Source organism: Parafrankia sp. Ea1.12 (genome assembly GCF_900465275.1).
GTDB classification, from domain to species: Bacteria; Actinomycetota; Actinomycetes; order Frankiales; family Frankiaceae; genus Parafrankia; species Parafrankia soli.
The window spans coordinates 1-56866 of the sequence record NZ_UBIZ01000310.1; the positions used below are offsets into that span (position 1 = coordinate 1).

The window sequence follows — 56866 nt, forward strand, 5'->3', positions numbered from 1 at the left end:
ACTCCTTCGCCCCCGGAGCGACCGAGTCCTCCAGATCACAGAAGATCTGGTCGGCAGGAAGCCCCTGCGCCTTACCCAACATCTTCACGTTCGAAGCCGGAACAGCCAGACACGACCGGCGAGCACGCAGAGGCATTCTGGTCAGAAACTCCTTCGTCGGGCCGGCTCTCCGAGGCGGCTGGAGAACCGGTGGTCATGGCTGGTCGGGCAGCGCCCGGGCCGGCGCGGCGAGTGGCCTCGCCACGGTAGTCCATGGCGGCTGGGCATCCATGTCGATCGTCACCGACGTGGGACGGGGCACCCGCCGGCCGGGAACAGCCGGCGGACCGCCGGCGGCACCGGCACCCGCGGCTCGCTCCACACGAAAGCAGGACATCCAAGCACCGTCGTCTCGGTGTGCGGGCAGTCACAGAGCCGGCGGAGATCGCCGGGAGCGGGCACCGAGCCGGCGGTGGAGCGGCGCACGTTGTCGACGGGGCACCCTCGGCACCGGCCGACCTGCCGTGTCGCGTCCCGCCGACGGCGAGCGTGGGCGGTCGCCCCGGTACGGTCGGTAGCAGTGGTGGCAGGGCTCACACGCGCGGCGGCGCCCCGGGCGCGTCGTTCGATCGCACGGAGGAGTGGAACATGCCGTTAACCAGCCCCAGCGACGTCTACTACGATCCCTACGACGCCCAGATCGACGCCGACCCCTACCCGGTCTGGCGGCGCATGCGCGACGAGGCACCTCTCTACTACAACGAGAAGTACGACTTCTACGCCCTCAGCCGCTTCGAGGACGTCGAGCCCTGCCTGAGTGACTGGAACACCTACCGGTCCGGCCGGGGATCCATCCTGGAGCTCATCAAGGCCAACATCGAGCTGCCCTCGGGAATCATTCTCTTCGAGGACCCGCCGATCCACGACATTCACCGCAGCCTGCTCGCCCGGGTCTTCACCCCGCGGAAGATGAACGCGCTGGAGTCGAAAATCCGCGAGTTCTGCGCGCGTTCCCTCGATCCCCTTGTCGGGACCGAGCGCTTCGATTTCATCCGGGACCTCGGCGCGCAGATGCCGATGCGCACGATCGGCTTTCTCCTGGGAATCCCGGAATCCGACCAGGAGGCGATCCGGGACCGTCTCGACGAGGGCCTGCAGCTGCGCGAGGGTGAAGAGCTCTCGGTCTCGGCCGAGGACTTCAACTCCGACGAGTTCGGCGCCTACATCGACTGGCGGGCCGAGCATCCCTCCGACGACCTGATGACGGAGCTCCTGAACGCCGAGTTCGAGGACGAGACGGGCACCGTCCGCAAGCTCCATCGAGAGGAAGTGCTCACTTACGTCACGATGCTCGCCGGGGCCGGGAACGAGACGACCACGCGGCTCATCGGCTGGACCGGAAAGATTCTCGCCGAGAACCCCGACCAGCGGCGCGAACTCGTCGCGGACCGCTCGCTCATTCCGAACGCAATCGAGGAGCTGCTGCGTTTCGAGGCGCCCTCACCGGTGCAGGCGCGCCATGTCGCCCGCGACGTCGAACACCACGGCCACACCGTGCCCGAGGGCAGCATCATGGTGCTGCTGAACGGCTCGGCGAACCGGGACGAGCGCCGCTTCGCCGACCCTGACCGCTTCGACGTCCACCGCGACGTCGGCCGCCACCTCAGCTTCGGCTATGGCATCCACCACTGCCTCGGGGCCGCGCTGGCCCGGCTCGAGGGCCGGGTCGCCCTGGACGAGGTCCTCAGCCGGTTCCCGACCTGGGAGATCGACTGGGACAACGCCGTCCAGGCCCGCACCTCGACGGTCCGCGGCTGGGAGACGATGCCCGCCTTCGTCCGGTAGGCCCCGCCGCCATTGACTAGGGAATTGGCAACATTAGACTGCCTTCAACATGGATGATGATTTAGCGAAGGCAGATGATTTAGCGGCGGTATGCGCCGCTGGGTCTTTTCCGTCCTCCCCCGTGCCAGACCCGCCCGTGTCAGCGCGTGACCGGTCCCGCCGACCCCGGCCGACCCCGGCCGGAGGCTGAGGGTATGCACGCGCTCGACGGCGTTCGGATCTACGCGACCCGCGACGGCTGGCGGCGGAAGGACGACCACCACTTCGCCGTCCAGTGCGGCCACCCAGCGATCGGAGAAGAGCATGAGCATTCGAGTCGTCCAGTGGACCACCGGAGGTGTCGCGCGCAGCGCGGTGCGCGCCGTCCTCGCGCATCCGCGCCTGGAACTCGTGGGCTGTTTCGCGTGGAGCGCCGAGAAGGACGGCAAGGACGTCGGTGAGCTGTGCGGCTTACCGCCGCTCGGCGTCCAGGCCACCAGCAGCTTCGACACGATCATCGCGCTGCGGCCCGACGTCGTGCTCTACATGCCGTTGCTGTGGGACGTCGACGACATGGTGCGGCTGCTCGAGGCCGGCATCAACGTCATCTCCACGGCGAACTTCCTCACCGGCCGGTCCTACGGCGAGAAGGACATGAACCGCCTGCACGAGGCCGCGCGGCGCGGCGGCGTGTCCCTGTACGGAACCGGGATCAACCCTGGCCTGGCCGGCGTCGTGGGCCTCACCGCGGCCGCGCTGTGCCGCGAGGTGGAGAAGATATCGATCTTCGAGGCGGCCGACTGCACCCACTACGCGTCGGCCGAGACGTGGCAGGCGCTCGGCTTCGGGTCACCGCCGGACACCCCGGGGCTGGCCGACGCGGCGAAGCAGCGCCAGCTCGTCTTCCAGGACGCGGTCGAGGTGATCGCGAAGGCCCTCGGCGCCGATCTCGACGAGGTGCGCTACGCACCCGAGTTCGGGCTGGCGACCAGGGACCTCGACCTCGGCTACATGACGATCCCGCGGGGCACCGTGTGCGGGCTGAAAGGCCGCTGGCAGGGCATCGTGCGGGGCCGGCCGCTGATCGAGCTGGGCCTGCTGTGGCGGCTGGGCAACGCCATGGAGCCCGACTGGCCGATCGAGGAGGGGTACGTCATGGAGATCCGCGGGCACCCCAACGTGCGGCTCCGCTACGAGTTCGAGTACTCCGCGGACGCCGTGGACCGCGACGCGCACACCGCCAACCCGGCGGTGAACGCCGTTCCGGCCGTGGTGGCCGCGCCCCCCGGCCTGGTCACGGCGGACGACCTCCCACTCGTGACGGCCGGATCCATCGCCGCACCGTGATCTCACCCCGGCCTCGGCGGCGCCCTCGCCGCCGAGGCCGGCACCGGGGCCGGGGCCCTTCGCCCTGGCGGGGTCAGCCGCCGCGGGCCTCGACGAGCGCGCCACGGTTGATCTTCGTCGCCTCGCTGCGCGGGAGCGCCTCGACGATCTCGATCGTCTTGGGCACCTTGTAGGCGGCGAGCCGGCTCTTCGCGTAGGCGATGACCTCCGCGGACGACGGAGGCTGGGCCGGGTCGGCAGGCTGCACGACGGCGTGCACCCGCCGGCCCCACTCCGGGTCCCGCAGCCCGATGACGACGATGTCAGCGATCTTGGGATGGTCGATGAGCGCCGTCTCGACCTCGGCCGGGAAGACGTTCGCCCCGCCGGTGATGATCACGTCGACCCGGCGGTCCACCAGGTACAGGAAGCCGTCGGCGTCGAGGTAACCGAGGTCGCCCACGGTCTCGAAGCCGTCGTCGGTGCGGCGCAGCCGCGGGGCCTGGCCGAGGTAGGTGTAGCCGCCGTAGCTCGACCGCGGCGCGCGCAGGTAGATCTCGCCGATCTCACCGGTCGGCGCCGGTTCGCCGTCGGCGCCCAGGATCCGGACCTCGGTGCCCCGGAAGCCACGTCCCACGCTGCCCTGCCTGGACATCCACTCGTCGCCGCGCAGCGCGGTGATGCCGAGTGCCTCGGTCATCCCGTAGGCCATCACGATGCGCTCGGCGCCGATCAGCCCGGCCCACCGGTGCACCAGCGACGGCGGCATCGGCGCCGCACCCTGCATGATCCACTCGATGCTGGACAGGTCGCGGCCGTCGACGTCCGGCAGGTCGCCGATGCGCTGCAGCATGGTCGGGGTGGCGGTGAACGTGCTGATCCGGTGACGCTCGATCACGCCGACGACCCGGGCGGCGTCGAACTTCTCCATCACCACCAGCCTGTCCCCCGCCAGCAGGTTGTACAGGGTGGAGAACCCGTTGGCGTGGTACATCGGGGCGAGTACCAGGATCACCTGCGGCCGCGGTACCGGGCTCCACTGGTCGACGAACGGCGCGGTGGCACGGGCGTCGAAGACGGCCGGCCGCGCGTTGAGAATCACCTTCGGCGTGCCCGTCGAGCCGCTGCTGCAGATGCCGTTGGTCTGCGGTGACGTCGCGTCGGGCAGGTCCGGGACGGCGAGGTCGGCCGTCGCGTCGATCCACAGGATGTCCTCGGGCCCGAGGAACACCGGCGCGTCGACGGTCTCCCGCAGCCGGGTGAACTCCCAGTCCGGCAGGTCCCAGCGCACCGGCACCGGCACGGCGCCCAGCTTCCAGGCCGCCAGCGCGCTGAACACGAACTGCGGCGAGTTGCGCAGCCCCAGCCCGAGCAGGTCGCCGGGGCCGAGCCCGCGGGCCGCGAGGGCACCGGCGAGCTGGCCCGAGCGCCGATCGAGCTCGGCCCAGGTGAACGCCGGTTCGGTGCCGTCCAGCGCGATGTGGCGTAACGCGATCTCGTCGGGGCGCTCACCGACGAGCTCTCGAATCCGCCGTGCGTAGCTGACCGTGTCGTCCACGGCGTGTCCCTCCGTAGGTCCCGCCGGCTCCCACGGAGGGACGAGTCCGAAACCGACTCCAATAATTAACCGTGTCCGGCGTCGGGCGAAACCGTTGGACGTGATCCGGCCCGTTTCACGGTCCCGGGAGCGCCGCCCGGGCCCGGGTCCGGCTGCCTCCCGCGCGTCGTCGCGGGTACGCGCCAGCGGACGTCCAGGCTGGGTGCGCGGCGGTGGCCCCGACCGGACGGAGCCGGGCCCGGGGCCCGCGGCCGGATCGGGCGAGTCGGAACTCGGCGCTCGGAACATCGCGAGAGGGTCATCATGAAGATCGTTGTGATCGGTGGCGGCGGGCTCGTCGGCTCCCGGGTCGTGGCCCGGCTGGCCGGGATCGGGCACCAGACGGTGGCCGCCTCGCCCCGGACGGGCGTCAACGCCCTCACCGGCGAGGGCCTGGCGGCCGCTCTCGACGGCGCCGCCGTGCTCGTCGACGTGTCGAACTCACCGTCGTTCGAGGACGACGCGGTGCTGCGCTTCTTCGAGACCTCGACCGCCAACCTGCTCGCCGCCGAGGCGGCCGCCGGGGTCGGGCACCACGTGGTGCTCTCGGTGGTCGGCACCGAACGCCTCGCCGCCAGCGGGTACTTCCGCGTGAAGAGCGCCCAGGAGGCACTGGTCGCGGCCGGCCCGATCCCCTACTCCGTCGTCCGCGCCACCCAGTTCTTCGAGTTCGTCGGCAGCATCGCCGACGCGGGCACCGAGGCCGGCACCGTGCGCGTCCCCCCGGTGCGCATCCAGCCGATCGCGGCGGACGACGTCGCCGCCGGGGTCAGCGGCGCCGCGCTCGGGACACCGACGAACGGCGTCACGGAGATCGCGGGCCCGGAGCGGTTCCGGCTCGACGACCTCGTCCGCACGGTGCTGTCCGCCCGTGACGACCCTCGCCCCGTCGTCGCCGACCCCCGGGCACGCTACTTCGGCGCGCCGCTGGATGATGAAACCCTGGTGCCCGGCGACGACGCCGCGCTCAGCGAGACCCACCTCGTCGACTGGCTGAAGGAGTCGACTGGCTGAAGGAACGGTAGGTACCACCCGGTGACGACCTTCGCGCTCATCCCCGGCGCCGGCGGCGCCGCGTGGTACTGGCACCGCGTCATCCCGCTGCTGACGTCGCGGGGCCACCAGGCCGTCGCCGTGGACCTGCCGGGCGACGACGAGTCCGCCGGGCTGCCGGAGTACACCGCCCTCGTCCTCGACGCGGTGCGCGGGCAGGACGACGTGGTCGTCGTCGCCCAGTCGCTCGGCGGGTTCACCGCGCCGCTCGTCGCCGCGCGGACACCGGTGCGCGGCGTCGTCCTGGTGAACGCGATGGTCCCCGCGCCGGGTGAGACACCGGGCGACTGGTGGGGCAACACCGGCGCCGAGGAGGCGCGGGCCGCCACGGCGCGGGCGGCCGGGTACGGCACCGAGTTCGATCCGGAGGTGTACTTCCTGCACGATCTGCCGCGCCAGGTCGCGGCCGACGGTGAGGCCCACCAGCGGGCCGAGAGCGCCGCGGTGTTCGCCTCGACGTGTGACCTCGACGCCTGGCCCGACGTCCCGACCCGGGTCGCCGCCGGCGCCGACGACCGGTTCTTCCCGGTCGACTTCCAGCGGCGGGTCGCCCGGGAACGGCTGGGCGTCGAGGCGGACACGTTGCCCGGCGGGCACCTCCTCGCGCTGAGCCAGCCGCAGGCGCTCGTGGGCTACCTGCTCGCCACCTGACCTCGGTCAGGCTGCCGTACCCGTGTCCCGGGTGGTCAGATCCGGTCGGAAACCGTGCGCGCCAGGTCCTCGAGTGGCCCGTTGTTTTCCGCCGGGTCGTTGCTGCGCACCAGTTTGACCGATACCCAGCGGCCAGCCTTGTTGACGAAGATCCCCCCATCCTCGATATATGCCTCGTCGCCGACTCCTGACAACGGGCGGAGATCGTGGCCTATGCCACGCTCGGCGGTAAGATAATTCTTGGCGGTTTCCCCGACGAAGACCTCAACCTGGGCCGTTGGCCCGCTGGGTGGCGCTGTGTAGGTGCACGTCTCGGCCAGCAAAACGGGGCTGTTGAGCGACGTGCCGGCAAGTTTCTCGGCCTCCGGCCTGGACACGAGCGCGCAGGGGTTCGCTCCCACGCCGGCCGACGGCAGCGCCGGTTCCGCAGGCTTGTTTCCGCTGGTGGCCGGCGTGCGCTGTTGCCCGGGTGCGGGCGAAGGCATCGCCTCCGCACCCGGGGTACCGCACCCGGACAAGCCGAGCGTCACGAGGACCGCGAGTAGGGGCAGCACCGCGCGGCCTCCGACGTAAATACGATTCAGCACAGGAAGATCCACGCTGGCCCCCATTTGTCGGCGCCCGCCCCCGGGAAGCAGCGGCCCGAAATCCGATAGCGACATTCGCGGGGGATCTTCGAGTTCCTCGCCCCGCGAGGCTGTCATCGACGCGGGCCTCACCCGGGTCGGAGCAGGCGGGCCATCTTGCCCTCGAACTCCTCACGGGTGAGAACGCCTGCTTCTCGCAGCTCACCGAGCCTGCGCAGCCGATCATTGAGGTCCGGATCGCCAGGCGGAACGGCGACGGGAGTCGGAGCGGGTGACGCCAGGCCAAGACGGTTCCGGATCAGATCCGCGATCTCCCTGCCGGCACGCTTGTTCACGTTCGTGATCTCCGCCTGGCTATCCGATGCGAGGACGACAATTTTTCCCAGTACCAGCCCGGCAGCCCACTCCACCGAGGAGACGTTCCTCAGCGGGAATTCCTCGCTGGCCCTCCGCTTCCGACCTTCCAAAACGAACAGCAGGCGGCGATCAGTAAGTACCACAAGTCCACCGCCCTTACCGCACGAGCCCCTGGCCAGGCGCTCGACGCGTTCACCCTCCCACAGGTGTTCCGCAAGGTATTTGATCTCTCGGCTGCTCCTGCTCCTGAGCCGCATCTTCTGTTTGGCCTGCTCGATGTCCTCACGCAGCTGCGACATGCCCGGATCCCCCTGACCGAAACGTTATGATTCCTCACCCTCCGCGACAGCGCGAGGAAAGCCGACCAGTGGGCAGCGCGGGCCCCCGTCTGCGAGTTCCGTCCCGCGGACGAGACTGGGCTCGGGTAAGGGCCCGAGCCGACGTTGGTTCATGGGGACATGGTGGCTGTCGTTCGTTCTGTCCGGCGATCTCACCGGACGCATCCGCCGTGAGGGACCGTCCGGAACCGCCGGGGGGCTTGACGGCCGTCAGCAGGAGTGTCCGGCGCGGCCGGACGCCGGGCGGGCCAACTCGTGGGGCACCGTGTCGTATTGCGTCAGGCCGAACCTCAGCGGCCTTCTGCGCCACGGCCGGCAGGTGTCGGGTCAACGCAGACGGGAGGGAACAGCCCGATCAGTCGGGCTGGACGAGACCCGCATCGGCGTGGTCCGGCTGGGAGACGCCGCCGGCGGCGAGGAGCCTGCTGGCCAGCTGGGTCCGCGCCGTCACGTGCAGCTTCCCGAACACGGCGCGCAGGTGGTGTTCGACGGTCTTCTCACTGAGGACGAGCTCCCGGGCAACCTGACGGTTGGTGAGACCCGCGGCGACCAACTTCGCGACGGCGAGCTCCAGCGTGGTCAACCGGGATGCGTCCCGTTCCCGGCGACGGCCCTCCCGAGGTGTCCATCCGCATGCGACCAGTTCGCTCTCGCAACGGTCCAGATATGGACGGGCATCCAACAGGGTGAAGGTGTCGTGGGCGGCCTGTAGCTGCCTGACCGAGTCCGCGGGGCGGCCTGCCCCGCGTAGGAAGCTGCCGTAGGAGTGGCGGAGCAGCGCCCGTTCAAAGGGCAGCTCGATCTGCTCTGCCTCTGCGAGGCCCGCGCGAAAGGCTGCGGCGGCCGCGCCCGGGTTGTCGCGGAGCGCTTCCAGGTTGCCGCGGTTGCGGGCAGCGGCTGCCATCGCGGAGCGGCGCCCTCGCCGCCTGGCCGCCCTCTCGAACCGGATCAGAACCTGCTCGGCCCGGTGGAGGTCGCCGACCTCCACCAGCGCGTCGACAAGGATGTCCTGCCATCCGGATATGCCAGGCTCGGCATCGAGGTCCAGTAGCCCGGACCGGACCGGTGGTTCGAGGACGGCGACGATCTCGGCGGACCGGCCACGGGCCCGTGCCAGGTGTGCCATAGCGATGGCCGCGCTCGCGATGAGGTGGGGAAACCCGCTTTCGGCGAAGACCTGCGTTGTCCCGACGTGTTTCTCAGCCTGTTCCCACTGGCCGCGGGCTGCGGGAACCAGGACGCCGATCTGGTGGCAGTACGGGACCAGCGCGCCGTCGTCGGAGTCGGCCATCAGCGACAGCGCGAGATCGCAGTGGATCGCGGCGTCGTCCCAGAGCCCCGCCCGGTACTCGGCCTGAGCGAGTGTGGTCGTGACCAGTACCCGGAACAGCAGCGAGCGACCCCGGCTGGCAGCCAGGACTCCGCCGAGATCCCGGCGGGCGTCGGCGAGATTGTCGACCAGGGCGTAGATCTGTCCCCGGCCGGCGAGCACGTCCAGCTCGGCCACGGAGGCGACAGCGGGGTCCGGCAGGTCGGCGACCGACTCAAGCACCGCGTCGAGCTGCCCGCTCGCTGCCAGCCCGCTCATCCGCATCTGCCCGATGAGGTCGAACGCCGCGTGGCCGGAACTCAGCTCCAGCGCCCGCCCGGCCCACTCGGCGGACTCGGCGCCACGGAGTTTCGTCGAGTAGAGAGCGGCAAGCCATCCGGCGACCCGAGCACCAAGCAGCGGGTCGGCGTCGGTCCCGCTGTCGGGGGCACAGCGCTTCCAGGCGTTCCGCAGCAGCGTCTCGGCCTCGTCCGCATCACCGCGTTGGAAGGCGAAGCGGGCCAGCAGGTAGTCGCGCCAGGCGGTCGGCCGGAAACCGCGGACCTCGGCCTCCTTCCCGAAGAGATCAGGCAGGTCACCCGTAAGCAGTTGACAGTCCGCCGCCTCCAACATCAGCTGCTCGTACTCGGCACGCGCCGGGGCGAGCCGCGCAGCGGTGGACAGATGGCCCGCGGCGGCGGCCCAGGCCCCCGCGGTCGCCTCCTCCCGGCCCAACCGGGCCAGCTCCGTGGCCAGCGCGCCGTCCGGTCCGGTGGCGGCACGGGCCAGGTGGTGCAGCCGCAGGGCCTCCTCTTCCGCGAGAGCCGCCGCACGGGTGTGCAGCTCGGCCCGCCGCGCCGGTCCCGCCTGCTCGTAGATGGCGGCGTGCACCAGGGGATGCGGGAACCGAAGGCCCCGCGCGACCGGCTGCTCCACCAGCAGCCCCGCCTCGATCGCCTGCTCCAGAGCACGCAGCGGCTCGTCCAGCCCGCCGACCGCCGCGGCCTGGGACAACGTGGGATGCGCGCCGAGAACGCTGGCGGCGGTCGCCAGCTCCCGGCCCTGGACCGGTGCCGCCGCGAGCCTCGCCACGACGAGCATCGCGAACGAGCGCGGCACCGGAAGCGGCACCTCGAGATTGTCGAAGGCCTCGGCCGGGACCTGTTCGAGCAGCGCACGGGCGTGCAGCGGATTGCCCCCCGTGTGGGCCCGCAGGCGGACGCACGCCCGCCAGGACAGCGGCCCGGTGGCGTGCGCGGAGCTCAGGGCCCGCAGCTCGGTGTCGTCCAACCCTTCGAGCAGGATCCGGACAGTCCGCTCGTCCATCAGCAGCCGGCGGAGCCCGTCCGGCAGCTGCGCGTCCACCAGATCCCGGACCATCAGCACGGCGAAAACCCGGTCGGCCCGCAGCCGCCGCAGCGCGAACGTCAGCGCCTGCAGGGACGGCCGGTCGGCCCAGTCCGCGTCGTCGACGACCAGCACGACCGGACCGGAGCGCTGCAACTCGCCGAGCAGGTCGACCAGAGCCTCGCCGGCGACCAGCGGGTCGGGCGACGGGACCCGGCCGGCGGCCGCCGGCCCGCCCGGGAAAACCGGATCCGGCCCGACGACCCTGGCCGCTTCGGCCGTCAGCTGGTCGAGCACCCCGAAACTGAGTCCCGTCTCGTCCTCCTCGCCGCTCGCCCACAGCACGCATCCCACGTCCGTGTCGCCGAGGAGATGGCGGACCAGCGCCGTCTTACCGATTCCCGCCGGCCCCTCGAGCAGTGCGACCCGCGGCCGCCCACCCTGAACCTCGGCGACCGCGCGGCGTAGTTGACTCAACGCGTCCGGCCGCCCCACGAACAGCGCCCGGCCGCCATCCACCAGCCGGGCGGCCGGTGCCGCGGCGGCCGGCGGGGCGGCGGACGCCGGTTCGACCCGTCTCAACCGTCTGGCCGCCTCCGTGGCCGAGCGGTTGACGCTGCGCAGGCCGGCCATCCGTATCAATAGATTGTGGTAGGCGTCTTCCCATGCCTGCCTGTCCCGCAGATCGTCAGGCAGCGGCCTGCCAGACTCCTCAGCGATCCGGATACAGGTGTCGACGAACACCTCGACGTGATCCTGCGCGGGACGCACCGGCCGGCTTCTGCTGATCATTCCGTCGATGGTGCTGCGCTTCAGACGCAACGGAGGTACCCCGGGCCGCCGCCGCGGGGTCTTCGCACTGGCGGCCACCAAGTCACGGATCGACAGGCCCGCGGCGTCCCGCAGTGTCCGCAGCCGCTCCGCGAACTCCGGCCGCGGATCCGGTCCACCGCTCACCCAGCCCCCCACCCGAGGTGATCTCGGGGTGTCCGACGTCGCCGGACACCCCGAAAATGAACAATAACCCGCGCCGTGACCGGACAGTCGGGAGCCGTGACATGCGTCGATCGCCACACCGGTCGGTGGGCGGCATGTGCCGCATTCGTCGGCAGCGCGAGCTCCGGCCCGGGCGGTTCCGCGGAACCGCCGGCCGGCCTGCACAGTTTCGTCGTCGAGGAGGCGGTGTCCGCTGTTCTTGGACCTGTCGGCGAACGCCGGGGCGGGGATCGCGGCGGCCGGGTGGCTGCTGCTCACCCCGCTGCTGTGGTGGGGCACGTCGATCCGCTTCGAGCCCGTGTGGCTCGTCGTCGCCCGCCCGTGGCACCGGCGGCGCAGGTACGAGACGGATCAGCCGATGTTCTTCAGCGCCTCGCGACGAGACAAGGGCGACAGGGCGTCGCCGCGAGCGGTGACGAAACGGCGGACCTCCGCCGGGTCGGTCCAGGCGTACTGGCGCAGCGCCCAGCCGATCGCCTTGCGGATGAAGAAATCCCTGTCGTCGAGGTTCGCGTCGATGCAGGCGTACAGGAGGTCGAGGTCGGTCGCTGCCTTGAACGAAAGCTGGCAGATGATCGACGTGCGGCGCCGCCACAGGTCGCCGTCGCGGCTCCAGCGCAGTACCACGGGACGGATCGCGGCGGGGTCGGCGGCGAGCAGTGGGCCGACCCGGTGGGAGGCGATCTCGTCCACGTAGTCCCACCAGGCGCCGGTGACGACCATTTCCTCGTACATCTCCAGCGTCCCCGCCTGCTGGTAGGCGCGATAGGCGCGGTGACCGGTCAGGTCGATCGCCGCGTACCGCTCCTCCCGGTATGCGGCCTCCCGCCACAGCGCGAGGGCGGTCGCCGTCCAGCCGAGCGGGTCCGTCAGCGTCCGCGCGGCGAAGACGGGGCGCAGCACCCGCGTCCGGACAGGTTTCGGCACACCGCGGTAAGGCATGTCCGACTTCATGTACGCCTGCATGCCGGGCGCCCTCGCCGGATCGGCGGCACCCGCGAGCGCTGCCCGCACTTCCGCCACCAGCCAGCCATCGACCACACCGTCACCTTGCCTGTCCACGGCTCGACATACTGCCCGCCATGACCGACCAGCAGCTCGCGGCCATCCTCACCGGTTCGGCCGACGCCCCCGGTCAGGCTGCCGACTCGCCGACCGTCGGTCGCACCTGTCCATCCGTCCCGCCGCGACGAACTCGCAGCCAGCGGAAGCCGTAGCCGTCCAGGTCGAGCTCGACGGCGCCGCCGTCACCGGCGACCAGGTCACCGCCGGCCTCATCCGCTCCGGCCAGTCTCACCAGCCGGTCGCCGCGCTCGACACCGGCGAGCGCGAGGCGTATGCCGGCAGGCTCCCTGCCGAGGTTGTGCACCGCGACGACGGTCTGGCCGTTGAGATCGGTACGGTGCGCGCGAACACGGACGGGAGATCGGCGCAGTCGAGCACCGTGCAGGTGCCCCAGGCGAACTCCGGGCAGCGCCGGTACGCGCGGATCATCGCGGTGAACCAGGACAACAGTGAGCCGGGGTCGTCCCGCTGGGCCGCGACGTTGACATTCGCCGGCCCGAAGTCGCCTTCGACGACGGGTCCGACCAGTCGGTCGGGCCCGGCGGTCGAGAACCCGCCATTGGGACCACCGGTCCACTGCATCGGGGTGCGCACCGCGAGGCGGCCCTCGGCGGCCAGGTTCTCGCCCATGCCGATCTCCTCGCCGTAGAAGAGGGTCGGCGTTCCGGGCAGCGAGAACAGCAGGCTGTAGACGAGGCGGAGGCGCGCCGGGTCCCCACCGAGCATCGACGGCAGCCGCCGGCGCAGCCCGCGTCCGTACAGCTGCGTCGAGGGGTCGGGACCGAACGCGGCGAACACCTCTTTACGCTCGTCGTCGCTCAGCTTGTCAAGCGTCAGCTCGTCGTGGTTGCGCACGAAGGTCGCCCAGTGCCCGTCCTTCGGCGCGACCGGCCGCTCCCGCAGGGCCGTGGCGAGCGGGGTGGCGTCCTCGCGGGCCAGGGCCAGGTAGAGCTGCTGCATGCCGGGAAGTCGAAGCACATCGTCAGTTCGTCGCCGTCCTCGTCCCCGAAGAACGTTCGCAGGTCCGCGTACGGCAGGTTGACCTCGCCGAGCAGGATCGCCTCGCCGCTGCGCCGGGACAGGAACGCCCGCAGGTCACGAAGGTAGTCGTGGGGATTCGGCAGGTCCTCGGCGTCCAACAAGCCGGCCGTCTCCAGCAGGAAGGGGACCGCGTCGACCCGGAAACCGGAGATCCCGAGTTCCAGCCAGAAACCGATCACCCGGGCGATCTCATCGCGCACGTCGGGATTGGCGACGTCGAGGTCGGGCTGGTGCTTGTAGAACCGGTGCAGGTAGTACTGGCCGGCTTCCTCGTCGTACTGCCAGACGCTGTCCTCCTTGTCCGGGAACACCACGTCGGACGGGCCGTCCTCGGGGGGCTCGTCCCGCCACACGGAGAAGCCGCGGTAGCGCGAGTCGCGGTCGGAACGCGCCGACCGGAACCACGGGTGCTGGTCGGAGGTGTGGTTCACGACCAGGTCGGCGATCACGCGTATGCCCCGGTCGCGGGCGAGGCGCAGGAACTCGACCAGGTCGCCGTGAGTGCCCAGGCGAGGGTCCACGCCGTAGAAGTCGGTGATGTCGTAGCCGTCGTCGCGGTCGGGGGACGGGTAGAACGGCATCAGCCACAGGCAGGTGACGCCCAACTCGTGGAGATAGTCGATGCACTGGGCCAGCCCCTGGAAGTCGCCGCAGCCGTCGCCGCCGGAGTCGAAGAAGGTCTCGACATCCAGGCAGTAGACGACCGCGTTCTTCCACCAGAGGTCGGCTGTCCTGGTCAGCCTCACGCCCGCACCGCTTCCGGCTGCGCCGCCGCCGCGCGGGGGGAGTCCGTGAGTTCCGGCAGCACCGAGCCCGCGAACACCTCGATGAACTCGTCGAGCTGCTGGCCGACGTGATGCAGGAAGATCTCCTCGAAGCCGAGCTCGGTGTAGCGGGCGAGCCGATCGGCGTGCCAGCCCGGTTCGCTGGAGATGTTGACGGTCTCGGCGACGACGGCCGGCGGGACGTGCGCGGACACCGCGTCGAACGTGTCGACGTGGTCGATGTCCCAGCATGCCGGTGGCGGGAACACGTTGGAGCGCCACTGGTCGTGGGCGAGGCGCCTCGCCTCGTCGGCGTCGGGAGCGTAGCTGAGGTGAACCTGCAGGCGCAGGGGGCCGCGTCCGCCCGCGTCGCGGTAGGCGTCGGCGACGGCGCGCAGCCGTTCCTCCGGCCCGTTGACGGTGATCAGGCCGTCCGCCCATTCGGCGCACCAGGCCGCCGTCTCCGGGGACACGGCCGCGCCGACGAGCGCCGGCGGCTCGGCGGGCAGTGTCCACAGCCGGGCCCGGTCGACGGTGACGAGGCCGTGATGGGTGACCTCCTCGCCGGCGAACAGGGCGCGCAGCACGTCGACGCACTCACGCAACCGCGCCGCCCGGATCGGCTTCGCCGGCCAGGGATCGCCGGTGATGTGCTCGTTGCTGGCCTCACCCGTACCGAGCGCGGCCCAGAACCGGCCGGGGAACATCGCGGCGACCGTCGCGATGGCCTGGGCGCTTATCGCCGGGTGGTAGCGCTGGCCGGGCGCCGTGACGATGCCGAACGGCAGACCCGTCGCCTGCATCGCCGCGCCGAGCCAGGTCCAGGCGAAGCCCGACTCGCCCTGCCGGGCGCTCCACGGCGAGAAGTGGTCGGACGACATCGCCGCCCCGAAGCCGGACCGCTCGGCCAGAACGACGGCGCGCAGCAGCTCGCCGGGCGCGATCTGCTCATGGGACGCATGAATGCCGAAAAGAGTCACATCGCGCTCTTTGCCCGTCGAGTGGGTCCTAATCATCCGATGCCCGAACACCTGACGAACTGGCTTGAACACCGCCAGGAGTTCGCCCCGGCCGCCGCCCGGATCAGCGCCTGGTGGGCAGCAGTACCAGCACCGCCCTGGGTTCGCGACCTGTGGGGTGGGATGGCCTGGCACTACAGATGTGTCAGGCCGATCCAGGACCGCAACGGGCGGAAGATCGGGGTCTTCTTCTGCTGGTGGCCGGCCATCCGGCGCAGGATGTCGTCAAGTGCGGTGATGGCCTCGTCGATGTGCGGGCCCTTGTTCAGCATCACGCACTCGGCGCGCTGGCCCATCGCCGCGTCGGTGATCTCCGCGCGCGCCGGTGTGCCGGTCTTCGCCAGCTGGTCGAGGACCTCGGTCGCCCAGATGGTCGGCACGTGCGCGGCGGCGGCGAGCCAGAGGATCTCCTCCTGGAGCTCGGCGAGTCGCTGGTAGCCGCCCTCCACCGCGAGGTCGCCACGGGCGATCATCACCCCGGCCCGCGGGGCCCGCAGCGCCGCCAGCAGCAGCTCCGGCAGGTTCACGAACCCTTCGGTGGTCTCGATCTTCAGGACCAGGCCGAGGTCGTCCCAGCGCCCGGCGGCGCGGATCGCCTCCTGCGCCTGCTCGACGTCAGCCCGGCTGCGCACGAACGAGATCGCGACGAGGTCGGCGATCTCGACAGCGACGGCCAGGGCCGCCTGATCATCCTCGGTCAGCCCTTCATGTGGCACTCGGGTCGCGGGCAGGTTCACGCCCTTGTCCGCGCGCAGCTTCGCGCTCCGGCCCGAGGCGTGCAGCACTCGGACGTCGATGCTGTCTGTGTCGACCCGCTCGATGACGCCGGAGATCTTGCCGTCGTCGAGGGAGACCGGGTCCTGAGGGCGGGCGGCGTCGAAGACGGCCGGGAAGGTACAGCCGATCGTCGGCGGGCCGGCCGGGTCGTCAGGAGAGGTCGGGGCCGGGCGGGCCGGTCGTGGCGACAGATCGCGGGTGAGCCGCAGGAGATCGCCCTGGCTCACCAGGTGGTAGGGCGCCTGGCGCGGCAGCGGTCCCACCTGGCACCGGCGCTCGCCGTGCCGGAGTTCTACGCCGGTCTCCAGATAGGTCGTCTTCCACGCCTGCACGGTGACCGTCGACAGCCCCTGACGGGCCGCGACGTCGGGGCCCTCGGTTCCGGAACGTTCGTGTACCGCCACCACCTGCAGGCGGCGCTGTGACGAACGGGCGTCACGCAGCCTGAGTTCGTCGCCCACCCGCACGCCGGCCAACCACCCGCCGGCGCCGATCAGCGGTACCCGTACGACCCCGTCGCGGGAGTCCATCACCGCCGTGTCGACCGCGCCCGCGGCGTCGTCACCCGTGGCATCGTCGCGTACGGCGACCAGTTCGGCGGTGGCCGGCGTGACGGCGACGCCCCGCAGATCCCGCACCGGGCGAAGCCGCACCACCGCCGGCCCCGACTCGAGCGGCCCGGTGCGGATCTTCGGACCGGCCAGGTCCATTGACACCAGGCAGATCCGGTCGAGATCACGGGCGGCCGCCCGGACGTGCTCGGCCATCGCTCGCCACTCCCGCGGGCTGTCGTGCGCGGTGTTGATCCGGGCCACGTTCATCCCGCGGGCCACGAGGCGACGCACCAGGGCCGCGTCAATCGCGGCCTCGCTCGGCAGCGTCACCATGATCCGCACATCATGCTTGGGTGGCGGCGGGCCCAGCAGCGCGCCTGCGTTCGCCTCGATCCGGTTCCAGCCCTCGTCGTAACCCGGGATGCCGGGCTCGACATCGACAGCATCAGCAGCGAGGGCGGTACCTGACCCGAGTGAGCCACGCAGACTGTCCATGGCAGCGTGCAGGCTGGCCGCGACGCACGGCTCGCACCGGCCGAGTGAAGAAAGGCCGCGCCGTGTGAGCTCCCCCTGAACGGCCCGAATGTCGCGGCTGCGCAGCGCCAGATAGTGGAGCATGTTGCGGGCGCTGCCCCGATGCCGCGGGTGCACCGTCTCGAGGTCAGCGCGCCGCGCCCGCTCCGCCCGGTACAGATCCGCCTGGATGGCCGCCAGTTCGTCGAGCAACAGCAACCCGGCGTCGTCGCCCTGCTGCCTGCCGTCGCCGCGCCTCGTCCCATTCGCCGAAGTCATCCGTCGCCGCTCCCCGCTTGCCACCCGCCTGCTGGGACCGCCGGGCCCCGCGGTCAGGTCGTCCACCACACGTTAATCGTGGGCTTCACCAGAGGCCGTTCCCGTCTTTATCGGTCTTGACCTCGCTGTTCCGGCGTGGCGAGATACTCCACCGTCACGCCGAGGGGCGGATGCCCACGCAGCAGCCACCCGTCGCCCTTGCGGGTACGGCCGTCCGCGCTCGGCCAGCCGTGCCACCCGCGTGCCTGCCAGGCCTGGAACAGGTCTCTGATCCGTTCGCCGTGCGTACACAGCACGCTGTCCTCGGCCTCGTCCGAGGCGAGTAGATCCAGCAGGCTCTCCGTGGAGCCCTCGACACCGAGCACCGCGCAGCGGCGCAGGGGCAGTGCCCGGTCCACGGCCAGCGGGGCAACCGTCTGCTCGCAGCGCAGGGCCGGGCTCGTGAGCACTCGACGGACCGGCAGGTCACGGACCACGACGCCGGCGAAGGCCTTCGCCTGGCGGATTCCACGCGCGGTGAGCGGCCGGGCGGCGTCCACCCCCGTCCAGCCGTTCTTCGGCAAGGCCAAGGCATGCCGGACGATCACCACGGTGCGGGGATGAGTCGCACCACCGGTATCGACAGCGCCGCGGCCAAGGCACGCGGGGGCGAGCGCGACGAGCCCGACCAGGGAGACGGTCGCCAGATCCATACCACACGGCTACCCGCCGTCAGGTTAAGCCCATCCGACGAACGCCCGAACAACAGGATGCGACCGCAAGACCGCCCCCGCCCAGTTCCCACACGCCCTGTCAGCGCGACGAGTTGGCCGGCTGCGCGGCGCGGCCGGGTCACCGGCACCGACCTGCTGACCCGCTTCGCCACCGGCGCCGCGCCGGTGGACGCCTTCGGGATCGGCGTCGACGCGCCGCCCGCGCACACCGGTCTCGCTCCTGACCGGCTGGCGACCTACGACGACGTCTCACAGGCAGCTATGCACGAGCAGTTCGCGCGCCGCCGCGTCTACGTCCACCTGCCCCGCCGGGCCTCGCTCGGACTCTCGCTCCTGGAGGCGACGCACCTGGGCATGCCGGTGGTCGCGCTCGCCGTCACCGAGGCCTACGAGGCGGTACCGCCCGGCGACGGGGCGCTGTCCACCAACCCGGGCACACCGGGAACGCGGCACGCGCCTTCGTCGCGGACCCGCAGCTCGCCCACGCCCACGGAGCGAAGGCCCGCCAGGCCGCGCTCGACCGGTACGGCCTCAACCGCTTCCTGCGGGACTGGGATGCCCTGCTCGGCGACGCCGCCACGGACCGCTGAGACCGCCCTGCGCCGACAGCGAGTTCCCGCGCCAGCTCCACACGCAGACTGTCTCGTCCCGGACGTCTGTCTCGACGCACGGGATACGAGACTCTCGACAATGCCGCCACGACACCTGGCGCGACGCGGAATACGCTCGTGAAATGCATCAGGGAAGTCAGCGACCCGAGGAGTTTCAGCCAGATTCCGTGGCTTCGCCAGGTCGAAAAAAGGGATCCTTCCAGGTAAACCCGGTAGAACAGATGCTGATATTGCTCGGCATAGAACAGGATTTTCCGGAGGAGGACCCACCGATAGCCCGGCCTCGGTAGTCAGTCGCTCCGCCGAGGCCGGTGGGCCCGTGGTCTCCGGGCCGGGCGGCGGGGCTCCGTCACCCGCGGTGGGACAGTCCGCCGAACACCTCATCAACCCACAGGTCTCGGAGCCAGGACATTCCGACGCTCAGGCGCCCGTGTCCCAGGCGAGCTGCGTGAGGTCGACGGCCTCGGACCCCGTGGGCCCTTCGAGGGCTGTGATCGTCGCCCAGCCCTGCCGGAGCAGGGCGACGTCGCTGCCCGGACCGGCCTCCTCCGAGGTCTCACTGAAGGTGGTGGTGAGGTAGCCGCGTCCCCGCTCACCGATCCGGGCCTGCACCGCCCCGAAGGAAGCCAGAGCCGCGGGCCGCACGCCGCGCAGCCGCCCGGGTGGCAGGTCAGGCACATTCACGTTGAGCACGAACGGCGGGCCGCGGTATGCCAGCAGCCAGGCGATGGCGCGGCCCGCGACCAGCGCCGGCGACTTCCAGTGGACGGGCTGCGCTGCGGCGCACGAGACGGCCAGCGCGGGCAGGTCGTGGGTGACCGCCGTGAGAGCCGCCCCGACCGTGCCGGAGTGCAGCACGGCCTGCCCCGTGTTCGGTCCGTGGTTGATGCCCGCGAGCACGACGTCGGGCGCCGGACCGAAAGCACCGCGGACACCCACAAAAACGATCAGAGCGGGAGAGGCGTGGACGGACAGAGCCGTCATACCTGGGACGCCGTCGAGCACGCGTTCCTCAATCAACAGGCGGCCCTGCGACTCCAGCGCGGACAGGGATGCGCTGCTCCCGCTCCGTTCGCCGTCCGGCGCCGCCACGGTCACCTCCAGACCGCACGCCACGGCGGTCCGGACAAGGGTGCGCAGACCACCGCTGTCGATACCGTCGTCGTTGGTGATCAGCGCGCGCATCAGTGGGTGACGTCTTCGCTGGCGGGACAGATGTCCACCCGGGCCGCCAGGCGTTCGATCAGGTCCCGTTCGCCGGTGGCGAGCCCGTGCCGGGTCGTGTTCAGCGCACCGGCCGCGGCCCCGAGGCGCAGCGCCTGGTCCATGTCCGCGCCGCGCGCCAGGGCGGCCGCGACACCTGCCGTCATCGAGTCACCCGCGCCGCGGTGGTCGAGCATGGTGAACCGGGGCGTGCGGACCTCGGCCGTGCGGTCGCCGACCAGCGCCAGCGCCGGCTGCTCCGCGCGAGACACGATCACCGTCTCGGCACCGGAACGGGCCAGCTCCCCCATGACCGCCCGCAGCTCGTCCGGGTCGTCGGAGCCGGCGTGCCCGTCCCGGACGAGATCGTCGTGGCTGACCTTGAGCACCGCGACCCCGCCCTCCAGCGCCGCCGTCAGGCACTCCCCCGACAGATCCGCCACCACCCGGGCACCCGCCCCCGTGAGGTCCGCCGCCAGCCGCCGGTAGGTGTCGACGGGAAGCACGCCCTCACCGTCAGGGCCGCCGAGAACCGCCACACCGGCGTCAAGCCCTTCGACCAACGCCGTGTCGTACAGCCCGTCGAGTTCGTGGCGGGTCAGCGGCGGTGCCGGAGCCGTCGCCACGACCTCGCGCCCTCCCGCGCGCCGGTCGTGCACATAGCCCCCGTTCTCGCCACCCACCGCGACCGGCCGCACGACGACACCGCTGCGTCCCAACAGGGTCGTGAGTACCTCGCCGGTCTCCCCGCCGAACGGTGCGCACAGCCGGGCCTCGACGTCCAGAACCATCATCAGGTGCGCGATCCACACCCCCTGACCGCCGGCGTGCAGGTGGATGTCGCTCGCCCCGTCCGGGCGCGCCTCGATCGTCACCGTCAGCAGCGGCGACGGGGCGAACACCATAACCCGCGGTGATCGGGATCGCTCCCCGCCGATCTTCCGTGGTTCCGGGCGCTTCATGACGGATGCCGTCACGCCCTGGCTGTTCCCGCCGGCCGGGCCCCGACACGCCCTGCCGACCACCGGTCGGCCGACCGCGCCCGATCAGGCCAGGAGAACTCGCGGCGCGGGGCGCAGGAAAACACCCAGACCTCGAGAAAGACCCGAACCACCATCCAAGGCTAATTCGGCCAGCATCCGGAAGAGAAGTCTCATCGTGGGCCGCGGGTTTGCGGCGGCTTCCGCCGGGCAGGGCGGCCACACGTAGGAATTTTCGTCGGCCGCCGCCATGAACCCGAGGAGCGGCCGACAGACCACATGTAGGTGTCATGCCACGCGACGACTCGGCGGATGCCGGCGGGCGAACGCGACAGATGGCTGGAAATGACGGACTCGCGGCTGTCGTCAGTCGTTCACTGGCGGAGTTCGGAACTCTCGTGGGGCAGGATCCCGAGCGGGTCACCGGGGCACGCCGGACGGACTCCGGATGGTCGTTGCTGGTCGATCTCACCGAGCTGGAGCGCATCCCGTCGACGACCAGCGTGCTCGCCACCTACCGGCTCGACGTCGACGAAAGGGGCTGCCTGGTGGGTTATGAGCGGCTGCGGAGGTTCGTACGCGGCGCCACCGACTGAGCGCGTACACGGCCGATATGGGTCGGTAAGCCGGAGACCCGGCACGGCGGAATTCGGAAGAACGTGAGTCATGACGGTCGATCGCGGTTCTCTTGCCGGTCCCCCGCGGTTGCGCGCGCTGAGCGGGCCGCGCTCGGACTCTCTCGCCGATGTACTGGAGAGAGTTCTCGACAAGGGAGTCGTGATCGTCGGCGACGTCGTCATCAGCGTCCTTGACGTCGAGTTGCTCACGCTCAAACTGCGGCTTTTCATCGCATCAGCCGACACCGCACGCGAAATGGGTCTGGACTGGTGGACCACCGACCCCTTCTACAGCCGTGAGGCGCGATCGCTGCAGCAGGAGAAGGAGCGGGAACTGCGCGACGAGACCATGCGGGCGCTCCATGAGGAGAACGAGGAACTGCGCTCCAGACTCGCCGTTCTCGAGAGTTCGGTGCGGGAGCGTCTCCCGTTCCGGGAGGCGGCCGCGGTCGAATCCCGGGCAGAGCCGTCCACCGGAGCCCCGGTGGAGGTGGCCGCCCGCCGCGACGAGCCGCGGCCGTTCTGGGCGCGGGACGCGGAACGGAGGCATGACGGTGGCCCCGGAAGACGCTGACTTCGGCAGCCTCGGCGAACTGGCGGTCCAGCTCGCACCTGGCGTCCTGGACGAAGCTGTGGCCGAAGCCCGCGAGGTCGCGCGTGGGCAACTCGCCCGACTCCTGGCGCGGGAGATCACCAGAGCCGCCTGCGAGCGGGGGGTGGCGAGCGCGACGTGCTCCTCGCCGGCGGGCGCGGGCCGACGGGAGCACAGTGAGCACCGCCAGGCCCACCGCGACGGCCCGGTGCCAGCCGGCCACGGCGGCCCCGGGCCAGGCAGCCGCGACGGGCAGTCGCCCGGGGGCGTCGAGCGGGCCCGGGCGCTCTACGCCTACGGGATCGTCCCCGCCGGTACCGACGTTTCGGGCCTGCCAGGCCTCGCCGAGGGAACGACTGTCTGTGCCGTCACTCGCGGCCAGGTCTCGCTCGTGGTCTCGGCCATCGACCCGGAGCTGCTGCGAGACGTCGAGGAGGACCTGTCGGAGACGGGACGTCTCGCCACCCTGGCCCGCGGCCACGATCAGGTCCTGCGGGAACTGCAGGATCTCGCGCCCGTGCTGCCGCTTCGGTTCGGAACCGTCCTCCCCGGCGAGAGCGAGGCAGCCGTCGTCCTCGACGATCCCGACACCGAGCTGCCGCGCGCCCTCGACGCGCTCCGCGACGCGCGCGAGTGGGGATTCCGGATCGACGCCGCGGGACCGACCGAACCCCCCGCGAGCGGCGTCCTCCGGTCCACCGGCGCGGGCGAGTCGACCAGGGCCACGCCCGCGCCGGCCCCGCCCTGCGCGGCGGGCGCCGCGGACGCGGGGAACACCGCTCGTCCGGGCGCGGGCACCGCGTACCTCTCGGCCCGCCGGGACGAGCTGCGTGAGGAGGAACGACGACGCGAGGAGACAGCCCGGCTGGTCGAGTGGACGCACCGGGAGCTGCTCGTCCACGCGCGTGACGTGGCCCGCCGTCCTGGCCGGCCGGACAGGGTCTTCGACTGCGCTTACCTCGTCGACCGCGGCGAAGAGGAGGGATTCCTCGACACGGCGGAGCGGCTGGGTCCGCCGCTGGAGGAGGCCGGGTACGTCGCCGCGGTGACCGGGCCGTGGCCGCCCTACTCCTTCGTCCATCTGACACTGGGCGGGGACGGCGGGAGCGGCTCCGACCGCGGGTCGGGTTCCGCCGAGGCGGGCCCGGCGGAAGCGCTCCGCGCGACAGCACCCCGTGCGACAGCGACCCGCGAGGGAACAACTCGCGTTGCGGCGGGAGCGGCGCCCGTCCGGTTCTCCGTCCCGACCGGGGATCGGCCGGGTGACGATCCAGAGTTCGAACCAGGTGAGGAGCGTGGCTGATCAGCAATTCGTCCCGACACCGCGGTACCGGGGCGGTGGCGTCGGTACCCGGCGGCGGCCGGGGGACCACCCGGGAGGGCGGCCCGCCCGCAACTCGGCGCAGCCGCTCGCGGACCTGCTGGACAGGCTGGTCGACACCGGCGCGGTCGTCAGCGGCGACGTGGTCGTCGCCCTCGCCGGCGTGGACCTTCTGAGGATCGATCTTCGTCTGCTTCTGGTGGGCGTCCAGACCGCACTCGAGGGAACCGGCGAGGTCTGGCCATGACGACCGCCGGGCGCGGTGACGACCGGCGCCTGCGGCTCGACGCGGACCCGCAGGACGTGGGGCGCGGGCTCGGCCAGCTCGTGGTGGTCGTCCTGGAACTGCTACGCGAGGTGCTGGAACGACAGGCCATCCGCCGGATGGAGGGCGGGGGGCTGACCGCCGCGCAGATCGACGACCTCGGCCACGCGCTGCTGGAGATTCGCGCCAGCCTGGTACAGGTCCGTGAGTCGCTGGGCCTGTCGGCGCAGGAGGCCGAAGCCGCCTTCGCGCGTGCCGGCCAGCTCCTGGCCGCGGACGACGACCGGGCCGCCCGCGGGCCGCAGGCCGCGGCACCGGAGTCCCGCGGGAAGCCGACCGACAAGGACATGTCCCGCCAGGAACAGGCCGGCCCGGGCAACGCCAGAACCAGGTCAGCCGTCCCGGAGGCGGGTGAATCCAGGGCAACCGTCCGGAGGCCGGGCCTCCGGGAGAAGGCGAGGACAGCGCCATGACCGTCGCCAGCTATCCCATGGGACGGGCGCCCAGGCCGAGCGGACTCGCCGACGTCCTCGACGTCGTACTCGACAAGGGCATCGTCATCGACGCCTACGTGCGCGTCGCCCTGGTGGGCATCGAGATCCTCACCATCGACGCGCGCATCGTGATCGCCAGCGTCGACACCTACCTCCGGTTCGCCGAAGCCGTGAACCGGCTGGACATCCAGCCCAAAGAACAGGTGGCAGGGCTGCCGGGGCTCATGCGCGAGGTCACCGAAAGCTCGTCCCGGCACCGTGTCAAGGGAGCCCTGGGCGGGATCAGGGAGACCGCCGAGGACGTCGCCGAGGCGCTGCGCGGATCGTCCTCCTCCGACCAGAACGGGCGCGGGATGCCTGCCGAGCGGTTCGCGCCCGCCGAGCGCCGCGGCGGCCGGGAGGGGTGAGCCATGCCTGTCGTGCTGTACGGAATCGTCCGGGCAGGCCATCCCCTCCCGGACCCGGACCCGGACCCGGCGCTCGGCATCGGCCATCCACCCGCGCCACTGCGGCTGGTGCGTTCGGGCCCCCTCGCCGCGGTCGTCAGCGGGACGGCGGACATCGGCGAGCTCGGGGAACAGGAGGCCGTCAGACACCTGGAGATCCTCCAGCGGCTGCTCGTCGACGGCCCGGTGCTGCCGGTACGGCTGGGAACCGTCGCGCCGGACGAGGACGCCGTCCGGACGGAGGTACTCGAACCGGTCCGTGACAGCCTTCCCGAGCAGCTGGACGCGATCGACGGCCTGGTCGAGCTGCATGTCGACGTCGAAGAGGCGGAACAGACCGAGCTCGCGGAGGCGGTGGCCGCCACCTCGCTGGCCCACGCCCCGCCCCCGGAGGACCTGGACGGCCGGATCCAGCTGGGGCAACAGATCGCGGAACTCGTCGTCGCGCGCCGCACGGAACAGGCGCGGGCGATTCTGGACGAGCTGCGCCCGCTGGCACACGCGGACCGGCCACGCAGGCACCACGGGGGGCCGGAGGATCCCGCTCTCAGCTGGGCGTTCCTCGTCCCCGCCGACGCACTGGCCGACTTCGACGCCGCTGTGGAGCGGATCCGGGCGACCCGGCCGCACCTGACCGTCGAGTACGTCGGACCGCTACCCGCGGTCGACTTCGTCGAGTTCCCCGCCCGAGTACTCACCGAAGCCCGCGAGGCCGCCGTGGACGGCGGCTCCTTCGGCGGGTCGGGCCGATGGGGCTGGGGCGAGGACAGAACCGGGTCCGACCGACCGAGCAGGGCCCGGGAGAGAGAGGAGCTTCGATGATCAACGTCAAATGTGCCCTGGCACTCGCGGGAGGTTATGTCCTCGGCCGGACGAGGAAGGCCAAGGCGGCCATCGGCCTCGGGCTGTGGATCTCCGGTCGCAACTATCACGCGAAGGACGTCGTGCGCGACCAGGTGGTCCGGCTGTTGCACTCCGCGGACGGCGAACAGCTGATCAACCAGATCAGGGGGCCGGCCACGGAAGCCGGCCGGCGCGCCGCGGTGGCCGTGTACGAGGCCCAGATCGATCGGCTCTCCGATGCGCTGACCAAGCGCACGGAACGGCTGACGGCGACGCTGGGCGACTCGGAGAAGGTTGTCCGGGACTCGGAGAAGGTTGTCCGGGAGGGAGCCGAGGCCGCCGTCGGAGGCCTCGTCGGTGCCGTGACGCCCGGTAAGCTCCGTGATCGCAAAGGCGGCGGTCAGCCGTCCTCGGAGCGCACCGACGAACGTGGCCCGAGCGGCAACGGCCCGGTCGACGAGGACCACGCCGAAACACAGAACGCCACCGGCCGCGACAGGACGGAAGCGGGCCGCGCGGCCGATCAGGACGACAGCGACGAGGGCGGGACGGAGCCGGCCGCCGAGCGGCGGGTCCCGGACAGGTCCGCCGGACCGCGCCGGGACACCAGCCGCGAACCACTCGAGCGGGCGGCGCAGGGATCCACCGGTGGAGGTGCGCGATGACCCGGACGACGGAGCAACCAGACGGCCTGGTCGGCGCCCTCCTGCGCAGTCCAGCGAGCAAGAGGCTCGCCGACCAGGCGGGAAACCTGGCGAAGGCGGGCGGCAGCCGGCTGGCCGGGCGGGTCGGTGAGCGACTCACCTCCAGCACGGACAAACTCAACGGTCTCAGCGACTCCGGTGGGCAGATCTCGTCCCTCGCCAAGGGTGCGGGAAGACTGGCCGAGGGCCAGTCTCCACTGAAGGCGGCGGCCGGGACGATCATGTCGAACGTCAAGGACAAGGTGAAGGGGGCCTTCGGCGCGGCCAAGGGCAAGGCCGGTGGGAAGAGCGGGCCACCCAAGGCGATGAACATCGAGGAGTCGGTGGACATCGGCGTCCCGGTGTCGGTCGCCTACGACCAGTGGACGCAGTACCCCGAGTTCGCCAAGTTCATGAAAGGCGTCGAGGCGGTCGAGACCAAGAGCGAGACCGATCAGAACTGGCGGGTCAAGGTCTTCAAGTCCCGGCGCAGCTGGCAGGCGAAGGTGACCGAGCAGGTCCCCGACCGCCGGATCGTCTGGACATCCGAGGGAGCGAAGGGCTCGGTCAAGGGCGCCGTCACCTTCCACCCGCTCGCCGACGACCTGACGCGCGTGCTGCTGGCGATGGAGTACTACCCCAGCGGGTTCATGGAGAAGACCGGCAACCTGTGGCGCGCCGGTGGGCGACGGGCCCGGCTGGATCTGAAGCACTTCCGCCGCTTCGTCATGTTCAGTGGGGAGGCCACCGGCTCCTGGCGGGGCGAAATCCGGGACGGAAAGGTCGTTCGCTCCCCGGACGAAGAGCAGTCCGAACCCCGCGAAACCCGGCGATCCGAACCCCGCGACACCCGGGAGGAGGCGCGGAGCTCGGAAACCACGCAGGCCGCACAGGACAGTGACGACCAGGGCGCGGCGACGTCCGGGGAATCCGAGGAATCCGAGGTGCGGGCCGGGTCGAAGTCCGACCAGCCCGCCGGTGCCGACGAGCCTGTCCGAGCCTGAGGCGGCCTCGTGGCCGGGCGTTACGGCCGTGTTCCGGGGCAGGCCTCTTGCGCAGGGCCACATCGTCGCGGACGTCTTCCGTCAGGTTCGAGTGACCTGGATCGTGGCCAGCGCTCGGTCAGCGGCGTCGGGCACGGCCATGCCCGCTGACACACCGCTGAGCAGGTAGCGCAGCACCGGTCCGGTGATGCGCTCACCCGGCAGTACCACCGGGACACCAGGCGGGTACGGGGTGAGTTGTTCGGCCGCGACCCGGCCCACCGCCAGCTCGGGTGGGACAGCTTCGGTGGGACCGAAGAAGGCGTCGCGCGGCAGATCGACCGTCTCCAGCTCCAACTCGGTGGGGTCCGGCACCTCGACCGGCGTCGGGCGCTCGAGGTCGGGCGCGGCGTCGACAAGCCGACGCAGCGCGGCCAGCAGACGCCGCCCACTGCGGGCGTCGTCGGCGAAGGTGAACTGTGCGCAGACCCGCCGGTGATCACACATCCCCATGTCCAGCTGGGCGTGCTGGCGTAGCCAGTCCGCGGCCTGATAGCCGCTGATCTCCAGCCCCGCGGTGTCGATGACGATCTGAAGGCGGTCCAGGTCATGGGACGCCTCAGCGCCGCACAGCTCGTCGGTCATGACGTGCAGCCCCGGCAGCTGCTCGATACGAGCACGTAAACCGTCGGCGAGATCGAGAGCGGCCCGCAGCAGGGTGGAGCCCTGTTCCACCATCTGCCGGCGCCAGCCGTCCATCGCCGCGTACAGCAGGACGTTGGGGCTGGTCGTGGCCAGCAGGTCGGCGCAGGCCCGCAGATGCCGGGGGTCGATGAGGTCGCCCTGCAGGTGGAAGACCGATCCCTGTTCGAAGCCGGCGCCCATCTTGTGCACGCTGACCACACAGACGTCCGCACCGGCGTCCATCGCCCACGTGGGAAGATCGCGGTGGAAGGGCAGGTGGGCACCCCACGCCTCATCCACGATCAGTGGACGGCCACGACGATGGCAGATCCCGGCGATCGCGGAGATATCGGCACACGTGCCACAGGGCGTCGGGCTGGTCACCAGCATGCCTGCCGCGTCCGGGTAACGCTCCCAAGCTGCCTCGACATCCCCCGGTGACGGTGGATGGGCCAGGTGCCGCCCGGCGTCCCACCGCGGACGCACCCAGCGCGGCCGCAGACCGGACAGGATCAGCCCGGCGATCACCGACTTGTGCGCATCACGCCCGACGAGGAGATCGCCTCGGCCACCCGCCACGGCAAGCATCGCCGCCTTGACCGACAGCGAACTGCCGCAGGTGGAGAAGAAAGTGTGTTCGGCCCCGACCGCGTCCGCCATCAGCTCCTCAGCTTCCGCGACGAACCCACCTGAGGTCTGCCGGTCGTCAAGCCCGGACGTCGCGAGGACATCACCGCGGAACGCGTCGTCTCCCAGGACCGCGCGGACCCTGAAGTCCGCGCCCCGGCCCTGCTTGTGCCCGGGCGGCGTGAACCCATAGCGACCGAGTCGGTGATAGTCAGCGAGCGCGTCCAGGATCGGTGTCTGTGCGTGATTCATCCCCCATCGATACCCACGACACGCATTGCTCACCCAAGTTCCGGCTCTCCCGATGTGGCCCGCTTAGCGACGGACGCCGGTTCGCCGGTTGATCTCGTTGGCGAATCTGGTGTTTGTGGACAGATTCTCGAACGGCGGATTCGCGGCGTCCTCCGTCGCGATCAGGTCGGGCTGATTCCCGAACCGGACGGGGGAAACCGGATCGGTGGTGTCAGCCCCGGCCATGGCCGGGGCTGCGTCTTCCGGCGGCATCATGGGCAGGGCTTCGTCTGGGCGGCCTGCGCCCCACTCGCCGGCGGACTCGCCAGACGGCGTTGCAACACGACTGCGCATGCGGGCAAGCCGCCCGACGGCAAATCCAGCCCAGAGCGCCGCCACCACGAGAAACGCGACCCTGCCATGAGCGTTCCCGCGAGCCTCCGGACGCTGGTGTGAAAACATCTTTTGCCTCTCGAGATCTTTAGTACCGACAGGAGGTCCCGACTCACGGATTCTCCCGAAACTTTCGGCTGCGCACCGAAAACAGCGGGAATCGTGTCCGGCCCGACCGCGCGCCGCTGACGCATGCCAGGAGAACATCCGCCTGTACCGTTCGCCCCGGCCTGGCCTCGCCGATCACAGGTACCAGGAACCGCCCGGCCGGCTGCGGCGTCATCGCAGAAGTTTTACCCGGCCGTTCCTGCACCTGCTCCGGCCGCTGCTGTCCCCTGTCCCTAAAACCTCGGGGCACCGGACGGGACGAGGAAGGGCCCCTCGCCGGCACGGCGGGGTTCGTCCCGCTGCGCCCCGTCGGCGGCGGCCCCGCGACGAGCAGAACCGACGGTCCGCGATGACGCTCCACCGCGGGTGACGAACCCGTCGACTACTTGATGACGGCGTCGATGGTCTTCTTGATCGCGCTTGGCTGGGCCGGGCTGTGTGGGGCCTTCTCCTTCGCCTCCAGCAGACGTTCCCCGATCTCGGACAGCTGCTTGCGACCGAGCTTCTCCCGGACCTTGGGGAACCAGCCCTCTTCCTCCTCCTCGATGTGGCGCGTCACGTTCTCGATCAGAACGGTCGTCTTGGCACTAAAACGTTCCGCGTCGGACGGAAGAGCGGCGAGTTCCACGGCCAGCAGGTCAGCCATGTGGTGCTCCTCATACGACTCGAGGATCTCGTCCCCCAGGTCGGGCAGAAGGCTCCGCACCTCCGGATACATGACCTCGTTCTCGATGTAGGTGTGCACGGTGAGCAGCTCGATGATCTTCTCGACGAGCTTGCCCTTTGCGGTGACGGCTCTGTCTCCCACCTGCTGGAACTGCTTGAAGGCGGCCTTGATGTCCTTGTGGTCGGCCTTCAGGAGCACGATCGCGTCCGTCGACATCGAGCTTCCTCCGAAATCTTGTCCTGGGTGGGCGCTCGTTGCGGCGCGTCCCCCCGACGCTGGCAGACAAACGCACGGCGGCGCTCAGGCTTCGCCTCGTCGCCGGCCCGAAACCCTCTGTTCACCGGTAAGCCTGCCCGGATACTCGACCGTTCACCCCGTGACGGGGGCACGATCCACGGCGAAGCGTGCACCCGACCCTGACTCGGCTGGTGCGGCTCACGGGTCCCTGATTCGGTCGTGGCGGGCGGGGGACCGTGAGGGACATGGCCCGCGACGCCTCCGGCGGCCCGGAGATCACCGCGAAAGACTTCCGGACCTGGTCGGCGACCGTGCTCGCGGCGGTCGCACTTGACCATGAGCGCGCCGCTGGCTCGTGAGAGGGCCTCCCCGAGCGCGCGCAGACGCGCCGTCACCCGGATGTGCAAGGAGGTCGGTCGACCTGGCCGCGCCAGGCTCCGGTCTCGCTGCCGCGGCTCTCGATGAACGCCTTGAACCGCTTCAGATCGGCCTTCACCCGCCGCGGGAGGTCGCCAGAGACCTCGACATACCCGGCCGTTCAACCATCCGGAAAGAGCCGCCGTCCTTGCTTCCGGCGGTCCCACCACACGTGAAGCCGCACGACTCCCTGGTTGAGCTCTGCGCTGAGACCGCCGGCGGACGAACGCCATCCCCGGCCGTCTCGTCATGTCCACCGCCTCGTCATGTCCACCGCGCCGGCGCCAGGACAGCCCAGCAGGACGACATGCGTCAGGAAGGTGGGCAGGCGCCGCCTTCGTCACCGACCGCCCGCCCGATGCCGGAGGACGCCATTGCCGCACCTCCCGCATCACGGCTGATGCGTCCGTTCTGACCCAGGTCTGTTCGAAAGCCGCCGGAAGCAAACGGGAACGTGTGCCGGGCCTTGGCACGGGTACGCGTCCGTTGCACGCCACCCGGCGCCAGCGGCTCGCCGGCAAGCGCCGATGCCGGTGGCGAGCGGCTGCTGCATCGCAGCTGGCCAGGTCGTGAAGCGTGCGAGAAGAGGTCGACATGCGCGGATCCGAACGGCTGCTCGATCGGCTTGAGCGAGAGCAGAGGCTTGATGCCCCTGCGGAGGCAGTCTCGGGCTTCTGGTCGGCGGCGCTGCGCTCCGAGCGGTTGCGCGATGTGCTCAGCGGCCGGCAGCTCGGGCATCCGCTGCATCCCGCGGCGATCCTCGTCCCGGCGGGGACGCTGCTGAGCGCGACGATGCTGGACACCACTGGTGGCGCCGCCCTCCGCCCGGCCGCGCGACGGCTCGTCGGACTCGGCCTGCTGTCAGCCGGACCGGCCGCGCTCGCCGGGTGGTCGGACTGGCTCGACACGAAGGGCGCCGAGCGCCGGGTCGGGCTCGTCCACGCCGCTTCCAACGTGGTGGGACTCGCAAGCTACGCGATCTCATGGCGCCAGCGTCGTCGCGGCGCGCGTGGGCTGGCCGCCAGTCTCGCGGGTGCGGCCGCCCTCGGCCTCGGCGGCTGGTTGGGTGGTCACCTCGCCTACGCGCTGGGGGTGGGGGTGGACACCACCGCGTTCCAGCGGGGGCCGGCCGAGTGGACGGACGTGCTGGCGGCCAGCGAGGTCACCACGGAACTGCGGCAGGTCGAGATCGATGGGGTGCCGGTGTTGCTGACCAGGGTCGACGGTCAGGTCGTCGCGATCAGTGACCGCTGTACCCACCGGGGAGGCCCGCTGCACGAGGGCGAGCGCACCGGCGGCTGCGTGCGCTGTCCCTGGCACGGAAGCCAGTTCGAGTTGGCCTCCGGCGAGGTCGTCCAGGGCCCCGCCACCCGTCCGCAGCCGGTCTACGAGGTCCGCGAGACCGGCGGGCGGGTCGAACTCCGCCGCTCGGAGGTCCGGACGCTACGCGCCAACCCCGTCGGACCGTCGCCCAGCCCGGACGCACGGCTCCGGATCTCGGCCGAAGGCCAGGCGGTGACCAGCGCGGCCATGCATCGCACGACCCAGCACATATAACGAACCACACCCCCCGGGTGGGAGACCCGAGCGCCCGTCGCGGTCCGGCCCTCCCGCCGGATCGGCATGCTGGTGACACCTGCCCAAAGGTCTAGAACGCCTCGCAGACCGGCGCTGTCGATGCCGTCGTCGTCGGTGATCAGCGCGCGCAGGCGAGGACTGCGCCGTCCGCGAAGGCGGGACGGTTTCGCGGACGGCGCCGCGGGGAGGGCGATGACGGAAGGAGCAGCTGACGGCGCATGGCCGCCACCGAGGCCGAGATCCGGGTGTCGGGACACCCCACAGGCCCGCTCGGAGCGGGCTGCTGATGGGAGAGGTGAAGCTGTTGAAGCAGGACGAGATCGTCTCCGCCGTTCGCGGGACCGCCCGGATAGACAGCGTCGAGCACGCCGAGGCCGCCGTGCGGGCGACTCTGTCGGTACTCGGCGAGCGGTTGTCCGGCGGGGAGACCAAGGACCTGGCCTCCCAGCTCCCGTCGCCGTTCGCCCAGGCGCTGCCGCCAGCCGGCCGTGGCGAACGGTTCGGGCTCGACGAGTTCTATCGGCGCGTCGCCGAGCGGGAAGGCGAGGGCTGCGACGAGGCGCATGCCCGCCAGCATGCCCGGGCGGTGGTCGCGGCGCTGAAGGCGTCGATCAGTCCGGACGAGTTCGAGGACGTCGCTGGGCAGCTCCCCAGCGACTACGCCGACCTGTTGGGCCGCGAGCCGGTCATCCACTACTGACCACGGACCGCACGCCGCTGTGCGCTACTCGAATCGGAGAGGCCTGCCGTGCTCGCGGCGGTGCGTATCGCAGCACGGTTCCCGTCGAACTCGTGCTGTCGCACTGTGACGTCTCCGTCCGCTGCGATCGCGACGAACACCTCGCCGAGCCGGAGCGCTTGCACCCGCGGCTTCTTCTTTGGTTCTCACAAACTATGGAGAATCACGCGGTGGCCGCCCCCACTTCACGCCACGCCGTATCTACGCATAGAGACCACACGGCGATCGCTGCTGACGCCCTGTCAGAGTTGATCAGGTAAGCGCGATCAGTGCGCCGACGGCGAAGGCGGCTGCCGCCAGCCACGCCAGGGTGGGGAACGCGCGAGCCCAGCGCGGTGGCGCTGCCGTCTTGACCGGGGCCGGGACGGCGGCTGGTCCGGGTCCCACCGGGCGCAGCCGCCCGGCTGCCAGCGGGCCGCCGCCGGCCAACACGGTCGCCATGTCGCCGACGTCGCGACCCGGTCCGGGCTGGGCTGGTGGTCTGGCCGCCGAGCGTTGCGGGACGAGCACCAGTTCCGGGCCGTCGGCCGCGCCGAGCCGCACTCGGACCTCGTCGAACTGGACGCGCACGGTCGCGGTCCGCCGCCCGTCGCACCACATGCCGTTGGTGCTGAGGTCACGCACCGTCCACCCGTCCCCGCTGGGTTCGAGCTCGACGTGTCGCCGCGACACCCGGCTGTCGGCGACGACGACGTCCGCGTCCCGCCCACGCCCGACGACGGCCAGTCGTTCGCCGGGCAGTATCACCTGGGTGGAGGGCGTCCGGACACGCAGCGGTACCGGGCTCATCGGTTCCCCATTTCTTCGGTCGGCAGGTCGGGCCGGTCAGGCCGGTCAGGGCCGGTTGTTCGAGGTCAGGCGGTGAACACGGTGTCGTCCTGGACGACGACAGCCACCGGCGCCAGCGGGGCCTTCGCCGGACCGGCCACCGGTGCCCCGGTCGCCGTGTCGAACCTGCTCCCGTGGCACGGGCAGTTGATCGTGCCGCCCGCCACCGAGCCGACGGTGCAACCCTGGTGGGTGCAGACGGCCGAGAACGCGAGCACCTCGTCGCCGGCACTGCGCGTGAGCACGACGCCGACGTCGTCAAGAACCAGGCCACCGCCGGTCGGCACCTCGGCGAGGCCGGCAAGGCGCTGCCCGCCCCCCGCCCCGGCGCCGCCACCGCCGTTCGCGGCCGCCGTCGCCGGTTTCGGCTCGGCCGCGTCGCTGCCGCTCGCGACGACGTAGCCAGCGACGCCGGCGACCACAGCCACCAGGCCGGGTACGGCCCGGCGCGACAGCATCCCCGCCGGGGCCGCCGGGTGTGCCGCTTCTGACATGGTGCCCTCCGTGTTCGGTTGTCCGACGACCCACCTGAACGCCGAACGATGATCGAGATGACTCGGCTGATCGAGATGGCTCGGTTAGACGTGCGGGATGCCCGAGCGCGTGAAGAACCACAGTGACGCCGTCAGCCACAGCACGACGAGGGCGGTGAGCACGGCGGAGCCGAGCACCGGCAGTGCCCATCCGGGCAGCCCTTTCGTCCGCAGGCCGATCATCTTCGCCGCGTAGGCGCCGTAGAACGTGCATCCGGCGAGGCTGTGCAGGAACACCCGCGAGTCCGCCGTGGCGAAACCGAGTGACCAGATGCAGTGAAACGCCACCGGCAACGTGAAGATGAACGCCGCGCTACCGCTCCACCGGTGCAGGATCGCCGCCCACGCCGGAGCCGACCCGGCACCGGGCAGTCGGCCCCACATCCACAGTGCCGTGGTCAGTTGCACCACGAGCAGCAGCGCGGCGGCCGTGGTGAACCAGGCTTTCATCGGCAGCGGGCCGGAGAAACCGAGCGTGTACAACGGCCGGCCGGCCGGATCGTGCGTCTTTGCGTACACCCCGAGTGAGACGGCTACCGCGGCGCCGACGAGCAACACGCCGGCGATCCCGATACCGCCCGTCGCCGGTCGAGCCCGTTCACTGGCCGTCGTCATGATCAGCCTCCATTGACGCCCTGATTCACACGGTCCTGGTTCCCACGGTGCCGTGGGAACCAGGACAAACCTGTCGTGCCGGGACAGCGCGAAAACATCGGGGGAACCCCTGGCACGGACAAGGCACGCCGGTCGTCCGATCAGGGGATCGGCACCTCGGCGACGTGCACCACCTCGGTCCGCGACGTCAGGTACGCCGGCAGGTAGCCGAGTGCGGCGCTGGCGTCCGCGGCCTCCACCGTCCAGAAGATCGTGTGCCGGGCGTCGGCGGCCTGGCCGTTCCTGCCGCAGGAGGCGAGCGCCCGGCCGTGGCGCAACGGGCTGTCGAACCCGCGCCAGGCCGCGAACGCGAACCGGCATTCGGCCGGCTCATGTCGGTGACACAGGATGTAGGTCGCCATGAACAACAGCGTGGCGCCGGCGACGCGACCGGGTACATCAGGGAACCTCCTAGGTCCCGACCATCTCGGGCCTGTCGCACCGACGACCCGGGTACTGGATCGCTGGCCGGCAGGGACGACAATCGCCCGATGGGGGAACGGGGTTCGCTGGTCGGGCGTGACCGGGAAATGGCCGCGGTGGGCGCCGCGTTGGACCGGCTCGCCTCGGCGCGGCGCCGGCCAGGTTTCGACTGGATGGAGATCCGTGGCGAGCCCGGCATCGGTAAGAGCCGCCTGATCGGCGAACTCACCGAGCTTGCCGACGCCCGTGGCCATCTCGTACTGCGGGGCCACGGCGCCGAGCTCGAACAGGACATTCCGTTCAACGCCCTCGTCGATGCGCTCGACGACTACCTCGGCGCGGTGGATCCGGCGCGGTTGCGCCAGCTCGGCGCTGACCGGCTCGACGAGCTGGCCGCCGTGTTCCCGGCGTTGCGCTCGCTCGGGACCGTGCCGACCGGCAACACCTCCGAGATGCAGCGCTGGCAGACCTACCGGGCGGCACGAGCGCTCCTCGAGCTGCTCGCTGCCGACCGGCCGCTGGTGCTGGCCCTGGACGACCTGCACTGGGCCGACACCGCGTCGGTCGAGCTCGTCGCTCACCTGCTCCGCCGGCCGCCGAAGGCGCGGGTGCTGCTGGTCGTCGCGGTGCGGCCCCGCCAGGTGCCGAAGGCGCTGGCCGCGGCGTTGTCGGCCGCGGAGGCGTCCGCCGTTGTCGCGGCCACCGACGGCCAGGCCGGGACGAACTCACACGCGACCGTGGGCGTTCGACTGGAGCTTGCCCCGCTGTCGCCCGAGGACAGCGACTCGCTGATCAGTCCGGTGACCCGTGACCCGGCTGTCCGGCGTCGCTGGTATCGGGAGAGCGGCGGTAACCCGTTCTACCTCGAACAGCTTGCCCGCACCCGCACCCGCACCCGCCCGCTGTCCGCAGCTGCCGGGCCGTCCTCCGTACCGCCGGCGTCGGCGGCCTCGACCGGCCTCGACGGACCGGACGACGTGCCGCCGGCGGTGACGGCGGCGGTCGGCGCCGAGATCGCACAGCTGCCCGAGGTCGTACGGCGGTTCGCGCAGGGCGCTGCTGTCGCCGGCGAGGTGTTCGAGCCGGACCTGGCCGCCGAGGCCGCCGCGCTCCCCGAAACCGACGCCTTCGAAGCACTCGACGCGCTGGTCGCGGCGGACGTGGTGCGACCGACCGAGATGCCGCGCCGGTTCACGTTCCGGCATCCGATCGTGCGCCACGCCATCTACATGTCCGCCGGGCCGGGCTGGCGGATCGCCGCTCACGCACGAGCGGCTGATGCGCTCGCCGCCCGAGGCGCCGCGGCCACCGCCCGAGCCCACCACGTCGAGCGTGCCGCCCGTCCCGGCGACGAGGCCGCGATCGCGCTGCTGACCAAAGCGGCCGCGGCCAGCCGGCTACGCGCGCCGGCAGCCGCCGCGCACTGGTACGCCGCCGCGCTCAGACTGTTACCGGGCGGTGAGTCGAGCCCCGGCCAAAGTGCCGACGTCGACGTGGACGCGGACGGCGGGTTGCGGCGACTGGAGCTGCTGTCCCGGCTGGCTGCCGCACTCGACGCGAGTTACCAGCCGCAGCAGGCCCGCGTGGTACTCGACGAGATCATGGGTCTGATTCCGCGGGAATTCGGTGCCGAGCGGGCTCATCTCGTCGCGCTGCGCTCGGCGGTCGACCACGTGCTGGGCCGGCACGGCGAGGCGCGTGCCCTGGTGTTGGACGCCGTGGCGAGCGCCGAACCGGGCACCCGAGAGAGCTGTCTGCTGCGGCTTCAGCTTGCCATCGACCATTTCTACACCGGTGAATACGATGGGATGCGCCGCTGGCAGCAGGAAGCGCACGCGCTCGCTGGCACGCTCGACGACGCCCCGCTGCTGGCCGCCTCGGCCGGACTGCTGGCGGGTGCCGAATACATGGTCGGTGACGTCCCGGCCGCGATCGCCGAGGCCGCCGGCGCGGCACGCCGCTACGACCTGCTCTCGGACGACCAGGTCACCCCGCACCTCGACAAGCTCGCGTGGCTGGGCTGGACCGAGGCGTTCCTCGAACGGTTCACCGACGCGCTACGCCACCTCGACCGGGTCGACGCGCTGGCGCTGCGCAACGGCCGGGGCAGCATCGGCACACTGACGGCAGTCGCACGGTCGCTGGTCCTGACATTGCGGGGACGGTTGCCGGAGGCCTCGGCGGCGGCCGAAGCCGCGGTGGAGGCGTGCCTGCTCACCCCGCACCTGCCCTTCCTGTCCTGGGCGCTGGCGGCGCGGTGTGCCGCGGCGACGCTGGCGGGGGACCTCCCCGAGGCGCTGCGGTCGGGCGCGCAGGGAGCGCGGGCGGCCAACCCGGAGACTGACGCCGTCTCCGTGATGGCCGGTTCCTATTTCGCGGAGGCGCTGGTCGAGGCCGGTGAGCCCGACCGCGCCGTCGATGAACTACTGGGTGCGGCCGGCGGCGCCGAGCTGCCGCGCATCGAAGCTCCCATTCGGCCGTACTGGTACGAGGTGCTCACGCGGGCCGAACTGGCTCGCGGGATGCCGGAGGCGGCCGCCGGCTGGGCGGTGCTCGCCGAGCGGACGGCCGCCGACGCCGGCGGTGGGCTCGCGGGACGGAAGGCCTCGGCGATGCGAGCGAGAGCAGCCGTCGAGTTCGCCAGGGGACAGTCGTCGGCCGCCGCCGCGTCGGCGCTGGCCTCAGCCGCCGAGGCCGAGCGGGCCGGCCTGCCGATCGAGCTCGGCCGGTCGCTGATCGTGGCTGGGCGGGCGCTGGCCGCCGACGGGCAGAACGCGCGGGCGGTCAGCGAGCTGCGCCGGGCCGAGGCCCGACTCGACGCATGCGGTGCCAACCGTCCCCGGGACGAGGCGGCCCGGCTGCTGCGCCAGCTCGGCGAGCGGGTGTCCCGGGGCGGTCGACCGTCGACGCGGACCCAGGCCCGGGCCGCTCAGACCCTGGCTCATCACCAGACCCAGGCGGTCGTCCTCAGCGTGGCAGCCGGCACGCTCAGCACCCGAGAACGTCAGGTCGCCGAGCTGGTCGCCGCCGGCCAGACGAACCGCCAGATCGCCGCCGCGCTGTTCGTCAGCGAGAAGACCGTCGAGAGCCATCTGACGAAGGTGCTCGCCAAGCTCGGCGTCCCCACCCGAGCCGGCGTCGGTTCCGCGCTCCGTTCCTGACCGGCCCATTCACGAACCACTGCGTGGCGCTGGCCGGCACTAGGGGTTTCCCTGATGTTCGGGTGCCTCCCCGGAACCCGAAAGTGACCTTCGTGCCACACGGCACGTCGGGTCACCAGGGAGGGGACGCCGTGTGCGTTTCGCAGGGCTCGTCGAGGCTGGCCGGTTACATGGCCGACCTGCTCGACTGCAACCGGCTTGTCGCTGGCGGCGACCGGCGGGCCGAGACCTACCTTCGCCGCGGCATCGCGTTCTGGATGGTGCGTGACCACCACCGGGCCATCGCCGACCTGAGCGCCGCGATCGAGGCGGATCCCCGACTGCCCGACGACCGGCTGGCCTACGCGCACTACCGCCGGTCGGTATGCCGGCACCAGGTGTTCGACCTGGCCGGCGCCGAGGCCGACGCGTCGGCGGCGATGGCGCTCGACCCCGTCTCGTACGTCTACACGGCACGGGCCATCGCCCGCTACTTCGACGGCGACCCGCACGGCACGCTGGCCGACGCCGAGTCGGCCCTGCTGCGCGACCCGAACGACTGGGAGGCCCGCGCGTTCCGGGCCCGGGCCCGGTTGGAGCTCGGTCTGCTGGCCGAGGCGGTCGAGGACTTCGGCTGGGTCATCGCCGACGGCCGGTGCGAGAAGTACGCCTCCGAACTGCACCTGCAGCGTGCCGAGGCGTTGCTCGCACTGGGCCGGCCCGAGGCGGCGGCGGCCGACTGCACGACCGCGATCGACGTCAGCGCGCACGAGCAGTCGCACTGGCCGTTCATCGTGCGGTCCCGCGCGCTGCGCGCCCACGGCCCCTACCTGCTGCGGGCCCGCGCCTGGCTGGCAACGGGCGACCTGCCGACGGCGCTGGCCGACTGCTTCCACGCCGCGACGATCGTGCCCGAGGACCCGGCTGTCTACGAACTGCGGGCGCAGGTCTACCAGGCCGCCGGCCTGTTGGACGAGGCGATCCACGACCTGGCGCGCGCCGCCCACCTCCATGCCGCCTACCCGGACTCGGATCTGCTGCCGGCGGCCGCATGATGATCGCCGATCTGCCCTTCCTCGGTGTCGGGCTGAACTACGAACCGCCGATGCACGACCAGTACCTCGCCCACTACGACGAGATCGACTACCTCGAACTGCCGACCGACGCGTTCCTGCTGCGGATGCAGTGGGACGACGAGGACGGCCGGACGGCCTGGCGGGACCGGGCGGTCGAGATCGCCGGCGCCTTCCCCGTCGTGGCGCACGGCATCCGGATGGGGCTGGCCGACGCCGCGCCGTACCGGACGTCCTACCTCGACCGGCTCGAGCCGTTCCTGGACCTGATCGACCCGGTGTGGTTCAGCGACCACCTCGACCAGGGGTCGGTGTCGGACGGAGCGCAGCGCACCGAGCTGATGCACGGCATTCCGATCGCCTTCACGGCGGAACAGGCGCAGGCTGTCCGCCGCAACATGCAGACCGTCACCGACCGGGTCCGGCGGCCGCTGCTCGTCGAGAACACCTGGTACGACTACATGATCAAAATTCCGGGTGCGATGGACGAACCCGAGTTCGTCCGGCAGGTGCTCGACGGCACCGACCACGGCCTGCTGCTCGACCTCACCAACACCTGGATCAACGCCCAGAACTACGGCTTCGACGTCGATGCGTGGCTGGCCGCCGCACCACTGGACCGGGTCGTCGAACTGCATGTCGCCGGCGGCGAGCTGCGCACCCGGGGCCCGAAGGCGGGCACTTGGCACGACAGCCACAGCCGTCCCGTTCCCGAGCAGGTGTGGGCGCTGGTTGCGGATGTCGTCGCCGCCGCACCGGTTCGCGCGATCACCCTCGAATGGTCCAACGACGTGCCGTCGATGCCCGAGCTGCTGGACCACCTCAGCCGGGCCCGGCAGCTTCTTCACGCCTCGCCCTTTTACCAGAACAAACATGTCGCCGCCCCGGAAGGAATATCGCATGTCACTCCAGGCAATGCAGTTCGTCATCGGTAAGGCAGCCACAGACCAGGCTTTCCGGCAGCGACTGAAGGCCGATCCACTGGAAATGGTCGTGCACATCTCCGCGCGTTATGCCTACGAGTTCACGCCGGAGGAGGTGCAGGCGCTCGCGGCGATGGACTGGGACGGCCTTGACGGCGTCGCGCAGGACCTGGACGAGCGGATCTCGCGCGTCCGGCTGGGCGGAAGCAGTTCGCTGACGAACCCGACCTGCTCCTGCACGCCCGAGTCGGGCAGCAACCCGGACAAGTGAGCCGGCCGAGTCGGCCGTTCCTGCTCCACTTCGCCGAAGCCGAACCGTCGCCGTCGCCGTCGCCGGCTCGGGCGGCGGTGGACGTGCGGGACCTGGTCGCCAGGCTGATGCCGGCGTTGGCTGACCGGACAGCGGCGGAACCGGAGCCGGTCGTGCTGCTGCTGGCCTATTCGCGCAACCCGGACACGGTGCTGCTCGAGCGTGCCCTGCTCGCCCGGGGTGTGCCGTGCCGGCTACTCGGGGCGGACGACTTCCCCACCGACGTCACGGTGACCTGGCGCGGCGACGGGAAGCGGACGGGCGGCGACGTGTTCGGCCTCGACTCGGCGCAGGTCCGGAGCGTGTGGTTCGGGCTCGCCGGGCCGACCGGTGTACCGGCCCGGCGCCTGCCACCGTTCGAAACGGGCGAATGGGCCGACGCGCTCGCCGGCTGGTGGCGGAGCTGCCCGGCGCCGTTCGTCAACGACCCGGACGCCGGCAGCCGGGCCGGCAACAAGATCACATCATTGGAGCACGCCGCGGAGGAGGGCCTGACGGTGCCGGACACGCTGGTCACCAACGACCCGGATCAGGCCTTGGCGTTCTGCCACGCCTACGGCAGCGCCGGGGTGATAGCCAAGTCGCTGAACAGCCACTACGTCGAGCTGGACGGGCGGCGCCACAGCCTGTTCACCCGCGTCCTGAGCGCCGCCGACCTCGCCCTGCTGCCGGCGACGCTGGCCGCCGCGCCCTGCGTGTTCCAGCCGCTGCTCGACAGCCGGCTCGAACTGCGGGTGACGGTCGTCGACGAGCAGGTCTTCACCGCCTCGACCGCTACCGCCGACCTCGCGGCGGCGGGGCTGGCGGGCAGCGGTGACGTGCGGCGGGTGCGGCGCGCCGTGCCGATGACGGCTCACTGTCTCGACGACGACGTTGCTCACCGCTGCGTGCGGCTGGTCGCCGGCCTCGGCCTGCGCTACGCGGCGCTCGACCTGATCGTGACACCGGACGGCGACCACGTGTTCCTGGACCTCAACCCGCGAGGCGGCTGGTGGTTCGCCGAGCAGCGGGCCGGTCTGCCGATCAGTGACGCGGTTGCGGGGTTGCTGTCATGACGGTCAGCACGCAGGCCCAGCAGCGGCAGGCCGCGCCGGCACCCGCGGCCACGGACACGGACACGGACACGGTCTGGGACCGGCTTGCCGACGCCGCCAATCCGGCCCACTACCGGCCGAAGCGGCAGAACGGGCTGGTCTGGCGCGAGCTGCGATCCGCGCGGGGCGAAGAGTACGTCGTCGTCCAGAACCCCGACGCCACGACGTACCGCAAGATCACGATGGCCGAGTTCTACCTGTTCGAGCTGATGGACGGCAGCCGCAGCGTCCAGGACCTGGTCGTCGCCTACATGATGAAGTACCACCGGTTCGCACTGCCGCTGGTCCTTCGCCTCGTGCGCAACCTGAAGGTCGGACAGATGCTGACCGACCCGCCCCGGTTCGTGTTCGGGCCGTTGGGCGAACAGCTGCGCCACCGGCCGGTGAGCTCGTTCGCCACCGGGTTCGCGAAGTCCTTCGTCCGGCGCGAGTTTCCGCTGCACGGGCTCGACGGCCTGGTCGACCGCGCCTACGACCGGGGCGTGTGGGTGCTTTTCACCCGGCCAGCAAAGATCGTCATGTTCGCGGTGGCGGTGCTCGGCGTGCCGCTGCTGGCCTGGTCGCTGTCGTCGTCGGCGTCGGGGCTGGCCGACCAGTCCCTCGTCGTCACGGTTCCGACGTTGTACGGCTGCCTGCTGGTCGTCGCCGTACTGCACGAACTGGCGCACGCCTTCGCGGCCAAGTCCTACGGCCGGGTGGTTCGGCGCGGCGGACTATCGATCTTCTACGGCTCGCCTGGGATGTTCGTCGACACCCAGGACATGTGGATGGAGCCGCGCGGGCCGCGGATGGTCTCGGCCTGGGCCGGGCCGTTCTCCGGGTTCGTGCTCGCCGGGCTTTCCGGCATCGTCCTGGTGGCCACGCCGGACGCGCCGTGGGCGGCAGTGGTGGCGATCTTCGGCACCGCTGCCCTGGCCGTGAACCTGGCCCAGCTCACGCCGCTCATCCAGCTCGACGGCTACTACATGCTGATGGACTGGCTGGAACTGCCGAACCTGCGAGCCAGGGCGCTGGGGTTCGTAAGGGGGGAGCTCGCAGGCAAGGTCCGTCGCCGGGAGCGGTTCGACCGCACCGAACGCGTCTTGACGATCTTCGGACTGGCCGCCGCGGCGTACACCGGCTACGTGCTCGTCCTGGCAGCCGGGTTCGCCTGGGTCCGGGCGAAGACGATGGTGAGCGACGCGGTCGCCGTGCCGAGCCTTGGCCGGGTCCTTGCCGCCACGGTGGTTCTGCTCCTGACCCTTCCGCTGCTGTACGTGCTCGGGCAGCGGCTGTGGCGGGGTGGCTCGTCGCTGGTGGTGGCGAGCCGGCGGCTGCGCCGGTTGGCCGCGGAGCGCCGCTACCGGGAGCGGGTCGCGGTGCTCGCGAACGTACCGCCGGTCGCCGAGCTGGGGAAGGCGTACATCCAGTGGATGGCGCGGCGGACCACCGAGAAGGTGTTCCGGGCCGGCACCATGGTGGTCGCTCCGGACGAGGTCGCCGAGGTCTTCTGCCTGGTGCTGTCCGGCGAGGCCGAGGTCGTCGAATCGGGTGCGAATGCCGGGACGGGGCCGGGCGCGGGAAGTGCGCTGCCCACGCTCGGCCCTGGCGATTACTTCCCGCCGCCCGGATTGCCAAGGTCGCCCTTGACCGTGCGGGCGCTCACCGACGTGCACGTGTTGCGGCTGGCCGGCGCCGATTTCTCCGACCGACTCGCTCCGCTGCTGGCCCGGCGGGCCGAGAACGACACGCGGGCCGACGAACGGGCAGAACTCGAGGGCTTCGCACTGTTCGACGGCCTCCGCACCCGTGACAAGGACACGCTGCTGGCCCACCTGCGGGCACGGAGCTGCGTGGACGGCGAGGTCGTCGTCGCCGAAGGCGACCCCGGTTCGGCCTTCTACCTGGTCCGTAGCGGGGCCGTCACGCTGACACAGACCTGCGCCGACGGGCCGCCGCGAACCCTGGGCGCCGGGGACTTCTTCGGCGAGAGCGCACTGCTGCACGACGAGCCCCACGCCGCGACAGCCACGTCGGTCGGCGAGACCAGGCTGTGGGAGCTGGACCGGACGACGTTCGACGACGTGGTGTGCCGCTATTTCGGGCTGTCCCACGCCGTACGCGCATCCGCCGAAGCGGACGAAGCGGCACGTGCCGCCGAGGCGCTGGCGGGCACGGTGGCCGGCCGCTGGCTTGAGATCGAGGTCGGCGACCCGGCACCCGAGTTCACCCTCGACACCGCCAGCGGGCCGTCGCCGGTGTCGTTGTCGGACTACCGGGGCCAGGTGGTGATGCTCTGGTTCTCCCGCGGCTACAACTGCCCGTTCTGCCGGGAGTACATGGCCCGGTTGGCGCCGGCGGTCGGCGATTTCGAGCGGGCCGGCGTGCAGATCCTGCAGCTGGCGCCCAACCTCGTCGATTCTGCCCGCGAGTTCTGGCGCGGCAAGGACCTGCCGTTCCCGTTCCTGTGCGACCCGGAGAAATCCGCCTACCGGCTGTGCGGCCTGCAGGACATCGGCGCCGGCGAAGCGCAGCGCAACTCGGTGCGGGGCTTCACGCGGGCGTTCACCACCGGCCAGGGCCGTACGACGATGCACGCACTCTGGCTTGACGTGGTGAACCCGTCGATCGGCGAACGGCTCGGCCACCACACGATGACGGCGATGCAGCAGGGCGTCTTCCTGGTCGGCCCGGACGGCGTGCTGCGCCGCAAATACGTCTTCGGCCCACTCGACGAACCGCCGTCGAACACCGAACTCCTCGAAGCGGCCGTCGAACTGGGATCGATCGAGCTGGCGACAACACAACTGGAGGCGGGCTCGTGAACTGTTGGGTATGCAATCTTCCTGGGCACGCGGTCTGCCGATTCTGCGGCCGATGCGTCTGCAAGGACCACGCGAAAACGATGCCGTTCCTGCTCGAGGCCTTCGCCACCAGCCGTGGGCTGGAAGGGTTGGCGGTCGACGAGGCGATCTCGTGTGGCGTCTGCCGGCCGGCGCCCGAGCCGATCAGACTCGACTTTCTGGACCCCGGAGCGCCCGCGCCGCTGTCGCACGAGCCGACCCGATGACGGACATCGCGTCGGAACCTCGTACCGAGGCCGACCACGACTCCGCCACGGTCGCCGCAGCGGCCGATTTCCCGGTTCCCCGGCCGCTGCTCACCATGACCGGTATCGAGTTCGTCGTGCTGTTCTTCACCGGCACCGGCCTGGCGTTTCAGTACAAGCTCACGGCGAGGTTGTGGCCGTGGGACGACCTCACACTGTTCAACAGCCGGTTCCTCGGCGCCATCTACCTGACGTCGCTGGTCGCCGTGGCCTGCCTGCTCGCCACCAGGCGCTGGTCGCCGGCTCGGGTCGTCGCCCCGATGATCGGCGTCTTCACGTTGTGCGTGATCGTCGTGTCCACTGCCTACCCGTCGAGGTTCGCCTTCTCGGACCGGCCGCTGCCGGTGATCGGCTGGTTCGTCCTCTACGTCGCGCTGCCCGTCTGCGCTTTCTGGTACACGTGGCGGCTGCGTGGGCGCGCCCGGGCGGCCGGCGTCGCGACTCCGGTGGCGTGGCGCTACTGGCTTCGGCTGTTCGCCGTCCTGATGACCGGGCAGGCCGTCGGTCTGTTGGCGGCGCCCGAGCAGGTCACCGAGTTCTGGCCGTGGACTGTCGACGCGTTCCACGGCCAGCTCTACGCGGCGACGTTCCTGGCCGGCGGCGTGGGCGCGTGGCTCGTCTCGGTCCGAGCGACACGCGCCGAACTTCGCACTGTGGGGTTGACGCAGGCGTCGTTCGGCCTGTTCGCGATCGGCGGCGCCGCACTGGTCGAGCTCGACACCGGTGTCGTCGAGTGGTCCGACCCCGGCACCACCGCCTGGCTCGCGATGATGTTGTTCTGCGCCGCGAGCGGCTTCGCCGTCATAGCCCGTTCACTCCAGACAGCTGGAGACAGCGAACGAGAGCTGAAGCAGGGGCACTGATGCATCGGCGAAGTCCGCCAGCGCCCGGCTGCCGATCGGTCATGATCGGGTCATGCGCCCACGGCGTGTCCGTCCACCGGCTCCGACGTCGGAGTTCGCCGGATTCCGCTTCCCTCCCGAGGTGATCGTCCTGGCGGTCCGCCGGTACCTACGCCTGCCATGTCGACGCGGCCCAGGAGAAGAACCGGATCGAGGCCGATCACGGCCGTTCGAAAGCCCGGCTCCGGCCGCAGCTGCGGTCCGGCAACATCACGGCGCGGCAGGGATGCCGCCGACAGACCATCCAGCACGCCGTCGTACGTCGACACCCGGGGCCCCGGCGGCAGCCACCGGATGACGCCCACGGTTGGGGCTGCGGCCATGGCGGCCCCAACCACCATCCATCGACGCTGACGTCATCACGACGGATCCATGTATCCGCCGTGATGACCGGGTTGGGCGCGGTACACAGCGCCCAACGGCGCCGATGTCACGCCGCGGCACCCACTTGATCCTCGCGGCACAGATTGGACGGCGGACCGGCATGGACGACCTTCTCGGCAAGTCAATCCACAGAGAGCAACCGGCTCTTAACCGGTGGGTTCAGGGTTCGAGTCCCTGACGGCCCACCAATGTAGGCATTGCGCGAACCGCTCCCTTCGGGGGCGTTGTGGCTGGTAGGACGGCTGCGGCGCCCCTGTGGGGGGCGGGGGACGTGGCTGGTTGGGTCGGCTTCGGCTGGCTGGTGTCTCCAGTGTCTACGTTGGCGATGTCCCTTGGAGCGTCGGGTCCGAGGACCTTGAAGATCGGTATGAGCCGGTCAGGTCCCGTGACTTTGACTTCGGCGACCAAGGCTTCGATGAGGGTCTTGCGCCCGAGGTCGTCGCCTGTCTCGATGATCGTTTCGATGTGTCGGGCGACTGCGCGAAGGCTGGAGCGGGCGGGCATGACGGGTTCGTGGTCGATCTCGTTGGTGAGTTCGGCCTGCCGTTGGCGGAGCTGCTTCTGCTTGGTGCGTAGTGCTTCGAGGCGTGTGGCGAGGGTCTCGTCGTCGAGGGTACCGCGCTCGAAAGCGCCCAGGTAGCGGTCGATGGCCTGGTCGGTTTGGGTGAGTTCGGTCTCGATCGTGGTGAGTTCGGCCGTGTGGTCGGATCGGGCGTTGCGGTGGCTGCGCTGGGCTTCGGTGACGGCGTCGGCGATGAGCTGCTGGTTGTCGCGGTAGAAGCTGGCGAGGGCGGTGAGCACGGCGTAGTCAACGGCGTCGGCGTCGAGGCGGGGGGCGTCGCATTCGTTGCGGTTGTAGCGGTTGCGGGTGTGGCAGGTGTAGTAGCGGTAGGTGTGGTTGCGGCCGGTGGCGCGGGTGCCGATGAGGGCTGTGTTGCACTGGGGGCAGCGCATCCGGCCGGTGAGGGAAGGCCACCCTCGAGACCTGGTGCTGGGCCGGCCAGGCCCGCGACGCCCTCATCGACCTGCAGCGCCTGGCCGCCGGCGCCGCCGCGACTCACAAACGACTTCGGTGTCGCCCTTGGATCACCGGTCGGTCTCCCAGTAAGACAGAATCGTGGCCCGTCAAGGGTGAGGGTGCGACCGAGTCGCATGATCGCGGTGAACGGCAGCTCACATCCATGGCGTTGATCAAGCGGTGCCGATCTCACGCTCTTGGTATTCGCGCGGTGAGAGTCCGTGGAAGCGCGTGAAGGCGGCGCTGAAGGTCGGTAGGTGAGCGTAGCCAACGCGGTGGGCAACGGCGCTGGGCTTGGCGCCGCCGACGAGCAGGTCGCGAGCCACGCGCATGCGGGCCGCGTAGCGCCAGCGGGCGAAGGTCATTCCGGTCTGCTCGTGGAACGCTCGGTGGACGTCGGCGGGCAGGTCGAAGTCGGTCGATCCAGCAGAGACCCCGATGCGGCGCAGGTAGTCCGTGGCAGCTTCACGCCCACGCGGGTCGGTGGGCATCGGCACCGATAGTGCCCGCTGCGCGGCGACCTGCTCGGCGAACAGGTCGATGATGCGGGCCGGGTCATAGTCGACCGGACGCAGCAAGGTTCGGGCGCTGATGGAGCAGAACATCAGGTAGTCGTCCCACGCTCGCGGGAACTGCACCTGGATGGGTTCGGTCAGTTGGAGATCGGCGGTGCTGGCGTTTCCGAGCGGCAGCGAGATGGAGTCCTGGCGAAGCCCAGTAATGTGCTCGGCTCCCGCCGGTATCCAAGTCGCGACGCCACGCAGTCGTTCGTAACGCCTAACGCCGATGTCGAGGTAACCGCTGCCGCGATACATCCAACTGAGCACGTGACTGTCCGTGGCGTGCAAGGGTGTGCGGGCTGCGGGCAGCAGATCGGGCGCATGGGCAGCAGCACCGTCTCTCCGCATCAAGCGCACGAACTTGTCAGCCTGGCGTGCCGCGCTGGCGCGCCCGGTCAGGCCACCGGCAAGAGCGCGGGCGGCGAGCTCCCTGGCGAACTCGTGAGGGGTCGGCCCGAACTGCTGCTGGAACGCGCGCCGGAAACCGCCGCGGCTGGCGAAGCCCACTCGCGCTGCCACCTGATCGACGTCGTACCCGGCGGCCAGAAACTCGACGGCGGCGGTCAGCCGGCAGCGCAGTCGCCACTGCTCGAAGGTGAGCCCGGTATCGGCGAGGAACTCGCGCAGCAGGGTGCGCGGACTAGAGGGCACCCGGGTCGCCCATTCCTTGACGGTGAGGTCGAGCGCGGGGTCGCGGATCAGTTCCTCGGCCACTGCTCTCGCCCCGGCGGCCTTCGGCATGGTGGGGGGATCGAGCAGTGCCGAAGGAGCGGTGGCCCCGCCGCGCGGAGGTGAGGTTGGGCGTGTGCCGAGACCACGAAGGAGATCGGCTACCCCGTCAGGCGAATACCCGTGACCGGTGAACGGTGTGACCTGAAGGTTGAAGTACTGGATCAGCCAGTCCTGCCAGTCATCGGGGACGTCGAACCGCGTCGGCTTGGTCAGCGCCCAAGCCCCGACGCTAGCGTCGGGCCAGTACGGGAAAGCGACCGTGCCGGGCTCGGTGATCGTCAGAGTGCGGTTTCGGTAGCTCTGAGGCATCCAGATGCCTTCGCCGCCGGCGAGAGAGAACTCCGGTCCGCCGTCCAGAAGCACCCGCGCGCGACCGGTGCGGACCCAGATCAGCATGTGACTGGGGCGCTCCACCGGAACCATCCGTGCTCCCGGTATCGGCGGTGGAGACGAGTCAATCATGTCATAACTATATGGCGACCTGCGTACCCAAGTGCAGGTGAGGTTTACCGTACCTTATCAGTGGCTCTCTGCCGTTGGTGGCGCGCGGCCGTCTCACCCTAGACGCGATCGGAAGGGGCTTCCCTCAGCATGCCGAAGACCTCACGTGGGCTCACAGTGCACCCGTTGACCCTGCGAGAGGTCGAGGTGGTTCGAGTGGTGGACCTGACGCCGGGGATGCGGCGGGTCACGTTGAGTGGCGAGCAACTTCGTGCGTTCACCTCGGCGAACGGCTTCCCGCAGCCGGCGTTCGACTCGACGGGCTTCGACGATGACATTCGGTTGGTGTTCTGCTACCCCGATCAGGCCGAGCCGGTGCTGCCAGTACAGAAGGAGAAGGGCCTCGAGCTGCCGAGGGACCCCCGGCCGTTGTCAAGGGGCTACACAGTCCGTCGCTGGAACCCCGCGACCGGAGAACTGGACGTGGACTTCGTCAAGCACGGTATCGGTGTCGGCAGCACCTGGGCGTACCGCACCCAACCCGGCGACCGCATCCACTTCCACGGGCCGAGCGCATCGCGGGCGCTGCCGCAAGACGCGGACTGGCTTCTTGTCGCCGGCGACGACACAGCGATCCCCGCGATCGCCCGCCTGCTTGATGAGTTGCCCGATGACGCGCGGGCGCAGGTGTTCGTCGAGGTAGCCGAAGACGCTCATCGGCTGGAGCTGAGGGCTCTGCCGCGGGTTGAGGTGACCTGGTTGGTGCGCGGCGGCGCCGAGGCGGGCACGACCACGCTTCTGGTGGACGCGGTCAAGAACAGTGGCTGGTGGGACGGTCGACCGTTCGCGTGGTTCGCGGGAGAGCGCTCGGCGGTGCGGGATCTGCGTCGCCATCTGGTCGAGGACCGGGGTGTGCCCAAGGAGGACATCGAGTTCACCGGGTACTGGCGTCGTGGCGAGGTCATTGCCCTAGAGGCCGACGGAGCGGTGCCCGACCCCGAGAAGTCGATCACGCCCTTCGAGAAGCTCCATCAACTGACCGAGCTGGTCCCGCCGATCGCGATCCGCACCGCCGTCGAGCTGGGCATTCCCGAGCTGATCTCGCGTGGTGTCAGCAGCGTGGCGGACTTGGCCATCAGGGCGGATGCCGACGAGCGGGCGTTGGGCAAGCTGCTGCGCTACCTGCATGCCCTGGACGTGCTGACCGAGACCGAACCGGGCCGCTACGGTCTGACGCCGGTGGGTGAAGTCCTAACCGTCGAGTTCGTCGCGGACTCCTTGCACCCGTCCGGGGTGGGAGGCCGGGAGATGCTCGGCGTCCACGGACTCACCGAGTCGATCCGCACTGGCCGGTCGTCTTACGCCTCCGTCACGGGTCAGACCTTTGCTGAGGTGCGGGCCGAGCAGGACTACGAGGACCGCTACCTGGAACGTCTGGCCGAGTTCCAGCACGCGCTGGCTATGTCGATCGCCAAATCCGACCTGCTTACTGGCGTCCGGCACCTGGTGATCCACTCCGGTGGCGCGGGCGTGCAGGCCCGCGAGTTCGTCGCCGCTCATCCTGATCTGCGGGTCACGATCTGCGCGCTGCCCGCCCAGGCCGACTGGCTACGCCGCGACCTGCCCGTCACGATCCCCGACGAGCAGCAGCGGGCACGGGTCAGCGTGGTCGAGCAGTCGGTATTCGAGCCCAGCCCCGAATCGGACGTCGTGTTCATCAGCCGCGCTTTCAAGGCGCTACCCGACGCCGACGCCGCCCACGCTCTCCGCCGAGCGTCCGAGAACCTCCTCCCGGGTGGGCGGGTGCTGCTGGTCGAGGAGGTCTTCGACACCGACGACCTCGATGAACATGACGGCGAAGCCGACCTGATCGGACTCGCGGTACATGGCTCCGGTCTACGCACCGCCGAGGAACTGTACACCGTGATCACCCGGTCAGGGCTCACCCGCACAGAGACGCACGTCGTCGGCTGGGGCACCACCGTCTACGAACTCGTCCGCAACGACACCAACTGACCCTGAGGTGCCCCTTTCCTTCCGGGTAGCTGCCCCTACTGGAATTAGGGGCAGCACGGAAGATGCAATAGTTGACACAGAAGCACAGGAAATGCTCGCCTGAATTCAAGGACGAGGTGGTAAAGATGGTAATCGAGGCGTCTCGTCCGATCGCCGACGTCACACGTGAACTCGGCATCGTCGAGGGAAAACTCGGAGTCTGGGTCGCCGCCTACCGGCGCGCCCACGCCGGCGAGGCGCCCTCACCGGCCGCCGCGGACAACGCACGGATACGCGAACTCGAACGGCAGAACCGTGAGCTGGCCATGGAGAACGCCTTCCTGAAAAAAGCCGCGGCGTACTTCGCCAAGGATCATCGGTGAGCGACACGTTCGAGTTCATCGATGCGGAGTACGCCGCCCGCACCACCACGAACACCGCCGCACCCGCACCGTCCATCACCCAGATGTGCGCCTGGCTGCAGGTCTCTCGCTCCGGGTCCTATGAATGGCGCGGCCGTCTCGCCTCCGCGACCGCGACCCGCCGCGACGAGCTCACCGGGCTGTTTCAGCGGTCGTTCACCGTCATCGACACCGCCATCACCCTAGATCACCTTAATAGTGACTGTCCGGATTTAACGGGGCACACCACCCCCACTCGAATGAAGAACAGAAGGAAGAACGCGTCCATGACCTTTACCAGACCACGACGCCGCAGCGCGGCCCTTGTCGCCGCGTTGCTGAGCACCGTGATCCTCCTCGCGGGGTGCGGCAGCGACGACAAAAATGATCAAGGTGACGCGGTCGGAGCGACCCGCACTGTGGAGGCCGACAACGGCACGGTCGAGATCCCGGCGCACCCGCAGCGGATTGCAACGCTCGGGAGACTAACCGTGTCGTTCCTCGACCTCGGCGGCGAGCCAGTGGGCGTCACGGAGGTGGACGCTTCCGTGCTCGATCTGTTGCCCGAGGAGCAGCAGGCCGCGTACAACGCGGCCAAGCTCCTCGGCTCCGGCGCCAGCGAAGCCGACCTCGAGCTGCTGGCCAGCCTAAAGCCCGACCTCATCTTGTTCTCCGCACCTGACTCCGACTTCGAGCAGATGAAGTCGCAACTGGAATCGATCGCGCCGACGATCTTCTTCGGATTCAGCTCGGACTGGAAGACCCGTCTGTCCGTGACCGCGGATGCCACTGAGCTGACGGATGCTCTCAACGAGCAGAAGACCGAGTATGAAGAGAAACTCGCCGGATTCCAGGGCAAGTACTCGAAGATCATCCAGGACACCACGTTCGGCGAAGTCAACAGAGGTTCCTGGCAAGACGCGGGAATGTTCACCCTCAACGGCTCGCAGTGCTCGGAGATAGCTCGCGCGGACATTCCGCTCGACATCCCCGATCTGGGTGAAGGGGGCGAGGAGCGATCGTTCGAGAAGATCGGCGAACTGTCTGAGTACGATGTGCTCCTGTACCCCGTGGACGCTGAGGGTCAGGTCGCGGAAGGTTTCGTCCCCGTGGCGGATTCGAACGCGTGGAAGGCCCTTCCCGCCGTGACATCCGGGAAGGCCCTGGGTGTCCACTGCTTCGGCGATGTCAGCTTCACCAGAAGCTATCGAACCTACTCTCAGTACCTGGATTCACTCGACAAGGCGCTGGCGACGCTCGCGACGGCGGGATGACGGCGCAGACCAGTGACGTCGAGGTCCGGGTGCCCGCCGCGGCGGCATCCGGACCTCGACTGCGCGTCGTCGGTCTGCTCGCAGTGCTGGTGACACTGCTCGTACTGCTGGTGCTGAGCCTGTTGGTTGGCTCGAAGGCGATTGCGCCGTCGGTGATATGGGATGCGCTGTTTCATCCGTCGGCCGACATCGATCAGTTCTCGATCCGCGACTACCGTCTGCCGCGCACGGTCGTCGGGCTCGTCGTAGGCATGGCGTTGGGGGTCGCGGGGGCGTTGATCCAGGCATTGACGCGCAATCCGCTGGCCGACACCGGTATCCTCGGCGTGGGCGCGGGTTCCTCCTTCGCGGTGACCATGGCCGTCGGCGTGCTCGGAATCCGCGATATCAGTGGCTACATGTGGTTCGCGTTCGCCGGGGCGCTGATCGTCACGATCATGGTCTTGCTCCTGGGATCGACCCGACGCGGCCAGTCGCCGGGAGTCATGGTGCTCGCCGGGGTCTGTGTCAGCGCGGTGCTCGATGGCGCCGGGTCGGCACTTCAGCTGACCAACCCGGACGCGTTCGATGCGATGCGGTCGTGGACTGCCGGTTCGATCCTGGGGCGCCCCCTCGACGTGGTGTGGCCGGTCCTGCCGTTCTTCGCCGTGGCGCTCATTCTGGCCTTTGCGGTGTCGGGTCCACTCAACGCGATGGCTCTCGGCGACGAGATCGCCGCCGCCCAGGGCGTCCGTCTGGCCCGCACCCGCGTCCTCGCGATCATCGCGATCACACTGCTCGCTGGAGGCGCGACCGCCATCGCGGGCCCCATCGGATTCGTCGGGCTCATGGTGCCGCACGTGGCCCGCTGGTTCGTCGGACCGAACCAGCGCTGGATCTTCGCCTACAGCATCCTCCTCGCCCCGAGCCTGCTGCTGGCCTCCGACGTTCTCGGGCGAATCGTCATGCGGCCCAGCGAGATCCCCGTGGGTATCGTCACCGCCTTCATCGGCGCCCCCGTTCTCATCGCACTGGTGCGGCGGAAGAAGGCGAGCGGACTATGAGTATCGGCGTTACTTCTCGGTCCGGACTAACGCGCCATCGCTCGACAGGTGGGGCTCCCGGGGGGCGGCTGGACTTCGGGCGGCGGGTGCTGGTGCTGCGGCGATGGAGGATCGCGGTCCGGCTCGAGTGGCGCTCGGTCATCGTCTGCGCGGTGCTCGCGGTCGCGGTCGCCTGCATGGCGGTGCTCGCGCTGATGACGGGCTCGTACCAGCTCAGCCCTGGGCAGGTGGTCTCCGCGCTGGTCGGCGGGGAGACCGGGCTGGTCCACGACATCGTGGTCGAGTGGCGGGCGCCCCGGGTGGTTGCGGCGCTGGTGTTCGGTGCCGCGTTGGGGGTGAGCGGGGCGGTCTTCCAGTCGATGTTGCGCAACCCGCTCGCTGACCCCAGCATCATCGGATTCTCCCAGGGCTCCTACACCGGCGCGTTGATCGTGATCCTCCTCATCAACGGCACCTACGTGCAGTTGATAGGCGGGGCGTTGCTAGGGGGGATGGCCACCGCCATCGCCGTGTACGTGCTCGCCTACCGGCGAGGGGTGCAGGGGTTCCGGTTGATCATTGTCGGCATCGGCGTCTCGGCGATGCTCGGCTCGCTCAACACCTGGTTGATACTCAGAGCCGACCTGGAACAGGCGATTGCAGCCGCCGCGTGGGGCGCCGGATCACTCAACGGGGTGTCCTGGGATCAGGTGGCCATCGGCGGTGTGTGCATCGCTGTGCTTCTGCTGTTGGCTGCGATGTTGAGCCGGCCGATGCGGCAGATGGAGCTGGGTGATGATACCGCCGCCTCCCAAGGGGTGCGGGTCTCGCCCGCCCGCCTCGGCATGGTCGTGGTGGGGGTGGCGTTGACGGCGATTGTCACGGCTGCATCGGGGCCGATCGCGTTCATCTCCCTGGTCGCGCCGCAGATCGGACACCGCCTTGTCCGCACTGCGGGGATAACCCTCGCACCCGCCGCCTTCGTCGGCGCGCTGCTGTGTCTGGTGGCGGACTACCTCGCCCAGCACGTCGCCCCAACTCCCCTGCCGGTGGGGATCATCACCGTCATGCTCGGCGGTGGGTACCTCGGGTATCTGCTTTTCACCGAAGCCAGGAGACGCCTATGAACACCAACACCATCACCGATCTTGCGGAGGCGAGAGACGTACCCACTCCTGCTCCGCCGCCCGGCGGCTCACGCCTCCGCGTGGAGTCGGCGACGATCGGTTACGACAAGCGCATCATCAGCGAGGGCTTGTCGGTGTCCATTCCGGACGAGTCGTTCACAGTCATCGTGGGCCCGAACGCGTGCGGGAAGTCCACTCTGCTGCGCGGCCTGTCGCGGCTGTTGAAGCCGTCCGCGGGTCAGGTGGTCCTCGACGGTGTAGCTATCCAGTCGTACAAGACGAAGGAGGTGGCGCGGCGGGTCGGCCTGCTGCCGCAGACCTCGATCGCCCCGGACGGGATCACCGTAGCCGACCTGGTGGCTCGGGGCCGGTATCCGTATCAGGGGTTCATCCGGCTGTGGACCGAGGCCGACGAGCGGGCCGTGGTCAGGGCGATGGACCAGACTGCGGTCACCGACCTGTCGGGCCGCTTGGTGGACGAGTTGTCGGGAGGCCAGCGACAGCGGGTGTGGGTGGCGATGGCGCTCGCGCAGCACACCAGCATCCTGCTGCTGGACGAGCCGACCACCTTCCTCGACATCACCCATCAGATCGAACTGATGGAGCTGTTCACCGACCTGCACCACGTCGGCCACACCCTGGTCGCCGTGCTGCACGACCTGAATCATGCTGCTCGCTACGCCACGCACTTGATCGCCATGAAGGACGGCGCCGTGGTCGCCGAGGGGCCACCGTCGGAGATCGTGACGGCCGAGCTGGTCGAAGAGGTGTTCGGTTTGCGCTGTCTGGTGGTGCCCGATCCGGTAGCGGGCACTCCTCAGGTGGTGCCGCTGGGCCGTGACCGCGGTGGCGAAGGCGTGCGGGAGGGCCGTTGATGCGCACCGATCCGATGGAGCTGGGGCGAGGACCGCTGACGCGGTGGCTACCGGTGCTGGGACAGGCTGCGCCTGAGCCTCCTGATGTCCGGTCATTCGAGGTCAGGGAGGGTGATCGTCCCGGACAGTTCGTGGCGCGCGTCATCTTCTCGCTGCCACGCATCACGATCCCCGCGATGCTGTTGGCGATCGTGTGGCAAGTGGGCGAGTCGGCTGTCCCGGTGGTGATGGGGCTCGCGATCGACCGGGCGCTCGTGACCAGGGATGCCGGGCAACTGGTGCTTTGGCTCGGTGTGCTGGTGGCCTTGTACGTCGCGCTGACGGCGGCGGCCAGGTTCACGAATCGGCTCAACACGTATGCGGTCCAGTTGTTGCAGCACCGACTGCGCGCGACACTCTCGACCAGAGTGCTGCATTCCGACGGCAGCGCGGTGCGGGCGCCGGCGGACAATGTGGTCTCGGCCATGACCAACGACGTCTTCCGCCTGGCCAACGCTGGGCTGCTCGTGGTTCTGCCGATCTCGAGGATCGCCGCCATAATGTTCATCGCTGTCTCGTTGCTGGTGATGCACTGGCCGCTTGGGGTCATGGTGCTGCTCGGCGCGCCCGTGGCGGTCTGGTTGATGGGCCTCCTGAGCGAACGTCTCTCCCGCGACACCCGCGAATACCAGGATCTCCTCGCTGACACCGTTGGACGGGCTACCGATCTGGTCGCCGGATACCGGGTGATCAAGGGCGTGCGCGCCGAGGCCGAGGCGACCAGGCGATACCGGCAGGCCAGCCGGGAGACCCTGGTCGGCGCCGGGCGCAACGCCGGGCTACTCGGCAGGTTTCTTGTGGGCTCCGGTGCGGTAAATGGCGTGTTCGTCGCCGCGGTGACGGGGCTGGCGGGCTGGTTCGCGGTGAATGGGCAGCTGAGCGTCGGCGAGTTGATCGCCGCGGGTGGCCTCACCCAGGCGCTGCTGCCACAGATGCAGGCGATCGCGAGTTATTCCATCCCCAATCTCGCGGGCGCCCGCGCCTCAGCCGCGCGAATCATGGACGTGCTCAGGAACGCAGGCACCGCCGCATCCGGACACGATGACGCGATACGACAGCGGTGCACGCCGCCGCCTGTGCAGGACGTGTCCGCGCCGTATGTCGGCGTGCTGGATATCGGCGTGCCCAGTGCGTCAATCCGGGTAGAACCCGGTGAGCTGGTGGGGGTGCACGCCGATGATCGGATTGCCGCCCGCATCGCTGACGCGCTGCTGAACCCGTG

At 70.3% G+C, this 56866-nt stretch carries 51 protein-coding genes and 6 pseudogenes (1 of these 57 cut by a window edge); 34 read left to right on the forward strand and 23 right to left on the reverse strand.

Annotated features, from left to right (window positions below; translation table 11 throughout):
• Window positions 1-136 (reverse strand): annotated as a pseudogene (locus tag FMEAI12_RS38235) (aldolase/citrate lyase family protein); the annotation flags it as partial.
• Between the two features lie 491 nt (window positions 137-627).
• On the opposite strand from FMEAI12_RS38235, the gene FMEAI12_RS16530 reads away from it, so the two are divergent.
• Together FMEAI12_RS16530 and FMEAI12_RS16535 are read left to right on the forward strand one after the other, a co-directional pair.
• Window positions 628-1824, forward strand: coding sequence for a cytochrome P450 (locus FMEAI12_RS16530; RefSeq protein WP_112106738.1), 1197 nt, complete (start codon window positions 628-630; stop codon window positions 1822-1824).
• A gap of 303 nt (window positions 1825-2127) precedes the next feature.
• Window positions 2128-3150 carry a dihydrodipicolinate reductase gene (locus FMEAI12_RS16535; protein WP_112106739.1) on the forward strand — a complete coding sequence of 341 codons (1023 nt, stop codon included), beginning with the start codon at window positions 2128-2130 and terminating at the stop codon, window positions 3148-3150.
• A gap of 73 nt (window positions 3151-3223) precedes the next feature.
• Here FMEAI12_RS16535 and FMEAI12_RS16540 read toward each other — a convergent pair whose 3' ends face one another.
• The gene (locus tag FMEAI12_RS16540; protein WP_112106740.1) at window positions 3224-4687 is read right to left on the reverse strand and encodes a class I adenylate-forming enzyme family protein; all 1464 of its coding nucleotides are present in this window, start codon (window positions 4685-4687) and stop codon (window positions 3224-3226) included.
• A 303-nt stretch (window positions 4688-4990) separates the two neighbouring features.
• On the opposite strand from FMEAI12_RS16540, the gene FMEAI12_RS16545 reads away from it, so the two are divergent.
• Window positions 4991-5740 carry an SDR family oxidoreductase gene (locus FMEAI12_RS16545; protein WP_112106741.1) on the forward strand — a complete coding sequence of 250 codons (750 nt, stop codon included), beginning with the start codon at window positions 4991-4993 and terminating at the stop codon, window positions 5738-5740.
• A 21-nt stretch (window positions 5741-5761) separates the two neighbouring features.
• Window positions 5762-6430 (forward strand): alpha/beta fold hydrolase, encoded by a 669-nt coding sequence (locus tag FMEAI12_RS16550; protein WP_112106742.1) that lies wholly within the window; start codon window positions 5762-5764, stop codon window positions 6428-6430.
• A 35-nt stretch (window positions 6431-6465) separates the two neighbouring features.
• Here the strand turns inward: FMEAI12_RS16550 and FMEAI12_RS16555 are convergent, their stop codons facing one another.
• From FMEAI12_RS16555 to FMEAI12_RS16595, 8 genes and pseudogenes are all read right to left on the reverse strand, one after another.
• A complete protein-coding gene (locus FMEAI12_RS16555) occupies window positions 6466-7029 on the reverse strand; it encodes a DUF3558 domain-containing protein (RefSeq protein WP_306769381.1) in 564 nt (187 codons plus the stop codon).
• A gap of 116 nt (window positions 7030-7145) precedes the next feature.
• The gene (locus FMEAI12_RS16560; RefSeq protein ID WP_235014067.1) at window positions 7146-7673 is read right to left on the reverse strand and encodes a PH domain-containing protein; all 528 of its coding nucleotides are present in this window, start codon (window positions 7671-7673) and stop codon (window positions 7146-7148) included.
• 394 nt (window positions 7674-8067) lie between these two features.
• Entirely contained in the window at window positions 8068-11325 is a 3258-nt protein-coding gene (locus FMEAI12_RS16565; RefSeq protein WP_235014068.1) for an AAA family ATPase, read from the reverse strand.
• Between the two features lie 390 nt (window positions 11326-11715).
• On the reverse strand, window positions 11716-12405 hold the full coding sequence (locus FMEAI12_RS16575) for a DNA alkylation repair protein (protein ID WP_071064227.1): 690 nt from the start codon (window positions 12403-12405) through the stop codon (window positions 11716-11718).
• A gap of 94 nt (window positions 12406-12499) precedes the next feature.
• Window positions 12500-14216: pseudogene (locus FMEAI12_RS39960) on the reverse strand (alpha-amylase family protein).
• Window positions 14213-15214 carry a TIGR03885 family FMN-dependent LLM class oxidoreductase gene (locus FMEAI12_RS16585; protein ID WP_112106745.1) on the reverse strand — a complete coding sequence of 334 codons (1002 nt, stop codon included), beginning with the start codon at window positions 15212-15214 and terminating at the stop codon, window positions 14213-14215. The pseudogene FMEAI12_RS39960 and the gene FMEAI12_RS16585 overlap by 4 nt, the downstream one beginning before the upstream one ends.
• A gap of 173 nt (window positions 15215-15387) precedes the next feature.
• Window positions 15388-17376 (reverse strand): pyruvate kinase, encoded by a 1989-nt coding sequence (locus FMEAI12_RS16590; protein WP_112106770.1) that lies wholly within the window; start codon window positions 17374-17376, stop codon window positions 15388-15390.
• Between the two features lie 107 nt (window positions 17377-17483).
• Entirely contained in the window at window positions 17484-18068 is a 585-nt protein-coding gene (locus FMEAI12_RS16595) for a histidine phosphatase family protein (protein ID WP_083391056.1), read from the reverse strand.
• A 57-nt stretch (window positions 18069-18125) separates the two neighbouring features.
• Between FMEAI12_RS16595 and FMEAI12_RS16600 the strand changes: the two genes are divergently transcribed.
• Window positions 18126-18821, forward strand: a complete 696-nt coding sequence (locus tag FMEAI12_RS16600) for a glycosyltransferase (RefSeq protein WP_200835310.1) — start codon at window positions 18126-18128, stop codon at window positions 18819-18821.
• Between the two features lie 299 nt (window positions 18822-19120).
• Here FMEAI12_RS16600 and surE read toward each other — a convergent pair whose 3' ends face one another.
• Both surE and FMEAI12_RS16610 read right to left on the reverse strand, forming a co-directional pair.
• Entirely contained in the window at window positions 19121-19885 is a 765-nt protein-coding gene (surE, locus tag FMEAI12_RS16605) for a 5'/3'-nucleotidase SurE (RefSeq protein ID WP_071064231.1), read from the reverse strand.
• Window positions 19885-20808, reverse strand: coding sequence for a PfkB family carbohydrate kinase (locus tag FMEAI12_RS16610; RefSeq protein ID WP_083391057.1), 924 nt, complete (start codon window positions 20806-20808; stop codon window positions 19885-19887). Before FMEAI12_RS16610 ends, surE begins: the two co-directional genes overlap by 1 nt.
• Window positions 20809-21218: 410 nt before the next feature.
• On the opposite strand from FMEAI12_RS16610, the gene gvpO reads away from it, so the two are divergent.
• From gvpO to FMEAI12_RS16655, 9 genes are all read left to right on the forward strand, one after another.
• The gene (gvpO, locus tag FMEAI12_RS16615; RefSeq protein ID WP_083788288.1) at window positions 21219-21479 is read left to right on the forward strand and encodes a gas vesicle protein GvpO; all 261 of its coding nucleotides are present in this window, start codon (window positions 21219-21221) and stop codon (window positions 21477-21479) included.
• Between the two features lie 70 nt (window positions 21480-21549).
• On the forward strand, window positions 21550-22074 hold the full coding sequence (gvpJ, locus tag FMEAI12_RS16620) for a gas vesicle protein (RefSeq protein ID WP_112106746.1): 525 nt from the start codon (window positions 21550-21552) through the stop codon (window positions 22072-22074).
• Complete coding sequence (locus tag FMEAI12_RS16625; RefSeq protein ID WP_235014071.1) at window positions 22049-23395, forward strand: GvpL/GvpF family gas vesicle protein; 1347 nt, start codon at window positions 22049-22051, stop codon at window positions 23393-23395. The genes gvpJ and FMEAI12_RS16625 overlap by 26 nt, the downstream gene beginning before the upstream one ends.
• Entirely contained in the window at window positions 23388-23660 is a 273-nt protein-coding gene (locus tag FMEAI12_RS16630) for a gas vesicle protein (protein ID WP_112106747.1), read from the forward strand. The genes FMEAI12_RS16625 and FMEAI12_RS16630 overlap by 8 nt, the downstream gene beginning before the upstream one ends.
• Window positions 23657-24151 (forward strand): gas vesicle protein K, encoded by a 495-nt coding sequence (locus FMEAI12_RS16635; RefSeq protein WP_112106748.1) that lies wholly within the window; start codon window positions 23657-23659, stop codon window positions 24149-24151. Before FMEAI12_RS16630 ends, FMEAI12_RS16635 begins: the two co-directional genes overlap by 4 nt.
• On the forward strand, window positions 24148-24579 hold the full coding sequence (locus FMEAI12_RS16640; RefSeq protein ID WP_112106749.1) for a gas vesicle structural protein GvpA: 432 nt from the start codon (window positions 24148-24150) through the stop codon (window positions 24577-24579). Before FMEAI12_RS16635 ends, FMEAI12_RS16640 begins: the two co-directional genes overlap by 4 nt.
• A 3-nt stretch (window positions 24580-24582) precedes the next feature.
• On the forward strand, window positions 24583-25440 hold the full coding sequence (locus FMEAI12_RS16645) for a GvpL/GvpF family gas vesicle protein (RefSeq protein ID WP_112106750.1): 858 nt from the start codon (window positions 24583-24585) through the stop codon (window positions 25438-25440).
• Window positions 25437-26126, forward strand: coding sequence for a hypothetical protein (locus FMEAI12_RS16650; protein WP_112106751.1), 690 nt, complete (start codon window positions 25437-25439; stop codon window positions 26124-26126). The genes FMEAI12_RS16645 and FMEAI12_RS16650 overlap by 4 nt, the downstream gene beginning before the upstream one ends.
• Window positions 26123-27148 (forward strand): SRPBCC family protein, encoded by a 1026-nt coding sequence (locus FMEAI12_RS16655; RefSeq protein WP_112106752.1) that lies wholly within the window; start codon window positions 26123-26125, stop codon window positions 27146-27148. Before FMEAI12_RS16650 ends, FMEAI12_RS16655 begins: the two co-directional genes overlap by 4 nt.
• 81 nt (window positions 27149-27229) lie before the next feature.
• On the opposite strand, the gene FMEAI12_RS16660 is transcribed toward FMEAI12_RS16655, so the two are convergent.
• The 3 genes from FMEAI12_RS16660 to FMEAI12_RS16670 form a co-directional block, all read right to left on the reverse strand.
• Window positions 27230-28690: an aminotransferase class I/II-fold pyridoxal phosphate-dependent enzyme gene (locus tag FMEAI12_RS16660; RefSeq protein WP_112106753.1), complete on the reverse strand. Its 1461-nt coding sequence runs from the start codon at window positions 28688-28690 to the stop codon at window positions 27230-27232.
• A 63-nt stretch (window positions 28691-28753) separates the two neighbouring features.
• Window positions 28754-29071, reverse strand: a complete 318-nt coding sequence (locus FMEAI12_RS36235) for a hypothetical protein (RefSeq protein WP_131627578.1) — start codon at window positions 29069-29071, stop codon at window positions 28754-28756.
• Between the two features lie 481 nt (window positions 29072-29552).
• On the reverse strand, window positions 29553-30053 hold the full coding sequence (locus FMEAI12_RS16670) for a hemerythrin domain-containing protein (RefSeq protein WP_112106754.1): 501 nt from the start codon (window positions 30051-30053) through the stop codon (window positions 29553-29555).
• A 272-nt stretch (window positions 30054-30325) separates the two neighbouring features.
• Between FMEAI12_RS16670 and FMEAI12_RS39965 the strand changes: the two are divergent.
• Window positions 30326-30430, forward strand: a pseudogene (locus FMEAI12_RS39965) (DNA topoisomerase IB); the annotation flags it as partial.
• Between the two features lie 35 nt (window positions 30431-30465).
• Here the strand turns inward: FMEAI12_RS39965 and FMEAI12_RS39970 are convergent.
• Window positions 30466-30606, reverse strand: a pseudogene (locus FMEAI12_RS39970) (cyclase); the annotation flags it as partial.
• Between the two features lie 479 nt (window positions 30607-31085).
• On the opposite strand from FMEAI12_RS39970, the gene FMEAI12_RS16680 reads away from it, so the two are divergent.
• Together FMEAI12_RS16680 and FMEAI12_RS16685 are read left to right on the forward strand one after the other, a co-directional pair.
• On the forward strand, window positions 31086-32048 hold the full coding sequence (locus tag FMEAI12_RS16680) for a Rieske (2Fe-2S) protein (protein ID WP_112106755.1): 963 nt from the start codon (window positions 31086-31088) through the stop codon (window positions 32046-32048).
• Window positions 32049-32355: 307 nt separating this feature from the next.
• Window positions 32356-32769 (forward strand): DUF2267 domain-containing protein, encoded by a 414-nt coding sequence (locus tag FMEAI12_RS16685; RefSeq protein ID WP_020461522.1) that lies wholly within the window; start codon window positions 32356-32358, stop codon window positions 32767-32769.
• On the opposite strand, the gene FMEAI12_RS39975 is transcribed toward FMEAI12_RS16685, so the two are convergent.
• The 5 genes from FMEAI12_RS39975 to FMEAI12_RS16710 form a co-directional block, all read right to left on the reverse strand.
• A complete protein-coding gene (locus tag FMEAI12_RS39975) occupies window positions 32763-32933 on the reverse strand; it encodes a CinA family protein (RefSeq protein ID WP_112106756.1) in 171 nt (56 codons plus the stop codon). The genes FMEAI12_RS16685 and FMEAI12_RS39975 overlap by 7 nt on opposite strands.
• Window positions 32934-33060: 127 nt before the next feature.
• Window positions 33061-33597: an FHA domain-containing protein gene (locus FMEAI12_RS16695; protein WP_071064254.1), complete on the reverse strand. Its 537-nt coding sequence runs from the start codon at window positions 33595-33597 to the stop codon at window positions 33061-33063.
• Between the two features lie 65 nt (window positions 33598-33662).
• Entirely contained in the window at window positions 33663-34130 is a 468-nt protein-coding gene (locus tag FMEAI12_RS16700) for a Rieske (2Fe-2S) protein (protein WP_112106757.1), read from the reverse strand.
• An 84-nt stretch (window positions 34131-34214) separates the two neighbouring features.
• On the reverse strand, window positions 34215-34784 hold the full coding sequence (locus FMEAI12_RS16705) for a DUF6529 family protein (protein WP_112106758.1): 570 nt from the start codon (window positions 34782-34784) through the stop codon (window positions 34215-34217).
• A gap of 140 nt (window positions 34785-34924) precedes the next feature.
• Complete coding sequence (locus FMEAI12_RS16710; RefSeq protein ID WP_071064261.1) at window positions 34925-35185, reverse strand: hypothetical protein; 261 nt, start codon at window positions 35183-35185, stop codon at window positions 34925-34927.
• 129 nt (window positions 35186-35314) lie between these two features.
• Between FMEAI12_RS16710 and FMEAI12_RS16715 the strand changes: the two genes are divergently transcribed.
• The 10 genes and pseudogenes from FMEAI12_RS16715 to FMEAI12_RS16760 all read left to right on the forward strand — a co-directional run.
• Window positions 35315-38407 carry an AAA family ATPase gene (locus FMEAI12_RS16715; RefSeq protein WP_112106759.1) on the forward strand — a complete coding sequence of 1031 codons (3093 nt, stop codon included), beginning with the start codon at window positions 35315-35317 and terminating at the stop codon, window positions 38405-38407.
• Between the two features lie 131 nt (window positions 38408-38538).
• Window positions 38539-39441 carry a tetratricopeptide repeat protein gene (locus FMEAI12_RS16720; RefSeq protein WP_235014072.1) on the forward strand — a complete coding sequence of 301 codons (903 nt, stop codon included), beginning with the start codon at window positions 38539-38541 and terminating at the stop codon, window positions 39439-39441.
• On the forward strand, window positions 39438-40394 hold the full coding sequence (locus tag FMEAI12_RS16725) for a DUF692 domain-containing protein (protein WP_112106761.1): 957 nt from the start codon (window positions 39438-39440) through the stop codon (window positions 40392-40394). The genes FMEAI12_RS16720 and FMEAI12_RS16725 overlap by 4 nt, the downstream gene beginning before the upstream one ends.
• Window positions 40360-40653, forward strand: a complete 294-nt coding sequence (locus FMEAI12_RS16730) for an Os1348 family NHLP clan protein (RefSeq protein WP_235014073.1) — start codon at window positions 40360-40362, stop codon at window positions 40651-40653. The genes FMEAI12_RS16725 and FMEAI12_RS16730 overlap by 35 nt, the downstream gene beginning before the upstream one ends.
• Window positions 40650-41747, forward strand: coding sequence for an ATP-dependent carboxylate-amine ligase (locus tag FMEAI12_RS16735; RefSeq protein ID WP_112106762.1), 1098 nt, complete (start codon window positions 40650-40652; stop codon window positions 41745-41747). The genes FMEAI12_RS16730 and FMEAI12_RS16735 overlap by 4 nt, the downstream gene beginning before the upstream one ends.
• The gene (locus FMEAI12_RS16740) at window positions 41744-44590 is read left to right on the forward strand and encodes a cyclic nucleotide-binding domain-containing protein (protein ID WP_112106763.1); all 2847 of its coding nucleotides are present in this window, start codon (window positions 41744-41746) and stop codon (window positions 44588-44590) included. Before FMEAI12_RS16735 ends, FMEAI12_RS16740 begins: the two co-directional genes overlap by 4 nt.
• Before the next feature lie 80 nt (window positions 44591-44670).
• The gene (locus tag FMEAI12_RS16745; RefSeq protein WP_198541332.1) at window positions 44671-44835 is read left to right on the forward strand and encodes a hypothetical protein; all 165 of its coding nucleotides are present in this window, start codon (window positions 44671-44673) and stop codon (window positions 44833-44835) included.
• Window positions 44832-45737 carry a hypothetical protein gene (locus FMEAI12_RS16750; protein WP_112106764.1) on the forward strand — a complete coding sequence of 302 codons (906 nt, stop codon included), beginning with the start codon at window positions 44832-44834 and terminating at the stop codon, window positions 45735-45737. Before FMEAI12_RS16745 ends, FMEAI12_RS16750 begins: the two co-directional genes overlap by 4 nt.
• Window positions 45738-45771: 34 nt before the next feature.
• Window positions 45772-45891, forward strand: a pseudogene (locus tag FMEAI12_RS38250) (IS6 family transposase); the annotation flags it as partial.
• Window positions 45890-45967, forward strand: a pseudogene (locus tag FMEAI12_RS16760) (IS6 family transposase); the annotation flags it as partial. The pseudogenes FMEAI12_RS38250 and FMEAI12_RS16760, both read left to right, overlap by 2 nt.
• A gap of 352 nt (window positions 45968-46319) precedes the next feature.
• On the opposite strand, the gene FMEAI12_RS16765 reads toward FMEAI12_RS16760, so the two are convergent.
• Complete coding sequence (locus tag FMEAI12_RS16765) at window positions 46320-47114, reverse strand: zinc ribbon domain-containing protein (protein WP_235014074.1); 795 nt, start codon at window positions 47112-47114, stop codon at window positions 46320-46322.
• 237 nt (window positions 47115-47351) lie between these two features.
• A complete protein-coding gene (locus tag FMEAI12_RS16770; RefSeq protein ID WP_235014075.1) occupies window positions 47352-48866 on the reverse strand; it encodes an AraC family transcriptional regulator in 1515 nt (504 codons plus the stop codon).
• 252 nt (window positions 48867-49118) lie between these two features.
• Here FMEAI12_RS16770 and FMEAI12_RS16775 point away from each other — a divergent pair, with 252 nt between their 5' ends.
• The 7 genes from FMEAI12_RS16775 to FMEAI12_RS16805 form a co-directional block, all read left to right on the forward strand.
• Window positions 49119-50927, forward strand: a complete 1809-nt coding sequence (locus FMEAI12_RS16775; protein WP_235014076.1) for a siderophore-interacting protein — start codon at window positions 49119-49121, stop codon at window positions 50925-50927.
• A 71-nt stretch (window positions 50928-50998) separates the two neighbouring features.
• On the forward strand, window positions 50999-51289 hold the full coding sequence (locus tag FMEAI12_RS16780) for a transposase (protein WP_131627584.1): 291 nt from the start codon (window positions 50999-51001) through the stop codon (window positions 51287-51289).
• Window positions 51286-52581, forward strand: coding sequence for an ABC transporter substrate-binding protein (locus tag FMEAI12_RS16785; protein ID WP_235014077.1), 1296 nt, complete (start codon window positions 51286-51288; stop codon window positions 52579-52581). Before FMEAI12_RS16780 ends, FMEAI12_RS16785 begins: the two co-directional genes overlap by 4 nt.
• Window positions 52578-53624 (forward strand): iron ABC transporter permease, encoded by a 1047-nt coding sequence (locus FMEAI12_RS16790; protein WP_200835311.1) that lies wholly within the window; start codon window positions 52578-52580, stop codon window positions 53622-53624. Before FMEAI12_RS16785 ends, FMEAI12_RS16790 begins: the two co-directional genes overlap by 4 nt.
• A 68-nt stretch (window positions 53625-53692) precedes the next feature.
• Window positions 53693-54730: a FecCD family ABC transporter permease gene (locus tag FMEAI12_RS16795; protein WP_368672081.1), complete on the forward strand. Its 1038-nt coding sequence runs from the start codon at window positions 53693-53695 to the stop codon at window positions 54728-54730.
• Window positions 54727-55605 carry an ABC transporter ATP-binding protein gene (locus FMEAI12_RS16800; protein ID WP_071064281.1) on the forward strand — a complete coding sequence of 293 codons (879 nt, stop codon included), beginning with the start codon at window positions 54727-54729 and terminating at the stop codon, window positions 55603-55605. The genes FMEAI12_RS16795 and FMEAI12_RS16800 overlap by 4 nt, the downstream gene beginning before the upstream one ends.
• A protein-coding gene (locus tag FMEAI12_RS16805) for an ABC transporter ATP-binding protein (RefSeq protein ID WP_112106769.1) crosses the window boundary here: on the forward strand, window positions 55605-56866 show its 5' portion. The gene runs 493 nt beyond the window's last position; 1262 of the gene's 1755 nt are visible here — the first part of the coding sequence; the start codon lies at window positions 55605-55607; its stop codon lies off the right edge, out of view. The genes FMEAI12_RS16800 and FMEAI12_RS16805 overlap by 1 nt, the downstream gene beginning before the upstream one ends.

Coding starts and splice junctions, on each gene's coding strand:
- FMEAI12_RS16530 (WP_112106738.1), top strand. CDS start 628: ATGCCGTTAACCAGCCCCAGCGACGTCTACTACGATCCCTACGACGCC.
- FMEAI12_RS16535 (WP_112106739.1), top strand. CDS start 2,128: ATGAGCATTCGAGTCGTCCAGTGGACCACCGGAGGTGTCGCGCGCAGC.
- FMEAI12_RS16545 (WP_112106741.1), top strand. CDS start 4,991: ATGAAGATCGTTGTGATCGGTGGCGGCGGGCTCGTCGGCTCCCGGGTC.
- FMEAI12_RS16560 (WP_235014067.1), bottom strand. CDS start 7,673: ATGTCGCAGCTGCGTGAGGACATCGAGCAGGCCAAACAGAAGATGCGG.
- FMEAI12_RS16590 (WP_112106770.1), bottom strand. CDS start 17,376: ATGACTTCGGCGAATGGGACGAGGCGCGGCGACGGCAGGCAGCAGGGC.
- FMEAI12_RS16595 (WP_083391056.1), bottom strand. CDS start 18,068: ATGGATCTGGCGACCGTCTCCCTGGTCGGGCTCGTCGCGCTCGCCCCC.
- FMEAI12_RS16600 (WP_200835310.1), top strand. CDS start 18,126: ATGCGACCGCAAGACCGCCCCCGCCCAGTTCCCACACGCCCTGTCAGC.
- surE (WP_071064231.1), bottom strand. CDS start 19,885: ATGCGCGCGCTGATCACCAACGACGACGGTATCGACAGCGGTGGTCTG.
- FMEAI12_RS16610 (WP_083391057.1), bottom strand. CDS start 20,808: ATGGTGTTCGCCCCGTCGCCGCTGCTGACGGTGACGATCGAGGCGCGC.
- gvpO (WP_083788288.1), top strand. CDS start 21,219: ATGGCTGGAAATGACGGACTCGCGGCTGTCGTCAGTCGTTCACTGGCG.
- gvpJ (WP_112106746.1), top strand. CDS start 21,550: ATGACGGTCGATCGCGGTTCTCTTGCCGGTCCCCCGCGGTTGCGCGCG.
- FMEAI12_RS16625 (WP_235014071.1), top strand. CDS start 22,049: ATGACGGTGGCCCCGGAAGACGCTGACTTCGGCAGCCTCGGCGAACTG.
- FMEAI12_RS16635 (WP_112106748.1), top strand. CDS start 23,657: ATGACGACCGCCGGGCGCGGTGACGACCGGCGCCTGCGGCTCGACGCG.
- FMEAI12_RS16640 (WP_112106749.1), top strand. CDS start 24,148: ATGACCGTCGCCAGCTATCCCATGGGACGGGCGCCCAGGCCGAGCGGA.
- FMEAI12_RS16645 (WP_112106750.1), top strand. CDS start 24,583: ATGCCTGTCGTGCTGTACGGAATCGTCCGGGCAGGCCATCCCCTCCCG.
- FMEAI12_RS16650 (WP_112106751.1), top strand. CDS start 25,437: ATGATCAACGTCAAATGTGCCCTGGCACTCGCGGGAGGTTATGTCCTC.
- FMEAI12_RS16655 (WP_112106752.1), top strand. CDS start 26,123: ATGACCCGGACGACGGAGCAACCAGACGGCCTGGTCGGCGCCCTCCTG.
- FMEAI12_RS16660 (WP_112106753.1), bottom strand. CDS start 28,690: ATGAATCACGCACAGACACCGATCCTGGACGCGCTCGCTGACTATCAC.
- FMEAI12_RS16670 (WP_112106754.1), bottom strand. CDS start 30,053: ATGTCGACGGACGCGATCGTGCTCCTGAAGGCCGACCACAAGGACATC.
- FMEAI12_RS16680 (WP_112106755.1), top strand. CDS start 31,086: ATGCGCGGATCCGAACGGCTGCTCGATCGGCTTGAGCGAGAGCAGAGG.
- FMEAI12_RS16685 (WP_020461522.1), top strand. CDS start 32,356: ATGGGAGAGGTGAAGCTGTTGAAGCAGGACGAGATCGTCTCCGCCGTT.
- FMEAI12_RS16695 (WP_071064254.1), bottom strand. CDS start 33,597: ATGAGCCCGGTACCGCTGCGTGTCCGGACGCCCTCCACCCAGGTGATA.
- FMEAI12_RS16700 (WP_112106757.1), bottom strand. CDS start 34,130: ATGTCAGAAGCGGCACACCCGGCGGCCCCGGCGGGGATGCTGTCGCGC.
- FMEAI12_RS16705 (WP_112106758.1), bottom strand. CDS start 34,784: ATGACGACGGCCAGTGAACGGGCTCGACCGGCGACGGGCGGTATCGGG.
- FMEAI12_RS16710 (WP_071064261.1), bottom strand. CDS start 35,185: ATGGCGACCTACATCCTGTGTCACCGACATGAGCCGGCCGAATGCCGG.
- FMEAI12_RS16715 (WP_112106759.1), top strand. CDS start 35,315: ATGGGGGAACGGGGTTCGCTGGTCGGGCGTGACCGGGAAATGGCCGCG.
- FMEAI12_RS16725 (WP_112106761.1), top strand. CDS start 39,438: ATGATGATCGCCGATCTGCCCTTCCTCGGTGTCGGGCTGAACTACGAA.
- FMEAI12_RS16730 (WP_235014073.1), top strand. CDS start 40,360: ATGTCACTCCAGGCAATGCAGTTCGTCATCGGTAAGGCAGCCACAGAC.
- FMEAI12_RS16740 (WP_112106763.1), top strand. CDS start 41,744: ATGACGGTCAGCACGCAGGCCCAGCAGCGGCAGGCCGCGCCGGCACCC.
- FMEAI12_RS16745 (WP_198541332.1), top strand. CDS start 44,671: ATGCCGTTCCTGCTCGAGGCCTTCGCCACCAGCCGTGGGCTGGAAGGG.
- FMEAI12_RS16750 (WP_112106764.1), top strand. CDS start 44,832: ATGACGGACATCGCGTCGGAACCTCGTACCGAGGCCGACCACGACTCC.
- FMEAI12_RS16765 (WP_235014074.1), bottom strand. CDS start 47,114: ATGCGCTGCCCCCAGTGCAACACAGCCCTCATCGGCACCCGCGCCACC.
- FMEAI12_RS16770 (WP_235014075.1), bottom strand. CDS start 48,866: ATGCTGATCTGGGTCCGCACCGGTCGCGCGCGGGTGCTTCTGGACGGC.
- FMEAI12_RS16790 (WP_200835311.1), top strand. CDS start 52,578: ATGACGGCGCAGACCAGTGACGTCGAGGTCCGGGTGCCCGCCGCGGCG.
- FMEAI12_RS16800 (WP_071064281.1), top strand. CDS start 54,727: ATGAACACCAACACCATCACCGATCTTGCGGAGGCGAGAGACGTACCC.